The sequence below is a fragment of the Micromonospora sp. NPDC000442 genome, from assembly GCF_042898635.1.
Classification (GTDB): domain Bacteria; phylum Actinomycetota; class Actinomycetes; order Mycobacteriales; family Micromonosporaceae; genus Micromonospora.
Genome location: NZ_JBIAYZ010000032.1, coordinates 1 through 40,833 on the forward strand (window position 1 = coordinate 1; position 40,833 = coordinate 40,833).

36 protein-coding genes and 8 pseudogenes are annotated in these 40,833 nt (G+C 67.4%); 33 read left to right on the forward strand and 11 right to left on the reverse strand.

Translation table 11 applies throughout. From position 1 onward, the window contains the following. From ACFY2A_RS28890 to ACFY2A_RS28900, 3 genes and pseudogenes are all read left to right on the forward strand, one after another. A pseudogene (locus ACFY2A_RS28890) lies at positions 1–823 on the forward strand (hypothetical protein); the annotation flags it as partial. A 50-nt stretch (positions 824–873) separates the two neighbouring features. Further along, complete coding sequence (locus ACFY2A_RS28895; protein WP_387176283.1) at positions 874–1,431, forward strand: DUF6346 domain-containing protein; 558 nt, start codon at positions 874–876, stop codon at positions 1,429–1,431. Between the two features lies 1 nt (position 1,432). After that, positions 1,433–1,930 carry a hypothetical protein gene (locus ACFY2A_RS28900; protein WP_387176285.1) on the forward strand — a complete coding sequence of 166 codons (498 nt, stop codon included), beginning with the start codon at positions 1,433–1,435 and terminating at the stop codon, positions 1,928–1,930. Positions 1,931–2,535: 605 nt separating this feature from the next. Here ACFY2A_RS28900 and ACFY2A_RS28905 read toward each other — a convergent pair. Together ACFY2A_RS28905 and ACFY2A_RS28910 are read right to left on the reverse strand one after the other, a co-directional pair. Further along, the gene (locus ACFY2A_RS28905) at positions 2,536–3,747 is read right to left on the reverse strand and encodes a tyrosine-type recombinase/integrase (protein ID WP_387176287.1); all 1,212 of its coding nucleotides are present in this window, start codon (positions 3,745–3,747) and stop codon (positions 2,536–2,538) included. A gap of 3 nt (positions 3,748–3,750) precedes the next feature. Then, positions 3,751–3,957 carry a helix-turn-helix transcriptional regulator gene (locus tag ACFY2A_RS28910; RefSeq protein WP_387176289.1) on the reverse strand — a complete coding sequence of 69 codons (207 nt, stop codon included), beginning with the start codon at positions 3,955–3,957 and terminating at the stop codon, positions 3,751–3,753. A gap of 866 nt (positions 3,958–4,823) precedes the next feature. Between ACFY2A_RS28910 and ACFY2A_RS28915 the strand changes: the two genes are divergently transcribed. The 10 genes and pseudogenes from ACFY2A_RS28915 to ACFY2A_RS28960 all read left to right on the forward strand — a co-directional run bounded on the left by ACFY2A_RS28915 (position 4,824) and on the right by ACFY2A_RS28960 (position 12,377). Further along, entirely contained in the window at positions 4,824–5,222 is a 399-nt protein-coding gene (locus ACFY2A_RS28915; RefSeq protein ID WP_387176291.1) for a hypothetical protein, read from the forward strand. Between the two features lie 182 nt (positions 5,223–5,404). Then, positions 5,405–6,026: pseudogene (locus ACFY2A_RS28920) on the forward strand (transposase family protein). 54 nt (positions 6,027–6,080) lie between these two features. Continuing rightward, positions 6,081–6,665, forward strand: a complete 585-nt coding sequence (locus tag ACFY2A_RS28925) for an RNA polymerase sigma factor (protein ID WP_387176293.1) — start codon at positions 6,081–6,083, stop codon at positions 6,663–6,665. After that, positions 6,662–7,594: a CU044_5270 family protein gene (locus ACFY2A_RS28930; protein WP_387176295.1), complete on the forward strand. Its 933-nt coding sequence runs from the start codon at positions 6,662–6,664 to the stop codon at positions 7,592–7,594. The genes ACFY2A_RS28925 and ACFY2A_RS28930 overlap by 4 nt, the downstream gene beginning before the upstream one ends. Positions 7,595–7,996: 402 nt before the next feature. Further along, positions 7,997–8,611, forward strand: a complete 615-nt coding sequence (locus ACFY2A_RS28935) for a GNAT family N-acetyltransferase (protein ID WP_387176297.1) — start codon at positions 7,997–7,999, stop codon at positions 8,609–8,611. A gap of 194 nt (positions 8,612–8,805) precedes the next feature. Further along, positions 8,806–9,723 (forward strand): DUF2199 domain-containing protein, encoded by a 918-nt coding sequence (locus ACFY2A_RS28940; protein ID WP_387176299.1) that lies wholly within the window; start codon positions 8,806–8,808, stop codon positions 9,721–9,723. Between the two features lie 116 nt (positions 9,724–9,839). Next, positions 9,840–10,163 carry a hypothetical protein gene (locus ACFY2A_RS28945; RefSeq protein WP_387176301.1) on the forward strand — a complete coding sequence of 108 codons (324 nt, stop codon included), beginning with the start codon at positions 9,840–9,842 and terminating at the stop codon, positions 10,161–10,163. A gap of 176 nt (positions 10,164–10,339) precedes the next feature. Next, on the forward strand, positions 10,340–10,828 hold the full coding sequence (locus ACFY2A_RS28950; protein WP_387176303.1) for a DUF1877 family protein: 489 nt from the start codon (positions 10,340–10,342) through the stop codon (positions 10,826–10,828). Positions 10,829–11,045: 217 nt separating this feature from the next. Then, positions 11,046–11,810, forward strand: a complete 765-nt coding sequence (locus ACFY2A_RS28955; protein WP_387176305.1) for a hypothetical protein — start codon at positions 11,046–11,048, stop codon at positions 11,808–11,810. A gap of 96 nt (positions 11,811–11,906) precedes the next feature. Then, positions 11,907–12,377 (forward strand): UPF0158 family protein, encoded by a 471-nt coding sequence (locus ACFY2A_RS28960; protein ID WP_387176307.1) that lies wholly within the window; start codon positions 11,907–11,909, stop codon positions 12,375–12,377. Between the two features lie 84 nt (positions 12,378–12,461). Here ACFY2A_RS28960 and ACFY2A_RS28965 read toward each other — a convergent pair whose 3' ends face one another. The 3 genes and pseudogenes from ACFY2A_RS28965 to ACFY2A_RS28975 form a co-directional block, all read right to left on the reverse strand. Then, complete coding sequence (locus ACFY2A_RS28965) at positions 12,462–13,103, reverse strand: DUF4291 domain-containing protein (RefSeq protein WP_387176309.1); 642 nt, start codon at positions 13,101–13,103, stop codon at positions 12,462–12,464. Between the two features lie 217 nt (positions 13,104–13,320). Then, a complete protein-coding gene (locus tag ACFY2A_RS28970) occupies positions 13,321–13,680 on the reverse strand; it encodes a hypothetical protein (protein WP_387176311.1) in 360 nt (119 codons plus the stop codon). Between the two features lie 285 nt (positions 13,681–13,965). Then, positions 13,966–14,569 (reverse strand): annotated as a pseudogene (locus tag ACFY2A_RS28975) (VOC family protein). 143 nt (positions 14,570–14,712) lie between these two features. Between ACFY2A_RS28975 and ACFY2A_RS28980 the strand changes: the two are divergent. The 4 genes from ACFY2A_RS28980 (at position 14,713) to ACFY2A_RS28995 (ending at position 20,358) form a co-directional block, all read left to right on the forward strand. Then, the gene (locus ACFY2A_RS28980) at positions 14,713–15,822 is read left to right on the forward strand and encodes an aromatic acid exporter family protein (RefSeq protein WP_387176313.1); all 1,110 of its coding nucleotides are present in this window, start codon (positions 14,713–14,715) and stop codon (positions 15,820–15,822) included. A gap of 189 nt (positions 15,823–16,011) precedes the next feature. After that, positions 16,012–16,446: a MerR family transcriptional regulator gene (locus ACFY2A_RS28985; RefSeq protein WP_387176315.1), complete on the forward strand. Its 435-nt coding sequence runs from the start codon at positions 16,012–16,014 to the stop codon at positions 16,444–16,446. Positions 16,447–16,524: 78 nt separating this feature from the next. Continuing rightward, a complete protein-coding gene (locus ACFY2A_RS28990) occupies positions 16,525–18,120 on the forward strand; it encodes a peptide chain release factor 3 (protein ID WP_387176317.1) in 1,596 nt (531 codons plus the stop codon). Between the two features lie 99 nt (positions 18,121–18,219). Next, entirely contained in the window at positions 18,220–20,358 is a 2,139-nt protein-coding gene (locus ACFY2A_RS28995; RefSeq protein ID WP_387176351.1) for a HelD family protein, read from the forward strand. Positions 20,359–20,776: 418 nt separating this feature from the next. Here the strand turns inward: ACFY2A_RS28995 and ACFY2A_RS29000 are convergent, their stop codons facing one another. The 3 genes and pseudogenes from ACFY2A_RS29000 to ACFY2A_RS29010 form a co-directional block, all read right to left on the reverse strand. After that, entirely contained in the window at positions 20,777–21,487 is a 711-nt protein-coding gene (locus ACFY2A_RS29000) for an OBAP family protein (RefSeq protein WP_387176319.1), read from the reverse strand. Between the two features lie 11 nt (positions 21,488–21,498). Then, positions 21,499–21,669: a hypothetical protein gene (locus ACFY2A_RS29005; protein WP_387176321.1), complete on the reverse strand. Its 171-nt coding sequence runs from the start codon at positions 21,667–21,669 to the stop codon at positions 21,499–21,501. Between the two features lie 375 nt (positions 21,670–22,044). Next, positions 22,045–22,757, reverse strand: a pseudogene (locus tag ACFY2A_RS29010) (GAF and ANTAR domain-containing protein). A gap of 584 nt (positions 22,758–23,341) precedes the next feature. On the opposite strand from ACFY2A_RS29010, the gene hflX reads away from it, so the two are divergent. Then, complete coding sequence (gene hflX, locus ACFY2A_RS29015; RefSeq protein ID WP_387176323.1) at positions 23,342–24,493, forward strand: GTPase HflX; 1,152 nt, start codon at positions 23,342–23,344, stop codon at positions 24,491–24,493. A gap of 69 nt (positions 24,494–24,562) precedes the next feature. Next, on the forward strand, positions 24,563–25,018 hold the full coding sequence (locus ACFY2A_RS29020) for a DUF4383 domain-containing protein (RefSeq protein ID WP_387176325.1): 456 nt from the start codon (positions 24,563–24,565) through the stop codon (positions 25,016–25,018). 250 nt (positions 25,019–25,268) lie between these two features. Here the strand turns inward: ACFY2A_RS29020 and ACFY2A_RS29025 are convergent. Continuing rightward, positions 25,269–25,974: pseudogene (locus ACFY2A_RS29025) on the reverse strand (GAF and ANTAR domain-containing protein). A gap of 195 nt (positions 25,975–26,169) precedes the next feature. Here ACFY2A_RS29025 and ACFY2A_RS29030 point away from each other — a divergent pair. The 6 genes and pseudogenes from ACFY2A_RS29030 to ACFY2A_RS29055 all read left to right on the forward strand — a co-directional run bounded on the left by ACFY2A_RS29030 (position 26,170) and on the right by ACFY2A_RS29055 (position 32,109). Next, the gene (locus ACFY2A_RS29030) at positions 26,170–26,619 is read left to right on the forward strand and encodes an STAS domain-containing protein (protein WP_387176327.1); all 450 of its coding nucleotides are present in this window, start codon (positions 26,170–26,172) and stop codon (positions 26,617–26,619) included. 165 nt (positions 26,620–26,784) lie between these two features. After that, positions 26,785–27,527: pseudogene (locus ACFY2A_RS29035) on the forward strand (GAF and ANTAR domain-containing protein). Positions 27,528–27,663: 136 nt separating this feature from the next. Beyond that, positions 27,664–28,623, forward strand: a complete 960-nt coding sequence (locus ACFY2A_RS29040; protein ID WP_387176329.1) for an SDR family NAD(P)-dependent oxidoreductase — start codon at positions 27,664–27,666, stop codon at positions 28,621–28,623. Between the two features lie 601 nt (positions 28,624–29,224). Further along, on the forward strand, positions 29,225–30,439 hold the full coding sequence (locus ACFY2A_RS29045; protein ID WP_387176331.1) for a hypothetical protein: 1,215 nt from the start codon (positions 29,225–29,227) through the stop codon (positions 30,437–30,439). After that, on the forward strand, positions 30,432–31,013 hold the full coding sequence (locus tag ACFY2A_RS29050; protein ID WP_387176333.1) for a hemerythrin domain-containing protein: 582 nt from the start codon (positions 30,432–30,434) through the stop codon (positions 31,011–31,013). The genes ACFY2A_RS29045 and ACFY2A_RS29050 overlap by 8 nt, the downstream gene beginning before the upstream one ends. 139 nt (positions 31,014–31,152) lie before the next feature. Continuing rightward, positions 31,153–32,109, forward strand: a complete 957-nt coding sequence (locus ACFY2A_RS29055) for an alcohol dehydrogenase catalytic domain-containing protein (RefSeq protein ID WP_387176335.1) — start codon at positions 31,153–31,155, stop codon at positions 32,107–32,109. On the opposite strand, the pseudogene ACFY2A_RS29060 reads toward ACFY2A_RS29055, so the two are convergent. After that, a pseudogene (locus ACFY2A_RS29060) lies at positions 31,992–32,396 on the reverse strand (cytochrome P450); the annotation flags it as partial. The gene ACFY2A_RS29055 and the pseudogene ACFY2A_RS29060 overlap by 118 nt on opposite strands. Before the next feature lie 18 nt (positions 32,397–32,414). Beyond that, the gene (locus ACFY2A_RS29065) at positions 32,415–33,203 is read right to left on the reverse strand and encodes a hypothetical protein (RefSeq protein WP_387176337.1); all 789 of its coding nucleotides are present in this window, start codon (positions 33,201–33,203) and stop codon (positions 32,415–32,417) included. A gap of 147 nt (positions 33,204–33,350) precedes the next feature. Between ACFY2A_RS29065 and ACFY2A_RS29070 the strand changes: the two genes are divergently transcribed. The 8 genes and pseudogenes from ACFY2A_RS29070 (at position 33,351) to ACFY2A_RS29105 (ending at position 40,694) form a co-directional block, all read left to right on the forward strand. Next, complete coding sequence (locus ACFY2A_RS29070) at positions 33,351–33,827, forward strand: hypothetical protein (protein WP_387176339.1); 477 nt, start codon at positions 33,351–33,353, stop codon at positions 33,825–33,827. A 223-nt stretch (positions 33,828–34,050) separates the two neighbouring features. Next, positions 34,051–35,410 (forward strand): annotated as a pseudogene (locus tag ACFY2A_RS29075) (right-handed parallel beta-helix repeat-containing protein). Between the two features lie 66 nt (positions 35,411–35,476). Next, positions 35,477–35,971, forward strand: a complete 495-nt coding sequence (locus ACFY2A_RS29080; RefSeq protein ID WP_387176341.1) for a formate/nitrite transporter family protein — start codon at positions 35,477–35,479, stop codon at positions 35,969–35,971. Continuing rightward, positions 35,965–36,267 (forward strand): hypothetical protein, encoded by a 303-nt coding sequence (locus ACFY2A_RS29085; protein ID WP_387176343.1) that lies wholly within the window; start codon positions 35,965–35,967, stop codon positions 36,265–36,267. The genes ACFY2A_RS29080 and ACFY2A_RS29085 overlap by 7 nt, the downstream gene beginning before the upstream one ends. Positions 36,268–36,470: 203 nt before the next feature. Next, complete coding sequence (locus ACFY2A_RS29090) at positions 36,471–37,274, forward strand: SDR family NAD(P)-dependent oxidoreductase (RefSeq protein WP_387176345.1); 804 nt, start codon at positions 36,471–36,473, stop codon at positions 37,272–37,274. 276 nt (positions 37,275–37,550) lie between these two features. Then, positions 37,551–39,758 (forward strand): SpoIIE family protein phosphatase, encoded by a 2,208-nt coding sequence (locus ACFY2A_RS29095; RefSeq protein ID WP_387176353.1) that lies wholly within the window; start codon positions 37,551–37,553, stop codon positions 39,756–39,758. 169 nt (positions 39,759–39,927) lie between these two features. Then, the gene (locus ACFY2A_RS29100; RefSeq protein WP_387176347.1) at positions 39,928–40,278 is read left to right on the forward strand and encodes an STAS domain-containing protein; all 351 of its coding nucleotides are present in this window, start codon (positions 39,928–39,930) and stop codon (positions 40,276–40,278) included. After that, a complete protein-coding gene (locus tag ACFY2A_RS29105) occupies positions 40,275–40,694 on the forward strand; it encodes an ATP-binding protein (protein WP_387176349.1) in 420 nt (139 codons plus the stop codon). Before ACFY2A_RS29100 ends, ACFY2A_RS29105 begins: the two co-directional genes overlap by 4 nt. The last annotated feature ends 139 nt before the right edge of the window (positions 40,695–40,833 follow it).

Here is a 40,833-nt window from a genome sequence, read left to right on the forward strand (position 1 = left end):
ACAACAACGCGAAACATACCGGCAGGCCAGCAACGAACGCGCCGAAGCAGAACGCAAACAACGCGAATGCCAAGCCAGCTTCTGGTGCCGCAACGGGCAGAAGGTCAAAGACTTCGGCTCCGACATCGGGAACTGGGCCGTGCAGAACGCCGACGTGGTGGGCGTGATCGCGGGCGTGGCTGTCGGGCTAACCTGCACGGTTGTGACCGGCGGCAGCGGAGCGCTCCTGTGCGGTGCGCTCGGTGGCGCGGTCTCAGGTCTCGTTAGTGGCGGTCTCAAGTGCGCAGGCGGTAACCAGAATCGGTGTTCGGCAGGAAGCCTGGCTCTCGACCTCGGTATCGGTGCCGTCTTGGGACTTGCCGGTGGCGCAGCTGGCGCTGCACTCGGTGGCGCCATTAGCGGCCTCTTTGCGGCAAGCCTGAGGGGCGCTGCGTCTGGGGCGCGGTCTGCCATCGGTGGACTGGGACGTGGTACGGTCACCGCCGCGCGGCAAGGCACGCCAGCATCGATTAGCCGGAGGATCGGGGGGTCGCCAAACAAGAACCTCGGCAAGTTCGTCGAAGGTAGCCGCCAACAATGGGCTAAGGACGTGAAGAATGCTGGCGGAGGCATGCAAGGGCACGCAGCTATTGCTCTCGACACGAGCCGAATGTTGGTGCAGGGTGCCTTTACGGCAAATGGCGTAGCTGGAGGAACTGTCGGGGCTATCGCTCCGACGACGAGAGATGACGTCAAGCAACTCTGGAGAGAGGGGTATTCCTTCAATCCGGCAACGGGAGTGCCGCAGATTGTTGGCGGGTTGTTGGGAGGGGGCTTCAACTGACTGAGCGTCCGGATATCGCCAGCATCTCCCGTAATTATCGATCACGCGAGATGCTGGCTTGGCGACGGCACGGTCCAGTGCTATATAGGCTTCGTCAGTTGTTATTCATGGCCGTCACCCTCGTAGTGGCATCGGTGCTGTCGCTCCTTTACCTGACGGTAGTTTCTATCTATCCCGGCACTGGCTCTGTACGCCCGCATGGGCCGGCGGAGCGGTCGGTCGAAGCGACGGTCAAAGAGTGTCGCCGAGTAGGCCCCGTAAGTGACCAAGGGCTGGGCTTCTGGTGGGTCTGTCGGATCCTGGTCCAGCAGGAGGACGGGCAACCCGTCGAGGGGATTGTCGAGGGCTCGATTGCCGACCCCGAGAAAATAGGGAGTGTTGTCACTCTTCGGGAGGCATGCGCTGGGCATGGGCGAACTGCTTGCCGCTACGGCAAGCCTGTCTCTGTCCTCCTGTCGGTTCTTTATGGAGTATTTCGGATAGCCGGAAAGGCGCTCGGTGTATTCCTGTTGTTGGCAACCATGGTCTACCTTTTTAGGGCGATTGTAGGCGCTCCGGTATATTTTTCGTTGTTCGACAAGCGGCAAGCCGGGGAGAGGAGTTCTTGACATGGTCTCCGCGAGTGATTATGTGGACGTTGTTCGGCAGCGCATGATTGCCGATGGATGTGTGGTAACTGATGAGAATATCGGATCGTTGCCGGTGTTGGTCGGATATCGGGCGAGGGTCCGGCTGTTGACGCGGATCCACATCTTCGCGGTCGCGGCCCAGGTGGAGCGGGTCGACGAGGCTGGCCTTCGGGCGTACGTCGATGACGTGGTGAATCTGGGTCTGGGACGTAAGGGCCAGTGGCGCGGCTTGCAGTCGGGCGTGATCGTGCTGCCGATCCTGGTGACCGAGTCGGTGGATTCGGCTGCTGTGGCGTTGATGCAGAAGGCGTACCGCCTCAATGTGAACGGCTTCGCGGCGATGGCGCAGCCCGCCGTCGTGGATGTGAAGGCGGGCAAGGTGTGGACCTTCCGGGGAACCAGGTTATGGGGTTACGCCTTCAACTCGCTCGTCAAGCAGTTGTACCAGGCCTACCTACCGGAGCCGGTGACCACGTGAGTGGATGGCGGGCGGCTCGGTAGGTCGGTGATGGCGTGCTGGGTGGGTGGCGTACCAGGCGGGGTCCAAGGCGAGCACTCCGAAGCTGGCGAGCGCGCCGGGCGAGCGGCAGGCGGGTGCGAGCAGCATGTAGACGGCCAGTCGCCCGGACAGCGTGTAACCTTTATCCGCCGCTTACGCTCCGGCTCCTGGCCGGCGGGCGGGGCGCTGGGCGAGCGGACGAGGAGTGTGCCCTGCAGGATCACCATGGCGGCAACCGGCCAGTTCGGCGCGACGCCAGTCGGTCCCACTGCTGGAACCGGCGGTGAGGTAACGGGTGGCTCGCCCGGGTGGGTGGTTGGAAGGGCCAACTGGTGCTGCGGATGGTAGGACGACTCCTTTACACGGCTGGTTTATGCTTCATCCGACCTGGACAAACGTGCGTGAGCATGCCGCTGGGCCACTGGACTACTGGGGGTCAAGGGGTCGTCGGTTCGAATCCGGCCGTCCCGACAAAGAAAAAGCCCTGACCTGCGGAAACGCGGTCAGGGCTTTGACTTTCTTCGATGGAGATTTGAACCGCCCCCCGAAAACCCCCCGTTTACCAGGTGCGGCAATCAAGTTTGTCATCGACCCGCATCGTTTTGCAGGGTTGGTGGGTGGGGTCGGTTCGGGTTGGCGGCGAGGCGTTCCAGGACGTCGGAGACGTCGGGGGCCTGGACGGGCTTGGCGATGTAGTAGGTGGCGGTGACCTCTTCGCTGGAGTGGCCAAGCTGTGCGGCGGCGCTCTTGGTGTCGGCTTCCTCCTTGATCAGGGTGGCCACGGTCTTGCGGAAGCTGTGCGGGGTGACCCAGTCCAGGTCGGTGTCGGCGCGGGCCTGACGCCACTGACGGCGGACGTTGTTGGGGGAGAGCCAGGTGCCGCGCCGGGAGGCGAAGATCGCGTCGTGCGGGTTGTCCGCGGCGGTGACTTTGCGGGCCATGAGCATGCCGACGGCGAATCGGGGCAGGACGAGGATCCGGTAGCCGGCGTCGCTCTTGGTCCAGGGCTGACGGAAGATGCCCTGGCCTTTGACGTAGACCAGGGTGCCGCAGATGGTCAGGGTGGGACGCGCGGTGGCGAGGTCGAGGTCTTCCCAGCGCAGGGCGAGGATTTCACCGATGCGGGCGCCGGTGGCGAGCATGAGGTCGACGATGTCGGCCAGGTCGCCGGTGTGCCGAGGCCCGGGTTTGCCGGGGACCGGTTGCTGCCAGTTACGGATCGCCGCCCGGACAGCGTGGAGATGCTCGCCGCTGAGGACGACGACGGTGCGGCGGGGTTTACGGAGCCGGCCGGTGTCGCGTACGGGGTTGCTCGGGATCGCGCCGTGCCGCACGGCGAGGGCGAACATCTGGCCCAGGACGACTTTCACGCCTTTGGCCGCGGAAGGCCGGTCCTTGGCGATCTCGCGGAGCAGCCGGTCGAGACGCCCGACGCTGGCTTCTCGGATACGCAGGTTGCCCAGGGCGGGCAGGATCGTGGTGCGCAGGCTGGCTTGGTAGCGGTGGATGGTCTGGGCTGCGATCCGTTCCTCGGCGGTGATCTCCTCGATCCAGAGTTCGGCGAGGGCGTTGATGCGGGTCTCCCGGCTGATCTCGTCGTCGTTGGGGGTGCTGCGGTCGCGGATCTTGACCTTCAGCGCCCGGACGGCGGCCGGGCCGGTGGTGTCGGTGACCTCGATGTCACGGGTGACGCCGTCGTAGTCGCGGAAGCGGACCCTGGCGCGGAATCGGCCAGGGCCCAGCTTCTCGGTGCGGATCTTGCCGGCGGTGCCGATGGGCAGTTCAGGGCGGGCCACAGGTCATCGGTCCGTGTCGGTGTGTTCGTCGAGCCACCGTTCGACCTCGCTGCGCCGGTAGCGCAGGGTGTTGCCGACGCGGATGGCGCGTGGTCCTTTGCCTCGGCTGTGCCAGGCGTAGAGGGTGTTTTTCGGTTTGCCCAGCCAGGCGGCGAGGTCATCGATGGTCAGGAGCGGATCGGGCCGCCATTCGGCGGCCGGGCCGGTCATCGTCCGCCCAACATGCTGGTGGATCCGGGCGGATGGTCTGTCCCGGCGGGGCCGGTAGACGGCCGCTGAGCGGCGGCATTCGGCGGGGTGGGTCGGGGGTGGGGCAGGCATGAAACGGCTGTCCTTTCCGGGTTCCAGCCCGGCTGCGGCCATGGGCTGGTGACGCGGCTGCCCTGGTGGGCGGGCGCGTCGGATGTCTGGTGTGGACGTCCATCCACCCGCTTCCGCCCCACGGCGTCAAGCCGACCCCGGATGGCAGCGGTGGGAAGGCTTTGTGGCCCGTACGGGCAGGCATCCGTGGCCTGTTCCTCGGTAGCGGCCACGGGCCGAGGGGCAGCGGGCGAGCGTCCGCCTCCCGGACGCATGATGTCGCGTGAGCTGAAGTGCGGCTCGGGTGAGGAGCACGTAGACGAGGTGGTGGAGGGTGTCGATGTGGTCCGGGCCATGCGGATTCGGAGGTTCTGAAGCGTTCCCATGATGGGTGCCTTTCGCTCAAGTGAAGGTGCTCGGGCTGGCGTTGGCTGCGAGCGCACGACCGGTAGAAGCGTCGTGAGTCAGCCAGCGTCGGATGGTTGGAGGGAGTCCGGGTACCGATGTGCTGGCCGTTTGATGTCGGCGTCAAGCCGCGATCCGGCTGACCAGGGTGCAGGTTGCGACGACGTCGTCGGGGTTTCAGGATTCGCGCAGTGCCATGCGTTGGCCGCAGCGGTGCTCGCCCTGCCGCCCCGGTAGGCGAGACGACTACGTGGCGCACGGAGATCGAACGGCGGATCCCGTCGCGGGAGCGGTCGTGCGGTGACTGCTTCACGTCGCCGCCAGATTGCCCAGGGTGGACCTGCTGCTGCGGGGGCTGTAGGGCGTCGGCTGTGCTGGCACGCATCATCGGCGGCGCGCAGCCTTACTACGACGACATCGCGGCGTGGGCGACGATGAGGTGGCCCTCATCAGCAACAGCAGCGGTGACGAACGGAGTCGTCGTGTTCACCGCCGACGGCGGCGTCTTCATCCGCGTATCTGACCACGAGTCAGCGAAGTCGCCGTGCCGCGATCCGGACCAGGAGATGTGGCCGGAGCTGCTCAACGGCCTTCCCTTGATGTTGCGACCGCAGGTGAACCAACCGGCCTTCGGCGATGAGGCCGGGCAGTTCGTCGCCACCGCGGCGCTGTGGCGGTTTGACCGGCGACGACCGCTGGCAACCGGTGATGGGATCGCCTTCCCGCCACAGGCGGGCCGTACGACGCCGGTTCCGAGTACTGACCGGTGAGGCTTGTAGCTGCCAATCGGGTCACCAGCGTAGAGATCACCATTACCCACCCTGACTTCCGCTGAGCCTTTTCCAAAGATGATCTTGGAACTCATCGCGCATATGGCGAGCCAGGAAATCGATGAAAGTGAGGCTGCGGGTAGGACAACAGTCGACCAAGATGTCCGACCGGGGGCCTCGCTGTGGTGTCTTACCCGTCTACGATCCCCGCTGTCCAGCCGTACTCTGAACGACCTCGCTGACCTCATTCGAGCACAGCGCAACCAGCATCGATTCCGGTGGCGGCGCCTTGACCCGGGCCGACAGGCACTTCTCGCTCTGGCCCACCTGTGCAAGGGTGACACCTACACCCGGCTCGCCGCCGGGTTCGCCGTCGGCGTCGGCACTGCTTGGCGGTACGTGCAGGTAAAGCGATCGTGGTGCTCGCAGCGGTCGCCGAGCACCTGGCCACAGCGGTGTGGGCCTTGCCGGTGCTGCCGGTTTCGACGCACGACCTGACCGTTGCCCGTGTCCACAGCATCATCGAGGCGCTGACCAGCGCGGAGGTGATGACTTTCGCCGACAAGGGCTATCAAGCGTCCGGGGCAGCGTGCGCACGCCGTTCAAGTCGCGCCGACGCCGGCCGGAGCTCTCGCGCCGGCAGAAGACGGTCAACCGGGCACACGCGCTCGCGGCGAACGCGCCATCGCGACGCTCAAGACTTGGCAGATGCCGACCAAACTGGGCTGCTGCCCGCCTCGTTCCACCGGGATCGTGCAGGCCGTCCTCGTGCTGCACCATGTCGGGGCGGACCGCTACGCGTGATGAGAAATTGTCCCCGATGGTGGAACTCGCGGGCGGCTGCGGACAGGTACAGGTGTGACAGCTGAGATGCGGGTCCGGATCCGGGCCGGAGACACCGAGGCGTTCGGTGAGCTCTTCGATGAGCATGCCGATGCGGTTCACCGGCATGCAGTCTGGAGTGGGTGCGATCCGGTTCAGGCCGAGGATGTGGTGTCGCTGACCTTCCTTGAGGCGTGGCGGATCCGCGGATCCTTGCGTGCGGATGGAGACAGCCTGCGGCCGTGGCTGCTCGGGATCGCCATCAATGTGCTGCGCAATCGCAGGCGGGCGGCGCGCCGGCACCGGGAGGCATTGCGGCGATTGCCCGTACGCGACACCGTCCCGGACTTCGCTGACGAGGTGGTCGCCCGGATGCACGATGCCGACCAGGTGGCTGCGGTCCTGGCGGGACTGCGGGCGCTGCGCCGGGCGGACCGGGAGGTGTTCCTGCTCTGCGTGTGGTCGCAGCTGGACTACGCGGCGGCGGCCGAGGCGCTGGGTGTACCCGTCGGGACCGTGCGTTCGCGGCTGTCACGGGCCCGGACCCGGCTGCGGGTGCTGACACAGCGCGAGATGGCGCGTACCCGAATGATTCCCGTGGAGCAGGGAGAGTACCGATGAGCGAGCCCACCGCCCCCCGGGTGTCGGCCATGTCGGCGCTGCGCCGGCAGGCACTGCGGCATCATCTGATGAACGAGATCGAGCGGCCGGCCCCTCGGCCACGGCGGATGCTGGTGCTCGCGCCTGCGGCCGGCGTGCTGGCGGTCGCGGTTTCGGCCGGGGCGATCGCCCAGCCGTGGGCACCGGACAGCGCGCCGCTGATCGTGACGGTCGAGCGCGGGGAACGCAGTGGCGCGACGTTGTTGCTGAACCGGATGGCCGCAGCGGCCGCCGACTCGCCGGACCCATCGTCCGCAGAGGGAGAGTACGTCTACATCAGGAGCCGGGGCGCGTTCGCTGAGCTGGGTGACGGCCCGGCGCAACTGCAGCCCGTACGCGAACGGGAGATCTGGATCCCGCGGACCGAGCGAGGTGACGGCTTACTCCGCCAACCGTCCTTCAACGTCCCGATCATCGGTGCGATCCCGCAGCGGGAGACGCTCACAGACGTGACACCGAATGCGGCACTTGTCGATCTGCCCAGCGACCCGGACGCCCTGTTGAAGAAGCTTTACCGAGAGCGCGACGAACGTGGCGAAGGCAACAGCCGCGAAGGCGCGGCGTTCACCGCGATCGGCGACATCCTGCGCGAGTCGCTGGTACCGCCCCAGACGACCGCCGCGCTCTACCAAGCCGCGGCGAAGATTACAGGGGTCGAGGTGGTCCGTGGGGTCACCGACGCCGTCGGGCGGCGAGGGGTAGCCGTCGCACACACCGAGCGAAGCCGACGCCAAGAGTGGATCTTTGATGAACAGACGTACGCATACCTCGGTGAGCGCAGTTACCTCGTAGCGGACACCGCCGACGGGCCAGCTGGGACGGTGCTGAGCACAACTGCGGTGCTGCAGCGAGCCGTGGTGTCGAACCTCGGACAGCGCCCAGACAGGTAGCTGCCCAGCAACCGGCGGCTCGATGCTGGTCGCAGTGCTGGTGGACGAGGCTGGCGAGGTGGCTCAGAGTGCGGCTGAAAAGCGAGATCGTGAAGGGGTAGGCAGCGCAGGCGAGGCTCGCTTGCATCGAATCTTGGTCTACTGCTGTCCTACCCGGAGCCCCACCCTCATCGACTCCAGGCTCGCCACACCCGCCCTCACCCTGCCGGATCAACTTGCAAAGGCCCGCTCATGCCGATGAGCGGACCGCCCGGTCGGACTCACTCTTTGGCCCCCGACCAACACTCTTGGCATCGAAAATTCATCGAGACTTGGCTCGTCCGCGGCGCCGCAAGCGCCCATACCGGGGGGTGCCCGGCCGTAGCCGGCACGCGGCGATCGCTGATTGGCGATGATGGAGCCATGCCACTCCTCGTCGACCCTGCCCTGCCCGCCGGTTCCCTCCGGACCACCGGCCAGCCCCGTCTGGGCATCGATGAGCACATGGTCCTACGGCCGTGGTGCACCGCCGACGCCGCGACGGTGCGGGCCGCGTTCGCCTGTCCCGACATACAACGGTGGCATGTGCGCCGAATGGACAGCGACGACGAAGCGCGCGGCTGGATCGCGCACTGGGCCGGGCGGTGGGCGAACGAATCAGACGCCAGTTGGGCCATCGTCCGTAGCACGGATGATCAAGTCGTCGGCCAGGTTGGTCTTCGGACGATCATGTTGTCGGAAGCGTCAGCGCAACTTTCGTACTGGGTCCTGCCCGCTGCTCGCGGGAGAGGTGTTGCCGTACGCGCGGTCCACACGCTGACATCGTGGGCGTTTGGCACGCTGCGGATGAACCGGCTCTTCCTGGTCCACTCGATCGCCAACTCGGCGTCATGCCGGGTCGCGCACAAGGCCGCGTTCGGCATCGAGGGCACCCTACGCGGTTACCTGCGACACACCGACGGGTGGCACGACGTCCACATACACGCGCGGCTGCGAACTGACGCCGGCACCCCTCCAGAGCCCGGCTGGGGCGCATAGTCGACCGGCGACAGAAGCGGTTCTGCACGGCGGAAAAGAACCGTAGCGTTGCGCTCATTTGCCGCGCAGCGGGCGCGACGGGCGGCCCGACATGTGTCGCCTCTTCGGCGGCCATGCCGTGGGCTCGTCGGGCGGACGCGTCGTGGTGCCTGCCGGTGTTCGACGCTGGGGTGAGCTTCTCGTACAGTCCCGGTGTGCTCGATCATGTGCCTGGTTGCTCGTGCTGCGGTGAGCCTCTGGATGGTGTTGACCTTGACATCCGGTCGTCGTTGCCGGACGCGATCCTGGCGCTGCCTGCCGAGCAGCGGGCGTCGGCCTGGGGAAACTCCGATTTCCAGCGGATCGAGGGCGTAGGCGGCTTCCTGCGCTGTCTCATGCCGGTGCACCTGACCGGTGGCGCAAGCGTGACGTATTCGGTCTGGCTGAAGCTCGACGACGAGCAACTGCGCCACGCCAACGCGGTCTGGACCACACGCGAGTACACCGATCTCACGCTCCGGGGCGAGGTTGCGAACGCGATCAAACCATGGCCCGGGCTGCTCGGTGAGATTGCCGGGGCGCAGGTCCGCGATGCCGGAACCTTGCCGTATCTGGTCGCAGAACGGAACAGTCTGTTGTCGCGGGTGCTGACCGAGGCGTGGGACCGCGACGATGTACTCAGTCGGATCTGGCACCCGCTGCCGCTCTCGGTCCGCCAGCAGATCACCGCGAGCTGGTCCGTGGAACGCACCGCCGGTCTGGGCTCGCGAACGGCCGACGGCATCATGATGTTCGTGGGACGCGGCCGGACCGTTCACATCGAGGCGTTCGATACCTCGAAAGCCATGACAGCCGACGCTGCGATCGCCGAATTCAGCGGGGGCTTGCCCGAACGGTGCGACGGCGAGTTGTCGGAGCAGGACGGCGAGGTGGTGCGACGGGCATTGTGGCTCACAGTGGTCGTCGACGGTAAGCCGCAGCATGAACTCCACGGTTATGCCGCGACCTCCGAAGGCATCCTCCGTATCAGGTGCATGCACGACGACGCCTCCGACCATGCGTGGGCTCGACAGGTCTGGCGATCGGCGCGGTACGACAATACCGAACAAGAAGCGGGTCATTCCCCTGTGTAATCCTCGGCAGAGTCACCCGGGAAAGGGCAGCGCACGGATTTGCTGCAGACCGCGCACGTTGGCAGCCCTGCTTCGAGCCGCTTCGCTTTCGCCTCCGCCTGGGAGATCATGCCGGCATGGCCAGCATCGTCGAGATCCACGTTCCGTTGGTACCAACTCCGGGTCTTGACCCGGGCGCCTATGCGTTCCCCTGGATCGATCAGGTCGAGGACTTCCTGGTCGACTTGGAAGACGAAGGCGCGGTCGAGGTGTACGACGACGGCGAGGAGCTCGGCGAGGTGTATGTCTTCTTCATCGCCGGAGCAACCGAGGCCACCTTGCTGACCGCCGCGTCACGGGTAGCGACTCTCGACAGCGTGCCGACCGGCGCGTTCGCCATAGTCACCGATGACGGGGCTCCGGACGGAACCGGACGACGGATCGACCTCCCGGTCGCCTGAAGTGCTGGCTACACCCGCCCGCACCTGAGCCCTATTCCGAGGGGAAACGACAAAGGCAGCGCGGAGCCCGGCATCCTGATCTGCCGCAACCGGCGCACCGCCCTTGCTGCTCCTTCATGCCTTGGTCCGAGCTGAACCTCCGCAACCACTGGTACAGATCAACATAGGATCTCTGGGTGCTGGGAGTGCTCTTCGCGATCATGCCGGAGCAGGAGCGGTCGCTGCTCGCGGCCGGCGATGGCGGCGCCAGCGACGCGGTTGACGGACTCATCGAGGAGATCGAGGAGTCGTGGGCCGAGGACGGCCTGAGGGTCGACACCGACAAGGCGTGGGACGGCATTCACCGGTGCCTGACCGACGGCACCCTCGAGCCTGACGGTGGCGAGTATCCGTTCAGTCATGCGGTGCTCGGTGGGCGCCGGCTGCACGACGAGTACGTCGTGGTCTACCTCACGGTGGACGAGGCCCGGGACGTGGCCGTCGCTCTGCAGTCCGTCGACCGATGTCAGCTGCGTCAGCGGTTCGACGCAATCGACGACCTCGACTATCGCGGTGCCCTCGACGACGCCGACTTCGACTACACCTGGGACAACTTCGTCGAGGTTCGGGCGTTCTACCAGCGGGCTGCGGCCGCGGGGCGTGCCGTGGTCTTCACCGCCACCTGAGCTCAGACTCGACACACACTCATCTGGCCGCCGATCGCGCTTGCCGGTGAGGTGTTGTGAGGGACGGGAGGCTGCTTGCTCGTACGATCTGGGCCGTGCATACCACCCCGCTGGCTCCGATCGATATGGATGCGGCCTTCCGCAGTTGCGTGGGTTCGCGCGGACGACCATCCGGCTGCATCCACGCAAGGGTTCGCCGTCGGTTGAGCAGAGCTCCGTGGGCGGGCCGTTGCTGTGGCCGGCGAATGAGCCGTGGCCGACCTGTGACGGTGAAGGTCTGGACGATCATCCCGCCGAGGCGGGGGTGCCACTCGTGCCGGTCCTGCAACTGCTCGCCGACGATGTGCCCGAGCTGCCGTTCCCGGAGGGCTCGGACGTGTTGCAGGTGCTGTGGTGCCCGTTCGACCACGATCCGTGGAGTGCTCCGCTGCCACGCTTGCGCTGGCGGCGACGATCAGCGATCGGACCCCGACTGGCGGCGATGCCCCTGCCACACGAGGACGCCGATGGGTGGTACGTGCCCGATGCGTGCGTCGTCGATCCTGAGCGGGTGGTCGAGTACCCGTCGTACGACCTGCCGCGTGAGGTGTGGTCGCAGATTCAGGAAGCGGCGCGTCGGGTCGAGGCTGACCACGGCTGGGAGTACGACACCGATCTGGCGGTCGCTTCCGGGATCAAGGTCGGCGGTTACCCCGGCTGGACGCAGTCGCCTGACTGGCCGGTCTGCCCGTGTGGGGTTCGGATGGAGCATCTGCTCACCATCGCCAGCTGGGAGTTCAGCCGGGGCGACGAGCGGCGTTGGGTCCCGCTGGAGGACCGGCCCGCGGTGATCGGCTGGGGCTTCGACAGTCCGGATGACCATCCGTGGCGGTCGCTTCAGAACCCGGCAGGATTGATGCTCGGCGACGCTGGCGGCGTCTACATCTTCGTCTGCACATCATGTCCAGAGCGTCCCCACGACCACCGATTCGACTGCTCCTGACCCGGACAGGAATCACCGACAGCCTCCGAACCGGCACTCGGATCTGGCCGTGGATCGTGCTCGAAGCGCGGATGGCAGCAGGTTTATGGTGGCCGGATGCTTGATCTGAGCAGGCTGGACCTGGAGGAGATCGCCGCCGCGCTCGAGGACCAGACCGACTACGAGCACCGATGGCTGATCAACCCACAGACCGGCGAGATCATGTTCTGGACGACCGACGGCGGTATCGACGGACAGACACCCGTCGACCTTGACGATCTCGACCTGATCGGCATTGACCCGCTGCCGTCCTACATCTGGTACCAGGACATGGCCGACTTCGCCGAACGAATCAGTGACGCGGCGGCCAGCCGCAGGCTCGTCCAAGCGATCCAGGGTAAGGGCGCCTTCCGCCGGTTCAAGAACGAGCTGCATGAGAAGTATCCGCACCTACTGCCGGCGTGGTACACGTTTCGCGACACGCGCGCCAAGCGGCGGGCGGTGGAATGGCTGGTCGACAACTCGTTGATCGACAACGAGACGGGCGAGCGGTTCGTCGCCGAGCACCCAGAACCCGACCTCCCATGAGCCAGCACTCGCGCCAAGCGGCCTCCCGTACAGCGAACGCACGGATCTGCCGGCGAGCGGGCGCGCTGGCGTGCCGGGTGGCCGTCACTGTGCGTGCTGCTGCTCGGGCATTTCGTCGGCGGTGAGGTCCGGGCTGGCATCGAGACCGGCGGCGCTCTTAGCCGGCAGCGGGTAGGCATGTTCGACAGGCAGATGGGCTGCTGCCGCCTGTTCGTGGCCGCCGCGTAGGAGATCCCTTACGCGCTCCACGGTGCCGGTGATGTCGGTGATGGCAACGACCCAGTCGTCGACGTACCGGTCGACAGCCTCGCCGGACAATCCAACCTGCAGCGACCGGTACGGCAGCGCCTTCAGCTGCAGCGATCGCTCCGGATCCCACTGCACTCGGACTGGGCTGGCTTTCAGCTGCCGTGACCAGGTCGCCTTGTCGCCGTGCAGATCTCTGTCGTAGTGACTCAGGCAGGCTCGCGCCAGCGCCCACTCAAACCCGTCCCGCGTGATGTCGATGGACAGTACGCGCTCTTGCCCTGGCTTGGTGGCCCAGCCGCAGCGGTACATCATCCACAGGAACGACGGCTTGATCCACGTCATCCGGTCCCGCTTGAAGGGAGCCACGAAACGACCGGCGGCGACCGCTGGCAGCGCGACCTGAGGGGAATATGCCTGGTACACGGTGATGGTGTCGGCCGAGTAGCGGGCGCGGATCTGACGGGCGGGAACGAACACAACGTAATCCTGACCGATCCGGACTCGACTGCTCCACCGAGATTCCACACCCACGCCAACGCCAAGCCGAAATGAATCCGCGCCGGCACCCGCATCTGCCGCAGAGAGTTGTCCAGCCCACCGAGCGGCGAGGATCCCTCTTCTCTGTCGTAGTGGCCGAGTAGCAGGTGCTGCCACCCGTCGATGCAGCGTTCTGGCACGTAGAAGCCCGTACTGATCAGGGCGGCGGCAGCGGCTGGAGGTCAGCGCCTGGATGCCACCAGCGCGAGTCGGGGCCGTAGTAGATGGACGCGGCCCAGTAGTCCGCATCCTCGTGGTAGACGATGTCGAGGCCGATGATCCAGACACGTGGGACGCGGCCCGCGGGACCAGCTTGTGACCATTGGCGGTTGACGCGTGCCACAGCCTCGCTGTGGGAGATGTCGTAGCGGCGGGCCATCGCGTCAGCGATCTCTTCGCAGAAGGTCAGGACCTCGGTGTCACCGGCGCAGGGGAAGTTGCCGTGCGAGCGCAGCACCGACTCGTGCACCAGATACTCCTGCGGAGAGATCAGCCCTGACGTACCCCGCGCAGGCATGCGTACCCTGATTCGATCCCCGAGTTCATCTTCACGGAGGCCGTACTCCGCCAGGAGTCGATATAGGTACTCCCGTGGTCCAACAGCCTCATAGGTGTCGTCGGACTGTCCTGCCGTGTCCACCACAACATCTTGCCGGCCGCCGCCACGGGTATGGCAACCGAGGATCCCACCATCCGCTCATGCCGCGTGGAAGTAAGCGGAGGGGCTTGCAACGGTGTCCGGCACACGGCCCAGATTGGGGTGGGGGCGGTGCTTGCGGTGGAACTCAGCCGGTGGAGCGGGTCAGTGGTTGGTAGGTGTCGTGGGTGGTCGTAGGACACAGAATTCGTTGCCGTCGTGGTCGGCGAGGACGTGCCAGGCCCAGCCGTCTTCTTCGATGGAACTGTCCGTGATGCACCGCGCCCCCAGAGACACCAGTCTGGCCACCTCCGCCTCAAGGTCGGGTACGCGCAGATCCAGGTGCATCCTGTTCTTGTGCGCCCTTTGGTTCGGGCACTCGCTGCAACAGCAGCTCAACGCCGTTCCCGTCGGCGGGTAGCAGCCGCCGGTAGTGCCCTGGCGAGAGCGGTTCAGCCACGTATCCGAGCGCCCCGCACCAGAAGGTCCCCGAGCGATCCAGGTCGGCACAATCCAAGACCACCGCCAGGACGACGTCGCTGCGTCCACCAAACCGAGCCGGCCCCACAGTCAGGTGTCGGGCATGTTCCAGCATCACGGTGACGGGTTGGCCGATCGGTAGGGGATCGCCGGCGCGGGCAACCTCGTCGACATCGTCACCGTCCGGCCGCTCCTGCCCCGCGAACGGCATGCCCAACGCGTAGCCGCAGGCCGCAGCGAGCAGGCAGCCGCGTACCCGCAGGCGGGCCCGGTCAGGCGTCATCCACATGTCGATCACACCGCAACCCTATCCTCACGTAAGAGACGAGGTGAAGGAGGTCCGATCGGGCGAACCGTAGCGATCCGGTGCCGATCTGGTGCTCCCGCCGCGTAGCGTGAGGCCGTGACGGGGCCCACGGTGGAGCAGCCCGGGTGAGCGGAACTGCGGCGCGGCTGCGAGCCCGGGCGGCCGACGCCGCACGGGAACGGTGGCAGCGGTTACGTGCCCTGGCGGTCGTCGTGGTGCAGACGTCAGTGGCCGCCGCCGTGTCCTGGGCGGTGGCCAGCCGCGTCATCGGAAACCCCGAGCCGGTCTTCGCCCCGATCTCCGCGGTGATCACGCTGGGAATCTCGACCGGGCAGCGCTACCGACGCGCCGTCGAGCTGGTGTTCGGTGTGGCGTTGGGTATCGCCGTCGGCGATGGACTCATCTGGTTCATCGGCACCGGCGGTTGGCAGATCGGTGTGGCGGTGGCGCTGGCGATGGGCGCGGCCGTGGCCGCGGGCGGCACTGCGGCCGTGGTCGGTCAGTCGGCGGCCTCGGCGGTGCTGATCGCCACCCTCACCCCGCCCACCGAGGGCATCTATTTCTCTCGGGTCGTCGACGCGTTGATCGGTGGCGTCGTCGCCCTGGTGGTGATGGCGGTGTTGCTGCCGGTCAACCCGCTGACCGTGGTGTCCCGGGTCGCCAAGCCCGCGCTCGACGGTCTGTGCGGTGCCGCGCGCGGCCTGCGGGAGCAGGACGACGGCCCGGCCCACGACGCCCTGGTCCTGCTCAGTGAGGGTGAGGACAAGCTCGGCGCGTTCCATGAGATCCTGCCCGAGGGGCAGGAGGCGGCGACGATGGCTCCGCTGCGCTGGCACGCGCGCAACGCCCTGCGCCAGTACCTCGACGCCGCCGAGTACATCGAACGCTCCATCCGTAACGCCCGGGTGCTTGCCCGGAGAACGGTGACGTTGTTGCGCGACGGGGAACCCAGCCCGCCGCAACTGGCGGAGTCGGTGGCGGCCCTGGCGGAGGCGGCCAAGGTCATCCGCCGTGACCTGCGTCGTGGGCGGGCCCCCCAGGAAGCGGTCGATCTGCTGTGCCGGGCGGTACGCGAGGCGAGTGCCGCCTACCGGCAGGGCGTGGGCTTCTCCGGCAACGTCGTGGTCGCCCAGATCCGGGCGATCGCCACGGACCTGCTCGGCACCACCGGCCTGACCCACGACGAGGCCGACCGCGAGGTACGCCGGGCCGGCGGACTTCTGCACGACGGTTGACACCGCAGCCCGTGCTGACCCTTCCGTGAGGGTAGAGTTGTGGTTCAGGCTGGCGGTCCTCCCGCTCGGGCCAGGACGGTGTGGTCGGCAGGCTGCTGTCGCTCACGGTGGTGCCGGCTAGCCTGAACGGCAGTTGACCGGTGGGCGCCCACCGGGTTGCGAGCGCGATCGGGAGGCGGGACGGAAGCGATGGGTGACGGCGCACTGATGCAGATCGGCGAGGTGGCCGAGCGGACCGGGCTGAGCCTGCGCACGATCCGCTACTACGAGGAGGTGGGCCTGATCGTCCCCTCCGCCCGCAGCCAGGGCGGCTTCCGCCTCTACACCGACGCCGACGTGGACCGGCTCCAGGTGGTCAAGCGGATGAAGCCGCTGGAGTTCACGCTGGAACAGATGCGCGACCTGCTGGCCATCATCGACCGACTCTCTGCGGGCGCACGCCTGCCCAAGGCCGAACGCGAGCGACTGCTCGACACCCTCGCGGGTTACCGCGAGGCCGTCCACGAGCGCTGCGCCGCGCTACGGTCACAGCTCGCCACGGCCGAGGAGTTCGCCGCCACCCTGACCGGCCACATGGACACGCTGCAATCGCCCACCGTCTCCCGCCCCACCATCAGCACCTGACCTTCCACCCACCCTGAGCAGACGACTCTAACGTGAGGGTATTGTTCGGGCTGGGATCAAGTGGAAGGAGGTGGGAAAGTGCCGTCGGCGGCAACCATCACCGACGTCGCCGCCGAGGCGGCGCGACGGCGCACGTTCGCGGTGATCTCGCACCCTGATGCCGGCAAGTCCACGATCACCGAGGCGCTCGCGCTGCATGCCCAGGTGATCGGGGAGGCCGGCGCGGTGCACGGCAAGGCCGGCCGTAAGGGCGTGGTCTCCGACTGGATGGCGATGGAGCAGCAGCGCGGCATCTCGATCACCTCCGCCGTCCTCCAGTTCGCCTACCGCGACCTGGTCGTCAACCTGCTCGACACCCCCGGCCACGCCGACTTCTCCGAGGACACCTACCGCGTCCTCACCGCCGTGGACTGCGCCGTCATGCTCCTCGACGCCGCCAAAGGCCTCGAACCGCAGACCCTGAAACTGTTCGAGGTCTGCCGCGCCCGCCGGATCCCCGTCATCACGTTCATCAACAAATGGGACCGCCCCGGCCGCGAAGCCCTCGCTCTGCTCGACGAGATCGAGCAACGGATCAAGCTGCGGCCGACTCCGGTCACCTGGCCGGTCGGTATCGCCGGACAGTTCCACGGCGTCGTTGACCGCCGCACCGGTCAGATGACCGCCTTCCGCCGTACCCCCGGCGGTGCCACCGCGGCCATCGAGGAACAGCTCAGCCCGGAGCAAGCGGCCCGCAAGTACGGGCCGGACTGGCACCGCGCGATGGAGGAACTCGAACTGCTCTCCCTCACCGGGGCCGACCACGACCAGGCGGCCTTCGCCGCCGCCACCAGCACCCCGGTCCTGTTCGGCGCCGCGGTCGCCAACTTCGGCGTACGGCAACTGCTCGACGTCCTCGCCACCCACGCCCCCACACCCGGCCCCCGCCCCGACGCGGCCGGCACCCCGCGACCTGTCGACGCGCCTTTCGCCGGCTTCGTCTTCAAGATCCAAGCCAACATGAACAAGGCCCACCGCGACCAGTTGGCCTTCATCCGGGTCTGCTCCGGGCGGTTCACCCGTGGCATGACCGTCACCCACGCCGCCACCGGTCGCCCCTTCGCCACCAAGTACGCCCAGCAGATGTTCGGCGCCAACCGGGAGACCATCGACGAGGCGTACCCGGGCGACGTGATCGGCCTGGTCAACGCCACCGCCCTCGGCATCGGTGACACCCTGCACGACGGCCCGGCCGTGATGTTCCCGCCGCTGCCGTCCTTCGTCCCCGAGCACTTCGCCGTGCTGCGCGCCGCCGACGCCTCCACCTTCAAACGCTTCCGTCGCGGCGTCGAGCAGCTCGACGCCGAAGGCGTCGTCCAGGTCCTACGCTCCGACCGCCGCGGCGATCAGGCCCCCGTCCTCGCCGCCGTCGGACCGATGCAGTTCGAGGTCGCCGTCGCCCGCCTCGACGCCGAGTTCGGTGTCACCACCCGACTGGAACACCTCCCGTACCAGGTGGCCCGCCGCACCGACCCCGCCAGCGAGGAACGACTACGCGCCGTTCCCGACGCCGAGGTGCTCACCCGGGTCCGCGACGGTGCCCTGCTCGCCCTGTTCACCAGCGGCTGGCGCATGCGGTCCATCGGCGACGGCCGCCCTGGCCTCACCCTGGACTCCCTACCCGCCGCCGAATAGTCCCTCATCCCGCCCACTCCTCGCCCGTCGGCGACACTTAACTCTTACGTTAGAGTGGTTTACCGCCAGGAACTTGAACCGGAGAGCGCCTTGACCGACGTGCAGACACGAGACGAAGAAGCAGAGCGTCAGCATCTGGCCGAAACGGTGCGTCTGCTGGCAACGGAACTGGAACGGGTCATCGATACCATCGACAACTCGGCCAGTGCCATCCAGGGGCACAAGGAGCACATGTGGGCGCACTGGCGTGACATGGACGGTGTCGAGAAGGCCAACGTCCGCGTTGAGGTCAACACGTCAGTCGCTCTGGCCGAGCACGCGGTGATGGTGAAGAAGCGGATCCAGCGGCTGCTGAATTCGCCCTACTTCGGCCGGGTCGACTTCCGTGCGATCGGCGAGGCGGACGCCCGGGCCCACTACATCGGCGTTCACAGCTTCTCCGATCCCAAGACACGGGAGATCGTGGTACACGACTGGCGTGCTCCTGTCTCCAGCCTCTACTACGACTTCGAGTCGGGGAAGGCATCCTTCGAGACTCCCCAGGGCGTGACCGACGGGGAGATCACCGCGAAGCGCCAGTACAAGATCCAGGACGGTCGCCTGGAGTACATGTTCGAAAGCGCGCTCAACATCGGCGACGACGTGCTGCAGCGGGAGCTGAGCCAGTCGGCCGATGACAAGATGAAGAACATCGTGGCGACGATCCAGCGGGAACAGAACGCGGTGATTCGCAACGAGACGGCGCAGGTGCTGATCCTGCAAGGTGTGGCGGGCTCTGGCAAGACCTCGATCGCCCTGCACCGGGTGGCGTTTCTGCTCTACCGGTTCAAGGACACCCTGTCGTCTGACAACGTGATGATCCTCTCGCCGAACAAGGTCTTCGGCGACTACATCGCCAACGTGCTGCCCGAGTTGGGCGAGGAGCAGATCGCGGAAATCGACTTCAACACGATCGCCGCGAGGTTCCTGGCCAAAATCACGGAATTCGAGACCTTCAGCGAGCAGGTGGCGAAACTGCTCGACCACGTCGACGAAGCGGCGGCCGAGCGCATGCGCTACAAGGCCACGCCAGAATTCGTCACCACTCTGGACGCATGGATCACCGCGCGACCGGACGAAGACTTCGTACCGGTCGAGGTCATGCACAAGAACCGACGACTCGCCGCAAGGTGGGTCGCGGCCACCTTCAACGAATCGCCGACCCTGCCGATCTTCACCCGACTCGACCTCCTGGCCAACACCGCTGTCCACCTACTCAAGCAGCAGGTACTGGACAGCGGTGGCAAGTGGACAGCCGGCGACACCTCCAGTGTCCGCAAGCAGATCCTGTCCATGTTCCCCTACAAGGACGCGCTCGCCATGTACAAGGCCTTCTACTCCGACCCCGCCCGCCGCGGCCTGTTCAAGCCGCTCGGTCGGAAGAAGATCGAGTACGCCGACGTGTTCCCGCTGATCTACACCATGATCAGAACGGCTCGCCAGGAAAGCTACGGCCACATCCGGCACCTGCTCATCGACGAGATGCAGGACTACACGCCCATCCAGTACGCCGTGGTACGCGAGGTGTTCCCCTGCCGGATGACGATCCTGGGCGACTCCAACCAGTCGGTCAACCCGTTCAGCTCCTCCACACCCTCGACGATCCACAGCATCTTCCCGGCAGCCGACCGTCTGGAGCTACGCAAGAGCTACCGATCCACCACAGAGATCACGGAATTCGCCCAACGCATCTCAAGGAACGACAAGACCATCCCGATCGAGCGCCACGGCCAACCACCCCAGCTCGTGGCCTGCGCCGACCAGCACGACCAGCAGGCGCAGATCCTGGCCCTCATCGAGCAGCACCAACACAGCGAACACCGCTCACTCGGCATCATCTGCAAGACCACCGCCCAAGCGCAAGCGCTCCACCGCGTCCTGTCCGAAGCCGGCGTCGAGCTGACGTTCCTCGACTACGACAGCACCGAATTCGCCGGCGGCATCATCATCACCACAGCACACATCTCCAAAGGCCTGGAATTCGACACCGTGATCGTCCCGCACGTCACCGACACGAACTACGCCAACGAGATGGACAGATGCATGCTCTACATCGCCTGCACCAGAGCCATGCACGAGCTGCACCTCACCCACCACGGGCCCGTCACACGCTTCCTGACATTCGCCGTCGAACCCGAGAGCGATCCCACCGAAACCTTATACACAAGCACTTCTGCCGCCGGCGCCGATGTGGGCTGATCCGACGGCGAGTAGCGCCGCCCTGCCGTATTACGGGCGGCGGCCCGGACGGGGTGAGACGAAGCCTCCCACATTGAGTGTGGTGACGTCGGTGGTCACACCCCGGCTCGCCGTTACGAGGGTCGGCTTCGGCTGCCCACGCCACCTCAGCCCTTCCCGATCGGACATCTCGCCCCCACCACGCCATCAGATCAGCCGTGCCGCAATCAGATGCACGGGCACATGATCGTCACCTCCAACCATCCGTCTCCAGCCGGCCGTGCCGCCCTGCCCACGCCACGGCGTCGACCCAGCTGAGCACCGACCGCGACACCTCCGCAGCTCGCCGACGTGCGCGGCGAGCAGCGGTAGCTCTTCCTATGGGTGCCGTTTGTTCTGCCGTTCGCGGTTGACGTCGGCTTCCATCGGTCGCCGTCGGTTACCGACCAGTCAACCGGTCGACCACTCCCGGGACCGCCTCGCCGGCCGGAAAGGCGTCGTCGAGCAGCGCCACTCCGTCCTGCGGATGTGCGCGCTTCAGCAGGGCTGAGCGGTCACGCCGCTTCTCGGCGCGGTCGACGCCCATGGCCTGGTTGCGGTGCTCCTCCAGCGCCGGGTCACACTGCCCGTCCCGGTTGAACGACCACATCAGCATGGGCTCGCCCAGCGGCAGAGGGTCTCCCGGGCCAGCGTCCAGGCGCCCGGTGTGCCAGGTGTGCCACGTCTTGCCGTAGCTGTTCATCAGCATCGCCATCAGCGCCCGCTCCGCCGCCTCGGGCAGCCCGGGAGCGATCAGCGAACCGCCGAGCACCTCGTAGTTGTGCGGGTGCCAGTAGCGTCGCTCGTCCTCGGGCAGCGTCTCGTACAGCCGCTCCGAGAGGATGTACTCGATACCGATCAGGTTCGCCTCCGAGGTGTTGCCGTCGAACAGCACGCACTGCAGGAAGTCGTCGTTGACCTGCCGGCAGTAGTGGTGCGCCTCCATCTGCATCGACGGGTCGTCCTTGGCCGGGTGAAACCCGACCACGTACGCGTCGAAGCCCTTGAGTGGGGCGTTGTCCTGCAACGCCTTGGAACCGAGAGACAGGCCCTGGTGCCACAGGCTGGTCGACTGCCCCGGTGGCTGTAGCGGGCTCGCACGCCGATTCATCTGCGCCTCCTCTACTGCTCGTCGGCGGCGGCCTCGGTACGGCCGTCCCGGATGGCGGTCGGTTCCAGGTGCTCATCAGGCTGTGGAGCCTGGGCTACGGTGTGGTGCGGATCGCCGTCCGGGGAGAACAGGACCCGGTCGGTCTTCGGGGTCTTCTCCCGGCTCTCGTCCGGTTCGGTCATGGCGCTGTCCCTTCGGCGGAGCTTCCTCAACGCTATGCCCGAGGTCCGCCGCACGAATCCCAATCGCGCCAACCCACCGCCACCGCACCGACGTTTCCGAGACTCCGTCGTCGACGCCTGCCCACCGTGGACGCGACAGACAGGTCTGGATACCGGTTCCCAGAACGGTGGCCGGCGCGCACCGGGCGCAACGACGCGACAGCCGCCTGACGACGTCGGCGTCCGGACAGATCGCGCGGGTGCATGCGGCTGGCCCGATCAGGACGCCGATGCTCCTGGTAGCTTGATCGACGCGGGCTTGGGCCACGTCTCGGACCGTGCGATGGGAGTTGTGCCCCGCCGGGGTATCCCACCGGTCGGCGGTCCGCGCCGTGCTCAGGTTTTGGGCGTCCGGGCGGCCCGGTCGACGAGGGCTTGGGCCACGTCGCGGACCTTGCGGTTGGAGTCCTGCGACACCTTGGCGAGGATGTCGAAAGCCTCGGTGGCGGTGCAGCGATGCTCGGCCATGAGGATGCCCTTGGCCTGCTCGATGACCGCGCGACTGGCCATCGCCTCCTGCATCTGCCGGGCGAGGGTGGCGGTGCTGTCGTAGAGGTGCGCGTTGGCCAGGGCGACGGCGGCGTACGCGGCGAAGGTCTGCAGCACGCCGATCATGTCGTCGTCGACGGCGTGCGGGGTGCTGGCGTAGACGTTGAGTGCGCCGACGACCGCCTCCTGGATGGGCAGACCGATCGACACGGAGCGGCCCAAGCCGGCCTGTTTCCCTTGTCGGGCCCAATCCGGCCACCGGTCGTCGGCGGCGAGGTCGGGTACGGGGATGACGTCGCCACTGGCCGAGGCCTCAAGGCAGGGGCCGCGGCCTTGCGCGTACTGCCGCTCGTCCATATCTCGGGCCAGGTCGTCGGTGAACGCCGCGGTGTGTCCCGTGCCGCGCGCACGAGCGTCACCGAGACTTCCACCGGGGCGTTCAGGGCACGTTTGGCCAGTTCGGCGACGCGTTGCAGGACGTCGTCGAGGCCGGTCTCGCCGAGCTTGATGCGGCCTAGTTCGGCGAAGGCGTCGGCGGGGTCCGTCAGTTGGTGAGTCATGGTGCCAGGTCCTCACGATCGGCACGCCGGCACGCCATCATGAGGGAGGAACGAGGGCGCGCGCGGATGGCAGCCCACACGTCGCGGGCTGCTGCACGGACCCACCGGTGGCAGAGCCGGGACCAACGCCGGATGGTCGACGCCGATTCGCCACACCCGGACACGGCGGGTGGTGGCTACAGGCCCCTGACTATACTCCGCTCCCTTCGCGCCGGCGCGTCTCCACCACTCCGCGCGGAGTACAACGTCCGCGCTCGCGGCACTCTGCCGACTGCTGGCGCACGATCAGACCAGTCATGGACCGCCCGGGCCTGCGGCCTGTCGCCCGGGTCGGGAGCACCGTCGTTGGCGGAGGCAGGCCCAGGGCTCCTGCGGACGAAGGCTGATCCCCTCTGCCGGACGCCGCGGCACCGACGTTTGGGCGGGCGCACTTCTTGACCCGACTACCTGCGTACCCCCCGGGAGCTGGGCGCACACCTGACCGCCGTCGTGGGTCGCCGCCGGCAGGATCGAGTAGAGCGTTGGCATGGTCGGCCGGGGCGGGGGTAGGTGGACATGCGCCCGAGACAAGGTTGAGGTGGGACATGGCGGGATCGTGGTTGCTGGGCCCGGACGCCGGCGCTCAGGACAAGCCGCCGACGGCGGTGCTGGTGGCGGTACGCGACGGCGACGGCGCGGCCGACAGCGGACCGGGCTCGCCGACCTCGCTGACCGAGCTACGCCGGCTCGCTGCCACCGACGGTCTGACCGTCGCTGACGAGATGGTGCAGAGCCGACCCCACCCTGACCCGGCCACCTACGTCGGCTCCGGCAAGGTCGACGAACTGGCGGCGCTTGCCGAACGGGCCCACGCCGACCTGGTGATCGCCGACGGCGAACTCACCCCCGGCCAGGTCCGTAACCTGGAGAAGCGGATCGGGGTGCGGGTGGTCGACCGCACCGCGTTGATCCTTGACATCTTCGCCGAACACGCCCGCACCAGCGAGGGCCGGGACCAGGTGGAGCTGGCGCAGATCGCCTACCAGTTGCCCCGCCTACGCGGCGGTGGCCGGGCGATGTCGCGGGTCGGCGGTGGCCGGACGGCCGGCGGCGCCGGCATGGGCGTGCGGGGTCCTGGTGAGATGCGGTTGGAGACCCAACGCCGCACGCTGCGGCAGCGAGCGACACGCTTGCGCCGCAACGCCTCCGAACTCGCCCGGCGCCGTGAGCGCACCCGCAACCGGCGGGCCCGCAACCAGGTGCCTTCGGTGTCGATCACCGGCTACACCAATGCCGGCAAGTCGGCGCTGCTCAACCGGCTGACCGGTGCCGACGCACAAGTGCAGGACGTACTGTTCGCCACCCTGGACCCGACCGTCCGCAGGATCAGCACCGGTGAGCTGACCTACACCGTCACCGACACGGTCGGCTTCGTACGGCACCTGCCGCACCAGCTCGTCGACGCGTTCCGCTCGACGCTGGAGGAGGTCACCCGCAGCGACCTCGCCCTGCACGTGGTCGACGCCTCCGCCCCCGACGCGCTGGACCAGATCACCACCGTGCACGGCGTGTTGCACGAGATCGGCGCGAGCGACGTACCCGAGCTCCTGGTTCTCAACAAAGTTGACGTAGCGCCGCCGGGGTCGGTCGACGCGCTCTGCCGGGTTCATCCCGACGCCGTCCCGGTCTCGGCGCGCACCGGTGCCGGCATCGACCACCTTCGCGTTGAGCTCGCACGGCGGCTGGGTCACCACTGACCCGAGGCGTCCGGTTTCGCATCGGCCTGGTGGGGGATATCAGAGGCACCGTCTTCGATGGAGGTAACGATGGTCAACCGGTCCCGCTCGGGCAGCACGACCGCAGCCAAACACCCCGTCCGTACCGCCGCCCAGGTCGTCGGTGTGGTCTTCGTGCTGGTCGGCGTCCTCGGGTTCATCCCTGGCATCACCAGCAACTACGACACCATGCAGTTCGCCGGGCACGAGTCCGAGGCCAAACTGCTCGGACTGTTCCAGGTCTCGATCCTGCACAACCTCGTCCACCTCGGCTTCGGCGTCGCCGGACTCGCGCTGGCCCGCACCGTTGCCGGTGCCCGTACTTATCTCGTCGCCGGCGGTGCCGTCTACCTCGTGCTCTGGCTCTACGGACTGGTCATCGACCACCAGAGCGGAGCCAACTTCGTACCGCTCAACAACGCCGACAACTGGCTGCACCTGTTCCTCGGCCTCGGCATGATCGCCCTCGGGCTCGCGCTGAGCCGTGGCCGCGCCGAACGTCGCTGATTCTCGGACACGCCCATCCCGCATCATCGGAGCCCGCCCATCGGTCGGCAGCTGGAGAAGTCGGTCGGCTCGAATCTGTAGCCGAGACGATGCCATCTGATGCCGGCGCCACGCCGCGACCACGTCGTCGTGCGCGTGGCGCCGGTCCCACTGGGCCGACGGTGGCTGTGCGAATTCGGCGGTGTGTGGATAGCTCCCGGGCCAAGATCCATCCGGACCGGGTCCTGCCCAACCTGCCCACTGCCGTCACCTATGGCTTGGCGGCGTTGGCGACCAAGGCCTCTGCCACCTCGCGCAGCTTGCGATTGGTGTCTTGGGAGATCTTCGCCAACAGCGTGAACGCCTCGTCGGCCGAGCACCGCCGCTCACCCATGATGATGCCCTTGGCCTGCTCTATCACGGCCCGGCTGCGCATCGCCTCCTGCATCTGCCGGGCCAGTACGGCGGTGCTGTCGTAGAGGTGCGCGTTGGCCAGCGCGACGGCGGCATAGGCGGCGAACTGCTCCGCCAACTCGATTGCCGAGTGTCGAAGGCATGCGTCGAGGTGGCGTACAGATTGAGCGCCCCGGTGACCGCCTCCTGGATGGGCAGCCCGATCGACAGCGAGCTGCCGATTCCCGCCGTCCGTGCCCGCGCCGCCCACTCCGGCCCCACCGCTGTTCGTCGGACAGGTCGGGAAGGGACACGCTGACGGCGCTTACCGCGGCGTCGAGGCATGGGCCGTCGTCACGCGGGTACTGCCATTCGTCGAGTTGACGGGCCAGGTCGCTGGTGTAGGCGATGGCCCGGTTCGCGCCGGACTGGATCAGTGCGACCGAGACATGCCTGCTGCCTGGGACAGTTCGGTTGGCCAGCTCGGCCACGCGTGTGACCACATCGCTGAGCTCGACCTCGTCGAGCCGGATCCGGCCCAGTTCGGCGAGGGCTGCGCCGGGCTCCGTCCGTGGGGCGTCCATGCGTGGGTCCTGTCGGGTGGGGTCGGCGAAATGTGTCGCTGCACCAACGTACCCAGGGTTGGCGGGCTGGACAGCGACCTGATGTGCGATACCCACCCGATGGGCGTATCTTGGGTCCGGGTCAAGACACGTGCCCTCCCGCGCTCCCGGTGATGACGGCCGGGGAGCGTCGTCGAACCGCAAGGTGGGAGCGTCATGTCACAGGAATTGCCCAGTGTCGGCTGTCACCACGTCCTGACCGCCGCCGGAACGTCCCGGCCGGACGAGCCGATCATGTGGCTGAGCTGCGAGGTCAGCAGAGACATCACCCAGGTTGCCGTGGCCGGTGAGATCGACCTGAGTAACGCTCATCTCCTGGCGGAGCTAGTGGAGAATGTCGTCGCGGCGAAGGCTCCGCTCGTGGCAGTGGATCTTTCGGCCGTCACCTTCTTCGGCGCGTACGGCACCGACGCACTGCTACGAGCGCGTCGGCAACTGACCGAACGCGGCGCACGGTTGACGCTCTGCCATCTCTCGCCGGCGGTCCGTCGCGTCCTCGACGTGACAGGCACGCTCACCGAGTTCGAGGTGGTCGAACGGACGTCGACCAGTCCCGCCAGCAGAGGGCCGGCACGTCGCGTCATTCCGGTCGGTACCGGGTCGTAAAGTTGTCCGTTACTGGCGTCCCGGTCGGGCGTCAGGAACGAGCGTCAATAAGCGGCGCCGGTCCCGATCCGACGGATCGGGCATCGGTCCGCGACTGCGGGCCGTCCCGCCACCCGCCGTTCCACCCCTAGGTCGACGGCGCTTCGTACAAGAACGTCACACCTCATGCCGCAGGCCCACCCCGACCTCGCCGTAGCCTTGATCAGACTCGGGCGGATCAAGTACGACGAGGTCGACCTCGACGTGGTGTTGTCAACCATCGCTCAGGTCGCCAAGGATACGGTCCCCGGCACCGCCGAGGCCTCGGCACCCTGGTCCAGGGTGTCGAGGCGTACACCGCCGCGTACACGGGTGGTCTGGCGTTGACGCTGGACCAGTGGCAGTACGAGCATGGTCGCGGCCCGTGCCTGGACGCCGCGACCACCGGTGCCGTCATGTCGGTCCCTGACATGACAGCGGAGAGCCGCTGGCCGGAGTGGGCGGGTCGCGCCCGTGAGGCGGGGGCCGTCAGTTCCCTGTCGATCGGCCTGCCCATCCAGGAGGCGATGGTAGGCGCGCTCAACATCTACGGCGCAGCACCGGGTGTTTTCGACGACCACGTCGAACTCGCCCAGACGCTGGCCGGATACGCCGCCATCGCGCTGGCCAACGTCCACCTCTACGAAAGCACCGCCACCCTGGCTCAGCAGATGCAGGAGGCATTGCAGAGCCGGGCGGTGATCGAGCAGGCCAAGGGCATCATCATGGGGCAGCGCCGGTGTTCGGCCGAGGAGGCGTTCGCGATCCTGGCCCGGGTGTCGCAGGATTCCAACCGAAAGCTGCGGCAGGTCGCCGAGTCACTGGTTGACCGGGCGGTGAACGGCGGCCGTGACTGGGCCAAAGTCGCACCGCCTGACCGGTTGCCTTGACCACATGTAGGGGCACACTGTGCGGCGCAACGGTGCCGCTCGTTTGACAGGCCCGTGCCCGTGATGCGTCCTGGGAGTGATCGTTACGTCCGTGGGTAGATGGTCGATGTCGGACTGCTGCGGTGCGGGAGGTGCGATGGTCGGGCGTAGAACCTTCCGGGACGCCGTGGTGGTGATCACGGGGGCGTCGAGCGGAATCGGGCGGGCGACCGCGTTGGCGTTCGCTGCCGAAGGGGCCAGGTTGGTACTTGCCTCGCGAAGCCAAGAGGCGCTTGGGGGAGTGGAACACGACTGCCTTGCGCGCGGTGGGCAGGTGCTGGTGGTGCCGACCGACATCGCTGATCCTGAGGCGGTGGAGCGGTTGGTCCGGCTGGCGGTGCAGCGGTTTGGGCAGATCGACGTCTGGGTCGAAGCGGCGGCGGTCGGCATTGCCGGACCGCTGGGCTCTGAAGCGGTGGATGAGATTCGTCGGCTGGTCGACACCAACGTGTTCGGGACCGTGCTGTGCGCCCGTGCCGCGCTGGCTCGGTTTCAATCTCAGGGCAGCGGGGTGCTCGTGCTCGTCGGGTCGTTGCTGTCACTGTTCCCAAACCCGCTGGTCCCGCTCTACTCCATGACCAAGTTTGCCATCAGGGGGCTGGCCTTGAATCTTCGGCAGCAGGTCGCCGGTCATCCCCGGATACGGGTCGGTCTTGTGTTGCCCGGGCCGGTCGACACGCCGTTCTTCGAGCGGGCCGCCAACCATTCGGGTCGTCAACTGCGCGCTATCCCGCCTGCCTCCGCACCGGAGCGTCTCGCCGCCACGATCCTTGCGTGTGCCCGTCGCCCACGCAGGCAGGTCACAACGGGTGTGGTGTCACACCTGGCGCTGGCTGCCCATCGACTGGCACCGCGTGCCGCCGAGTCGTTAGTTGCCCGATGGAGTGCAGCGTTCTTGACCAAGTCGGCCGCAGCTGCGCCCCGGTCGGGATCGCTGTTCGATCCGCCATCGACCGGGGCGGTGCACGGCGGGTACCGCCGCAGCCGGATCCGCCGCCGGATCGGCGAGTGGCTGGGGGCCGCCCAAGCGAACCCGGGCGGGCCGAGCCCACGTTGACCGTCACGTCGTCCCGGTGACCGGCCGGAGGACGGTGCCGGCGCTCTCGGGCTGGTCCGTGAGCAGGGCCGTCCCGTCCTCGCTGACCGACCAGCTTCGGTAGGCCAGACCTGCGTGAGACGTTGGCGTGAAGGCACATCGCTCGTAGCGAGGTGGTCGGGGGATCCTGGGTAGCAGATCAGGCCCGGCGACGGGCGTCACGCCTGGTTGACCGGCTGCCTGGAGAGGGTGCGGGTAGAGGCCGACCGTTTTCTGCCTGCATCAGGCGTCACCGGGCGTCACCGAAGCGGACTGCATGTGGTGACCTCCACCTTCGCGAGAACATTCGGCATTACCCACTACCCACCTGGCGGTGTTGGGCACGGGATGTTGCTGGTCCACGGCGACGGCCGTTGGCACCGTCCCCGGCTCGGCAGATGCTGCCGGCGGCCGGTGGCGAACAGGTCTGGGACTGGCCGTTCGTGGGAGCTGGTTCATCGGCGGCGGTTCAGCGGATCTCAGCTGACTTGGGTGGTTCACTGCCAAGAGGATCCGATTCGGATGGTTCTTCGCCCAGACTTCGGGTAGGAGCAGCTACACCCCCACCGATTTGGAGAACTTGATGTTCAATCCACTGGACCACAAGGGCATCCCCTTGGAGAGTCAGATCCGCAATTGGCGCGAACTCGACGTTGAGCCGATCGATCCTGAGGCGGTCGATCCATACACCCGGTGCCGGATCATCACGATGAACGGCATCGAGGTCGAGGCGATCAACTTCCAGCATCAGTTCGCCCGCAACTGCCCGGATCAGGAGGTCCGTCGGCGGTTGGCCTACGTGCGGTACGTGGAGAGCCAGCAGCAGCGGGTGGTGAACTGGCTGCTCCCCGGGGTGGCGAGTGTGCTGGAGACGACGCTCGGTTACGAACAGGTGGCCGTCGATCTCACCGCCTGGGTTGCCCGGCACGAGCCTGACCCGTACCTCAAGCAGGCGTACGAGTTCGGGGTGCTGGAGGACTTCGATCACCTGTACCGCTACGCCAACCTGTACGAGATGGTGGAGCGGCGTAAGGCCGAGAAGATCGTGGACGGACTCACCGAGGTCATGCCCGGGCGGCCCACCGTACAGGAGCACCGACATCCGTTCGACGAGGTGCGTACCCCGTACGACCGCAACTCGGTGGACCCGCGCTCCAAGCTGAACGCGTTGACGATCCTCTCTGCCGAACAGCAGGTGATGTTCTATTACATGAACGTCGGCCCGCAGTACATGGAGCCGATCGCGCGCCAGCTCTACCAGGAGATCAGCCTGATCGAGCAGGAGCACGTCACCCACTACGAGTCGCTGCTGGATCCGGGTGAGAACTGGTGGGAGCGGCTGCTCACCCACGAGTACAACGAGTGCTGGTTGTACTACTCCTTCCTGCAGCAGGAGAGCGACCCGAAGGTCAAGGCCGTCTGGGAGCTGCACCTGCAGATGGAACTGGCCCATCTGCAGCAGGCCGCCGACCTACTGCGCCGGCACGACGGCCGCGAGCCCGAAGAAATCGTCGGCAGCGCCGGTCTGCCCGAGCCGCTGACCTTCGAGCCGAACAAGGAGTACCTGCGGCACCTGCTGGCGGAGACAGTCGACATGACCAAGCTCGGCGAGGGCTACGTCAGCGAGGCGCACGAGCGCTTCGAGTGGATGCAGCAGCAGCTGCACGACGGTCAGCAGCCACCCAGCGAACAGGTCATCGACATGCACCGCGAGCGCTTCGGCGACGAGTACCGCATCGAGACCGAAGGACCGCACCCGGTGCAGCGCCTGCGCGCCCAGGGAGGCAGCCATGCCTGACACCGACGCCCCGGCCACCCCCGGACCGCAGGAGGACGTGGTCGACCTGCTGCTGGCCCAGCACGCCCGCATCGAGCAGCTTTTCCTCCTGGTCATCGGCGGCACCGGTGACACCCGGCGGGACGCCTTCGACGACCTGGTCAAACTGTTGGCCGCGCACGAGACCGCTGAGGAGGAGGTCGTTCACCCGCTCGCCCGCTCTCTGCCCGGTGGGGGCGGCGACGCGATGGTCGACGAGCGCCTCGACGAGGAACGACAGGCCAAGGAGACTCTTCAGACCCTGATCGCCGCCGGCGTCGACGCCGACGGCTTCGACACCGGCATCATCCTGCTCCGCGACGCCGTACTCGCCCACGCCCGCCACGAGGAACGCTACGAGTTCCCCCTGCTGCGCCAACATGTCCCGGCTGACCGGCTGCGTGCCCTGGCCGCCGCCGTCCGCGTCGCAGAGGCCAGCGCACCGACCCGACCGCACCCCAGCGCCCAGACGGCCAAGGGGAACCTGGCCGCCGGGCCTGTTCTGGCGGTCATTGATCGGGTCCGCGACGCGATCCGGAAGCCTTCAGAAAGGTGACAGGTTCGAGCTCGGCAGGAGTCAAACAACATCCGGCGTCACCGGGGCTCCTTGGTCGACCAGGTGTCCGGATGTCACTTCGATGTTCAGGGAATCGTGCCGATGAGGCCCGCCAGAGCTTGATCTAGGAGGCGACTCGATGCGAGCAATGGTCTATCGCGGGCCGTACCGAATCCGGGTGGAGGAGAAGGACCGCCCACCGATCGAACATCCCAACGATGCGATCGTGCGGGTGACGCGAGCGGCGATCTGCGGGTCGGACCTGCACCTCTACCACGGGATGATGCCCGACACCCGAGTCGGGATGACCTTCGGCCACGAGTTCATCGGTGCGATCGACGAGGTGGGCCCGTCGGTGCGGAACGTGAAGCCGAACGACCGGGTGATGGTCCCCTTCAACGTCTTCTGCGGGTCGTGCTTTTACTGCGCCCGGGGGCTGTTCAGCAACTGCCACAACGTCAACCCCAACGCCACGGCGGTGGGCGGCATCTACGGCTACTCCCACACCTGCGGCGGCTACGACGGCGGCCAGGCCGAGTACGTCCGGGTACCCTTCGCCGACGTCGGCCCGAGCATCATTCCCGAGTGGCTGGACGACGACGACGCCGTCCTGCTGACCGACGCACTCGCCACCGGATACTTCGGGGCACAGCTCGGCGAGATCGTCGAAGGTGACGTCGTGGTGGTCTTCGGCGCCGGGCCGGTGGGGCTGTACGCCGCGAAGTCGGCCTGGCTCATGGGCGCCGGTCGGGTCATCGTCGTCGACCACCTCGACTACCGGCTGGCCAAGGCGGCCTCGTTCGCCCATGCCGAGACCTGCAACTTCGCCGAGTACGACGACATCGTCGTCCAGCTCAAGAAGATCACCGACCACCTCGGTGCCGACGATGTGTTCCAGCGGGATCCGGTGCGCCGGGACGGGTCTCAGTCCGACCTTGATCACGCTGCGCCGGCTGGCGGTCCAGAAGGGTACGGCCGCTACCTGGAGGTTGTGGAGACGCTGCGCTCGCGCACGTCGGTCATGACGAACCGGCTGCGGGGCAGCGTGGGTATGCGGCGCAGCGAGATGGTGAGGTCCTGCTCGGGCACCGTGTAGTCCAGTCGCGCCAACCAGCCGGTGAAGGCCGACAGCAGGGCCACGGTGACATCCTCGCCCGGGCGTCGGTGCCCAGTGGTCGGGTCGGCCCCGCCCTGTGGGATGAGGGCGTAGGGGTCGGGCGAGCGCCCGACAAAGCGCTGTGGGTCGAACCGGTACGGGTCCGGCCACAGCCCCGGGTCGTGGTTCTGGCCGTGGATGTCGAGCAGGACCAGTGAACCGGCGGGAACGTGCTGGCCCTGCCAGGTCAGGTCGCTGACCGCCCGGCCACCAACGAACGGCGCGAACGGGTAGAAGCGGCGGACCTAGTGGGCGAACGCGGTCGCGTAGCCGGCGCGTAGGCGGTCGCGCTGCTCGGGCCAGCGGTGCAGGGCGTGCGCCGTGAACGCGACGAACCAGGACACCGCGACGGTGGGACGGATGATGTTGAGCAACTCCACCGCGGCGAGCTTGCCGTCCATGAGTTGCCCGTCGCGGTGGCGGTGTCCGGTGATCTCGTCGAGTGCGGACCCGGCGGGCGCGGTGACGGCACCGGCGCGGACCTGCTCGACCAGTGCGGTCAGCCAGTCCTCCCGCCGCCTGCGGGCGCGCCGCGCCCGCCAGTGTCGCGGCCCGAGGGTGGCGAAACCGTCGACCATGGCGGTCAGGTCGCGGGCCACGGGTGCCACTCCGGCGTCGTCCAGGTCGATGCCGGCCCAGCCGCAGACCCCCTTGGTGATCACGCGGCTCGCCTCGTCGAAGAGCACCATCTGTCGCCCGTCGCCGCTCATTGCGAGTGCGTCGTCCCAGGCCGCGGCCACCTGTTCGACCAGCGCGGCGACGCCGCAGGGGTCGGTGAGCAGGGACAGGAACATCGCCTTGCGGTGGCGGTGGTCCGCGCCGTCGAGCGTGTGCACGGCCCGGTGGCCGAACAAAGTTCCCTGGACCGGCTCCGGAACGGCCGTGTGTCGACGCACGTGCCGCTCGTCGTAGAAGAACTGCACCGCATCAGGCCCGCGCAGCACGAGCGCCCGCTGGCCCATCACCCGGGTCTGCACGGTGGATCCGCCTACCCGCCGCAGCAGCGCCGGCAGCCAGGCGTAGCCGTCGAGCATCAACCCGAGGGGTGTCGTCCAGGTATGGTGGGCGCGGGTCCGTCATGGGCAGGCAGTGCCCGCTGCACCCGCCACGAAACCTGCCCGAGCGTGCTGCGGACGTATCGTCGTCGCTGTCCCGCCCTCTGTCGTCCGAAGGGCCGCGTCTTGTCCGGGAACGAAGCTGGTGGCTCCCCCGACGGCCCCATCAAGCGCGGGCTGAGAAGCACCGTCGGCAGGGAGAGCACGACCTTCGGCTTCTCCATCCTGGTCACGGCCAACTTCGGACTGCTGAACGCGATGGAAGGCTCGCCGGGTATTGCACACATCTTCCTCTTCGCCATCGGTGCGGTGCTGTCGTTCACCCTGCTCGAAGGGCTTCTCTCCTGCGGTTTCCGCAGGCCGATGCCGCAACACCACACCCATGTTCAAGCGGTGGGCACGAGCATGAACATCCTCTCCGTGGTCGGCGGTCTCGGCTGCGCCTGGCTGGCCGCGACGTGGATCGCCCACTCTGTTGTTTGGTCGGTGGCGCCGTTTCTTGCCGCTGTCGTCTACTTGGTCTTCGAAAGCCTCGAGACCGCACTCGGCGAACGACTACTCAAGGCGGCCGAAGATCCCGAGGCCGACGACGTATCTCCCTGAGGTCCCGACAGCGCACGCAGTGACAACCCTCGGACGGCTCGGCTGGCTGTCTTCTCGCCCATCCGCCCTTGCCGAGGACGTAGAGCGACGTACCGTCGGGGCAACGTGGCCGCCACGATCCGGGGGCGCAGGGCCTGTGCGTCGCCCGCGGCCAGCGTCAGGAGGATGGGCTCAGGTGCCAGGTGAGGTGACGTTCACCGCGTCCGGCGTGCGGCCGTACCCGGTGGCCGGGGCACCGTTGCTCTGTGACGCGCGGGAACACGGCATGACCGGCGACGGTACGACCAACGACCAGCCGGCGCTGGCCGCGTTGGTTGACCGCCTCGGAGACGCGTTCGCCGCCGACGGACGGGCGCGGGTGATCCACTGCCCACCGGGTGTATACGCCATCCGGGATGCCGGCACGGTCTGGCGCCGCCACCGGCTTCGGTTGCGACTTCCTGCAGGATTGCCTGGTCGAGGCGGTCCGGGTGCTCGATTGCGGCCGGCTGGACAACGGACTGGAGATGGGCGGGGCGGGCATCGGCATCGGCATCGGCGGTTGGGGGCCGATGGAACGGCTGACCATCGCCAACTGTGTTGCGGTCGGCAACGCCACCAACGGCATCTTCCTGGAGATGCAACATGCCGACCGGCCGCAGCCGAGGGGCATCAGGATCGTCGGTTGCCACGCCGAGGCCAACCGTTTCGGCATCTCCGACTGGGGTGCCGACGGGCTCGTGGTGACCGGCTGCACGATGACCGGGAATCTGGAGGCGGGCTTCCAGGTCTCGGCGAAGGGCACCACCGGCATCCCCGGCAAGGGCGGCATGCTCACCGACTGCGTACTGGACGGCAATCTGCGGGATGGGATGAACATCGGCAACACCGCCGGCCCCTACACGGTGCGCGGCAACCGGATCACCGGCAACGGCCGTTACGGCTACCACCACCAGGACCTCGGCGACGGGGACCAAACGTCGGCGGTCGGAGCCGCGGCCGGGGAGGTCGTCATCGAGAGCAACGACGTCTGGGGCAACAGCCTCGACGGCATCCGATTCGACCGGCCACTGCGCGACGCGGTCATCATCAACAACCGGATCCGCAACAACGGCCGCCAGTGCGCCCCTGCCGCCTCCGGGTGTGGCGAGTCCGTCCGCTACACGGAGAACCTTCTCGTCGACCAGCACGCGACCTGGCCGGCCGACGGTCACCGAGGCAAGGTGCTGCGCGTCGGCAAACGGTACGCCGTGGTGGCTGCCAACGACGCCACCACCCTCGTTCTCGCCCCGATCCGACCCGGTATCACCAGCGCCTGGAGCGCCGACACGCCCCCACCCGGAACCGCGTACGAGTTGCCGGCTGCTCCGGACAGCCGTGCGGGAATCACCGTCAACGCCACCACCGACTCGGTCACCATCCGGGGCAACCTGATCCGCGACAGTGGCTCGGGCACCCAGACCCACGGGATCTGGATCACTGACCGCGGCAGTTGCGTCAACTGCCGCGTCGTCGAGAACGACCTGGACGGTAACGGCGTCGCCATTCGGACCGACGCCGAGGTGGTGGGTGGCCACTGGGAGGGCAATCACGGCAACGAGTGAGGCAGGGTTCGTCGAGGGCCGGGACCTCCGGCGACCAACTGCCGTACGTGAGGGGCAGCCGAGGGTGTGAGGGGCGATCGGGGAACCGGTTCCGAGCCGGAAGTCGCGCGGGCGTTCGACCGGGTGGTCGAGGAGGGCGCGGTCCGGCTGGCCCGCCCGTGGATCCCTCTCGTGGTCACCGGGGTCCTCGGCGGCATCGACGTCGGGACCGGCGCGCTGGCCTACTTGCTGGTCGAGCAGGCCACCGGTCAGCCGCTGCTCGCCGGGCTCGCCTTCGGCATCGGCTTCGTGGCGCTGCTGCTGGCCCGCAGCGAGCTGTTCACCGAGAACTTCCTGGTACCGGTGACGGCGGTAGCCGCCGGACGCAACACGCCCGGCTCGCTGCTGCGGCTGTGGAGCGTGACCCTGGTCGGCAACCTGCTCGGCGGCTGGCTGTTGGCCTGGCTCATCATCCGCGCCTTCCCCGGCCTGCACGACACCGCGATCGGGACCGGCACCACTACGCCACCCTCGGCGTCAACCTGCGCTCCTTCACCCTGGCCGTGCTCGCCGGCATGGTGATCACCCTGATGACCCGGATGCAGCACGCCACCGAAAGCCTCGGCGTACGCTTGGTGCCGGCGCTGCTGTTCGGCGCGCTGCTCGCTGGCGGGCAACTCTTCCACAGCGTCCTCGACTCGATCATGATGTTCGCCGCGCTGGCCACCGGCCGCGCGCCCTTCGGCTACCTCGACTGGCTGGGTGCCCTCGGCTGGTCCGTGCTGGGTAACATCGTCGGCAGCATCGGCCTTGTCACCGCACTCCGGCTGGCCCGGGTGTCTCGGGAGATCGCCGTCGAGCGGTCCCGCCAGCGGTGACTGCATTGCACCGTCCAGTTTCCGGTGGGTTTCAGATGCAGGCGGATTAGTCGTCGTGCACCAGAGTGCGAGCTGCTTCGTGCAGCGACTTCGGCTGTTCTTCGTGCCTGACGGTTGACGCGCCGTCAATTGGGCAGGACCTCCAGTGGCCGAAATCAGAGCCGGACGCGCTGTTAGGCGTGGCACCAGAGGGAGGACGGGTCATGGGTGATTCTTCGACGCAGCGGCCGTTCGCGGTGGTGACCGGGGCATCGAGCGGTATCGGGTTTGAGCTGGCCCGGCAGTTCGTCCAACACGGGTACGACGTCGTAATGGCCGCAGAGGACGCGGAACTGGACGTCGCTGCGACGAGCCTGCGGCGGGACAGCAGTGCGACGGTGACGGCGGCCCGGGTGGACCTTGCCAAGCCGGAGGGCGTCGAGCGGCTCTACCAGGAGATCAGTGATACCGGCCGGCCGGTGGACGCCGTCGCGTTGAACGCCGGAGTGGGACAGGGTGGTGATTTCGCCCGGCAGACCGATCTGAGCGATGAACTGGTCATTATCGATCTCAACTGTCGCTCCACCGTGCATCTCGCCAAGCGGATAGTGCCCGATCTACTGCGACGGGGGAGTGGCAGGGTGCTGTTCACCTCGTCGATCGCGTCTACCATGCCGGGGACGTATCAGGCGGTCTACAACGCGTCGAAGTCGTTTGTGCAGTCGTTCGCGGAGGCGCTTCGGGAGGAACTCAAGGACACCGGGATCACCGTGACCTCGCTGATGCCGGGCCCGACCGACACAGAGTTCTTCGAGCGGGCCGACTTGGAAGACACCAAGCTGGCCGAGAGGAAGGATGATCCGGCCGAGGTGGCCCGTCAGGGTTTCGAGGCCATGATGAACGGCGATGCGAAGGTGGTGGCCGGCTCCCTGATGAACAAGGTCCAGGCGGTGGGCGGAAGGCTGATCCCCGATGCGGTCAAGGCCAAGTTGCACGGGGAGGTGGCGAGGCCAGGTTCTGCGAGCTGATGAGCGGTTCCTGTGAGCAGGATTAAACTCCGGGTGTCGCGTTACGTAGCCGTCGCCCGTTGCGACGAGAGTGTGCCGCTGACGCGTTAAGGACGGCCGGCATCGTGGGTTGGTTTGCAGGGCCATGGACGTCGCGTAGCGTGGGCTCGGCACCGTCCAGCTGGGGAGTGTCCGCTGTCTGCTCCCGCACCATCTGAACCGAAGAGCCTGCCCGACTCGGCTGCGCCGCAGGCAGGCACCCGACCGTGGCCGTTGTGGCTGGTGCTAGCTACGGTGGTGGTCACTTACGGCGCGGGTGCCTCACTGGCCTTCCTCGGTTTCGGGGCGCCGTCGATCGTTGTGTTGTTTCTGCCGGCCGGTGTCACACTGTCGGCCCTGGTCCTGAATCCACGCAACAGGTGGCCTTGGATCCTGGCGGCGGTGGCTGTCACCGAGGTCGTGGTGGACGTGTCACATGGCATGTCGCCGAGTTGGGTATGGGGATACGCGCTGGCCAACACAGCCGAGCCGTTGGTCGGTGCGCTGCTGCTACGCCGCTATGTTCCGGGAGACGTCGATCTTCTTCGCCGCCGGGACCTTCTCGCGTTTCTGGGCTGTGCTGTCGGCACCGGGCCGTTAGTCGGTGCCGCGATCGGCGCCACGCAGCTTGCGCTGAGCACGGACCTGCCATGGCCCCAGTCATTTGTGTCGTTCTGGGCAGGTGACGCCACCGGCGTGTTGTTCGTCGCCGGCTGTGTGCTGGCGTGGCACAGCCCAGCTCGTGGCCGACCTGAGCCGGCGCGGTGGGCGTCGGATGTCGGGCTGACCACACTCATCACGGTTGCCGGGTTCTGGCCCCAGGATCTGCCGCTGTTCTATCTGCCGATCCCGGTGCTGTTCGGGTTGGCGTTCAGCCAGCCGCTGCCGGTCACGCTCACCGCCGGCATGGCCGCCACGGTGACGGCGAACTTGATGACCAGCATCGGCCACGGCCCCTGGGCGGCACTGGATACCTCGGACCAGTGGAGGACGCTGACGTTACAGGCGTTCCTGGCCACCACGATCCTCGGTGCCTGGATTCTCTCGGTGGCGATGGCGGAGCGGGACGGTGCCCGCCGGGACACGTCGGTGGAGCGGGCGGCTCGGATGCGTCTGCACGCGTTGCAGGTTCTGACGACGGACTTGGCTAGGGCCCCCACGTCGGAGGCCATCGCGCAGGCCATCGTACGAGAGGGCATCGGTCTGCTTGCCGACCACGGCAGCGCGGCGATCGTCGTGCCCGACACCGCGGAGGTGGCCGTGTGGACCACGGCGGGCGGCTCGGCGGACCTGGTGGACCGGCATCGGAGGGTGCCGCTGAAAGCGGCGACGCCGGACACCGACGCGATCCGTTGCGGGCAGCCGGTGATCCATCGAACTCAGCAGGAGGTGCTGGCCGCTTACCCACATCTGGCGCACGCATACCGGACACTCGACATCCACAGCAGCGTGTGTGTGCCGATCCGCGGTGAAGACCCGGAGATTCTGGGCTCGCTGACGTTCAGTTTCCGCCGCGACCACGGTGTCGATACTGATGTGCTCTCTTTCGCTGACACGTTGGCCAGCCTAAGCGGGCAGGCGCTGCGCCGGGCGCGCACCTACGAGCGGGAGATAGACGCCGCACATCAACTGCAGCGTGCCATGCTGCCCGCGGTGACCAGCGCGTTGGCCGGTGTCCAGGTGAGCGCGGAGTACCGGCCCGCCGACCTATCCCATTTGGTGGGTGGGGATTGGTACGACGTGTTCACCCTGCCCGGTGGCCGGATCGGGTTCGCCGTGGGCGACGTGGTCGGGCATCATGTCACGGCGGCTGCGGCGATGGCCCGGCTGCAATCGGCGCTGCGGATCGTCGCGCAGACCGCGCACGGCCCTGCCCAGGTGCTTCAGAGCCTGGATCGGGCCAGCACCGTCATCGCCGACTCGCTGATGACCACCGTCGGGTTCGCCGACTACGACCCGGGCACCCGACTGCTGCGCTACGCCTGCGCCGGACACCCACCGCCGTTGCTGGTCGAAGATGACGCCGCTCGGTACCTGTGGGACGGGCGGTCTATGCCCCTGGGCGTCGGCGAGGCCAAGCGTTCGCAGGGTGAGTGCGTCCTCACGGAGCCGGCTGTCCTGGTCTGGTACACCGACGGACTGGTCGAACGTCACGACGAGCACATCACCGTATCCATGCAACGACTCGCCGACGCCGCCGAACAACACGGCCCGGACGATCCGCAAGCGCTGTGCCGCCACCTGATCCGACACATGATCGGCGACGACATACTCGGCGACGACACCGCCATCCTGTGCGTCCGGCTCACCGACGGGGCGCAGACCGGGCAGGCAGGGGCTGCGGCGACCGGTCTGCCCGCTCCTGGGACCCTGGGGGCACTGGATGAATCTGCACAGAGCCCGCTCACCGACATCGCGGCTCCGCAGCCACGACACCGCTCGCGCGGCCGGGAAGCACACCCGTGAGCGCCAGTAATCGCATCGGGTACGAGCTGCGTTATGGGCAGGCACGTGTCCCGACCAGCACCTTCAGCCAGGGCCGCCCGCGCAGGTGATTGACACTGTGATGCGTGCCGAAGATCCTGACAGGGCTGATCGCCGCTGACTCCCACTCCCGGAAGGGCCTGCGCCTGCCATGTCAGACTTTCAGGTGCGTACCGCGACGGAGGCGGACAGGATCGTCGTGTCCGTGGCGGGTGAGTGCGACCTGCGCCATCGCGACGAATTGAGCGCCCTGTTGCATACGGCGGTACAGGCCACCTCGTTGGTCGTGGTGGACTTGGCAGCGGTGCGGTTTCTGGACTCCAGTGGTCTGCACGCGCTTGTCACCGCTCGGCAAGCGGCGCGTCAACGCGCCGGAAACGTGTACGTCGTCAATGCCACGGGAACGGTCGCCAGGGTCTTGGAGATGACCGGTTTACTGCCACTCCTTCAGCCACCCCCGCCGTCTGACAGCGACCCCGCCCTCCCACCGGAACCCATGTGACCGGCTACCGACACGAGACGATGCACAACGCACGAGTGGTCGCTTACGGCGATGTCGCCGATCTGCCCCTGGTCCGCGCCTTCGTGCGGAAACAGGCACACCGCCTCGGCTTGCCAGTGGACCCGGTTGAGGCACTGGCGGTAGCCGTCAGCGAACTGGTCACCAACACTCTGCAGCACACCACCGCCGGCGGGCAGGTCCGGATCTGGGCTGACGACGCCTTCGTGTACTGCGATGTCAGCGACAGCGGTGCGATGCGCACCTTCGGTCGAGCCATGCCAGCAGCGGATGCCGAACGCGGACGGGGCCTTGCCATCGTGGAACGGCTCTGCGATGGCGTCACCGCGTTCAGCGAACTGGGCAGCACCGTGGTCCGTCTTCGTTTCGTAAGGCGGCCTTCGGCGGCACCGACGTAAGACATCGGCAGTGCCCGGGTTGCCGCCGACGGCCCGGATCGCCTCGTCAGTGCTCGACCGGGTCCCGGGTGAGGCAGAGCAGGGCGATGTCGTCGCGTCGTGGCGACGGACCGACGTCGCTGGCCAGGATGTGGTCCAG

What these genes read in the sequence shown, in the direction of transcription:
- ACFY2A_RS28895 (WP_387176283.1), top strand. Translation starts at nt 874, where the DNA reads ATGCTGGCTTGGCGACGGCACGGTCCAGTGCTATATAGGCTTCGTCAG.
- ACFY2A_RS28900 (WP_387176285.1), top strand. Translation starts at nt 1,433, where the DNA reads ATGGTCTCCGCGAGTGATTATGTGGACGTTGTTCGGCAGCGCATGATT.
- ACFY2A_RS28910 (WP_387176289.1), bottom strand. Translation starts at nt 3,957, where the DNA reads ATGACCGGCCCGGCCGCCGAATGGCGGCCCGATCCGCTCCTGACCATC.
- ACFY2A_RS28930 (WP_387176295.1), top strand. Translation starts at nt 6,662, where the DNA reads ATGAGCGAGCCCACCGCCCCCCGGGTGTCGGCCATGTCGGCGCTGCGC.
- ACFY2A_RS28935 (WP_387176297.1), top strand. Translation starts at nt 7,997, where the DNA reads ATGCCACTCCTCGTCGACCCTGCCCTGCCCGCCGGTTCCCTCCGGACC.
- ACFY2A_RS28945 (WP_387176301.1), top strand. Translation starts at nt 9,840, where the DNA reads ATGGCCAGCATCGTCGAGATCCACGTTCCGTTGGTACCAACTCCGGGT.
- ACFY2A_RS28960 (WP_387176307.1), top strand. Translation starts at nt 11,907, where the DNA reads ATGCTTGATCTGAGCAGGCTGGACCTGGAGGAGATCGCCGCCGCGCTC.
- ACFY2A_RS28970 (WP_387176311.1), bottom strand. Translation starts at nt 13,680, where the DNA reads ATGCCTGCGCGGGGTACGTCAGGGCTGATCTCTCCGCAGGAGTATCTG.
- ACFY2A_RS28985 (WP_387176315.1), top strand. Translation starts at nt 16,012, where the DNA reads ATGGGTGACGGCGCACTGATGCAGATCGGCGAGGTGGCCGAGCGGACC.
- ACFY2A_RS29000 (WP_387176319.1), bottom strand. Translation starts at nt 21,487, where the DNA reads ATGAATCGGCGTGCGAGCCCGCTACAGCCACCGGGGCAGTCGACCAGC.
- ACFY2A_RS29005 (WP_387176321.1), bottom strand. Translation starts at nt 21,669, where the DNA reads ATGACCGAACCGGACGAGAGCCGGGAGAAGACCCCGAAGACCGACCGG.
- hflX (WP_387176323.1), top strand. Translation starts at nt 23,342, where the DNA reads ATGGCGGGATCGTGGTTGCTGGGCCCGGACGCCGGCGCTCAGGACAAG.
- ACFY2A_RS29020 (WP_387176325.1), top strand. Translation starts at nt 24,563, where the DNA reads ATGGTCAACCGGTCCCGCTCGGGCAGCACGACCGCAGCCAAACACCCC.
- ACFY2A_RS29030 (WP_387176327.1), top strand. Translation starts at nt 26,170, where the DNA reads ATGTCACAGGAATTGCCCAGTGTCGGCTGTCACCACGTCCTGACCGCC.
- ACFY2A_RS29040 (WP_387176329.1), top strand. Translation starts at nt 27,664, where the DNA reads ATGGTCGGGCGTAGAACCTTCCGGGACGCCGTGGTGGTGATCACGGGG.
- ACFY2A_RS29045 (WP_387176331.1), top strand. Translation starts at nt 29,225, where the DNA reads ATGTTCAATCCACTGGACCACAAGGGCATCCCCTTGGAGAGTCAGATC.
- ACFY2A_RS29050 (WP_387176333.1), top strand. Translation starts at nt 30,432, where the DNA reads ATGCCTGACACCGACGCCCCGGCCACCCCCGGACCGCAGGAGGACGTG.
- ACFY2A_RS29055 (WP_387176335.1), top strand. Translation starts at nt 31,153, where the DNA reads ATGCGAGCAATGGTCTATCGCGGGCCGTACCGAATCCGGGTGGAGGAG.
- ACFY2A_RS29065 (WP_387176337.1), bottom strand. Translation starts at nt 33,203, where the DNA reads ATGCTCGACGGCTACGCCTGGCTGCCGGCGCTGCTGCGGCGGGTAGGC.
- ACFY2A_RS29085 (WP_387176343.1), top strand. Translation starts at nt 35,965, where the DNA reads ATGGTGATCACCCTGATGACCCGGATGCAGCACGCCACCGAAAGCCTC.
- ACFY2A_RS29090 (WP_387176345.1), top strand. Translation starts at nt 36,471, where the DNA reads ATGGGTGATTCTTCGACGCAGCGGCCGTTCGCGGTGGTGACCGGGGCA.
- ACFY2A_RS29100 (WP_387176347.1), top strand. Translation starts at nt 39,928, where the DNA reads ATGTCAGACTTTCAGGTGCGTACCGCGACGGAGGCGGACAGGATCGTC.